We start from the raw sequence: 54,229 nt of genomic DNA, 5'->3' as shown, positions 1-54,229 counted from the left end.
AGCTCACGGTCGACGCGATTGACCTCGTGCACCACGCGGGGCAACCATTCCAGCACCGATGCAGCCTAAGTGAGTCCGTACGGACTGGCCGCACGACGGCTTCGGAAGCCTAGGGTGGAGAGTATGCAGCGGAGGATCTTCGGCATCGAGACCGAGTTCGGGGTCACGTGCACCTTCCACGGCCAGCGCCGGCTCTCCCCGGACGAGGTCGCCCGCTACCTGTTCCGTCGGGTGGTGTCCTGGGGCCGTTCGTCGAACGTGTTCCTGCGCAACGGCTCTCGGCTGTACCTGGACGTCGGCTCGCACCCGGAGTACGCCACGGCCGAATGCGACGACCTCATCCAGCTGGTCACGCACGACAAGGCGGGCGAGCGCATCCTCGAGGACCTGCTGGTCGACGCGGAGCGCCGGCTGGCCGACGAGGGCATCGGCGGGGACATCTTCCTGTTCAAGAACAACACCGACTCGGCAGGCAACTCCTACGGCTGCCACGAGAACTATCTGGTGGCTCGTGCTGGCGAATTTTCACGAATCGCCGACGTGCTGCTGCCGTTCCTGGTGACCCGCCAGCTGCTCTGCGGTGCGGGCAAGGTGCTGCAGACCCCCCGCGGCGCGGTGTACTGCCTGTCGCAGCGGGCCGAGCACATCTGGGAGGGCGTGTCCTCGGCGACCACCCGGTCCCGCCCGATCATCAACACCCGCGACGAGCCGCACGCCGATGCGGAGCGCTACCGGCGGCTGCACGTGATCGTCGGCGACTCGAACATGTCCGAGGTGACCACCCTGCTCAAGGTCGGCACCGCCAACCTGGTGCTGGAGATGGTCGAGGAGGGTGTCGCGTTCCGCGACTTCACCCTGGACAACCCGATCCGCGCGATCCGCGAGATCAGCCACGACCTCACCGGGCGGCGCGGGGTGCGGCTGGCGGGCGGCCGGGAGGCCTCCGCGCTGGACATCCAGCAGGAGTACTACACCCGGGCGGTCGAGCACGTGGCGCGGCGCGGATCCGACCCGCTCACCGACCGGGTGATGGAGCTCTGGGGCCGCACGCTGTCCGCGGTCGAGCAGCAGGACCTCACCAGGATCGACCGCGAGATCGACTGGGCGATCAAGCACCGGCTGGTGGAGCGGTACCGGTCGAAGCACCGGCTGGACCTCTCCAGCCCGCGGATCGCCCAGCTGGACCTCGCCTACCACGACATCCGGCGTGGGCGCGGCCTGTTCGACCTGCTGCAGCGCAAGGCGCTGGTCGACCGGGTCACCGACGACGGCGAGATCGAGGCCGCCAAGGACACCCCTCCCGCCACCACCAGGGCGAAGCTGCGCGGGGACTTCATCGCCGCCGCGCAGGCCGCGGGCCGTGACTTCACCGTCGACTGGGTGCACCTCAAGCTCAACGACCAGGCGCAGCGCACCGTGCTGTGCAAGGACCCGTTCCGCGCGGTGGACGAACGAGTGGACCGGCTGATCAGCTCGTTGTAGCGGGGCCAACAGCACGAAACTGTGCGGTCATCCCGTCGCCTGCGACCTCGAAATCCTGGGAGCAGGCGATGGGATGACCGCACAGCGCACCCACCCGCCCGAGGTGGGCCGCGCGCTTTCCCTTGCGCCGCAATGGTTGTCGCCATTTCCCGCCATTGCCGGAGAAACGACACCGGCGCCATCTGCCCGGCGTTCGCACGACGGGCGGTCACGGTGCCCCTCCGTGGGAGGCACCGGTAATGAGTAGCACTCGATCGGTCATGGGTTCGAATGTGCCTGCCATGACTGACGGGAGGATCGGTAAACAATCGGTACGGCACGGCGTGTAATGCGGGACCTCCGATCGGGGCTTGCGGGTGCGAGCTAATGTGGTCCCGTGTCCACCGCCCGCGCCGAACGCCTGGTGAACCTGGTGCTGGCCCTGCTGTCCACCAGGCAGTACCTCAGTGCCGACCGGATCCGCGGCATCGTGCCCGGATATGCCGACGCGGCAAGCGACGACGCGTTCTCCCGCATGTTCGAGCGGGACAAGACGGAGCTGCGCGAGCTGGGCATCCCGTTGGAGATCGGGCGGAATTCGGTGTTCGACTCCACCGACGGATACCGGATCGCGCGCCGTGACTACGAGCTGGGCGAGATCGAGCTGGCGCCGGACGAAGCGGCCGCGGTCGGTTTGGCCGTGCGCCTGTGGGATTCCCCGGAGCTGACCGGGCAGGCCCAGGGGGCACTGGTGAAACTGCGGGCCGCGGGGGTGGACGTCGACCATACGGCGCCGCCCGTAGTCGAGTCCCGGGTGCGCACCGAGCCGGCGTTCTCGCCGCTGCTCGCGGCGGTGCAGAACAGGCAGGCGGTTCGCTTCGACTACCGGCGTTCGAGTTCCCCGGAGCGGCTCACCCGCACGCTGGAACCATGGGGTGTGGTGTCCTGGCGCGCCCGCTGGTACGTCGTCGGGCACGACCGGGACAGGGGGGCGCCACGGTGTTTCCGGCTTTCCCGCGTCGTCGGCGAGGTCCGGCCGGTCGGGAAAACCGGCGAGGTACAGCCGCCGGAGAACGTGAACCTGCTTGAGTTCGTCGCGGGCAGCGGCGGGTCCGACCCGGCCCCGGTGGCGACGGCGCGGCTGTGGATCGCCGACCGCCGCGCGGCCGGGGTGCGCCGGCGCGCACGGCTGACAGGCCGGCTCACCGTGGACGGTGTCGAGGGCGACCTGGCCGAGCTGGAACTGTATTACCCGGAAAGCGCGGCGGACTGGATCGCCGGGCACGGCCCGGACGTCCTCGTGCTGGAGCCGGAGGTGCTGGCGAAGGCTGTGCGCGAGCGCCTGCACGCCGTCGCGGCGCAGGGAGGCAGGCCGTGAGCGAACGGATGCCCCGGCTGCTCGCGCTCGTGCCGTACCTGCTGGCCCGGCCGGGCATCAGGATCGACGACGCGGCAAGGGATTTCGACGTCACCCCCAAGCAGTTGCGCCGCGATCTCGAACTGCTGTGGATGTGCGGGCTGCCCGGCTACGGGCCCGGCGACCTGATCGACCTGTCCTTCGAGGGCGAGACGGTCACGGTGACGTTCGACGCGGGGATGAACCGCCCGCTGCGGCTCACCGGTGGCGAGGCGACGGCGCTGCTGGTGGCGCTGCGCGCGCTGGCCGAGACGCCGGGGCTGCTGGACACCGACGCCGTGCGCCGGGCGCTCGCGAAGATCGAGTCGGCGGCCGGGCAGGCCCAGCCGTCCGGCGTCGTGGTCGGCCTCGGCGTGCGCGAAGGCAAGGCCACCGCGAACACCCGCGGCATCGTCCAGCAGGCGCTGCGGGCCGGGCGCGCGCTGCGCATCCGCTACTACACCGCGTCGCGGGACGAGATCACCGAGCGCACGGTCGACCCGATGCGGCTGCTGATCGTGCAGGCGGTCGGCTACCTGGAGGCCTGGTGCCGCCGGGCCGAAGGGGTGCGGCTGTTCCGGCTGGACCGCATCGACGACGTGCGGGTGCTCGACGAGCGCGCCGCGCCGCCGCCCACCGCCCGGCCCACCGACATCACCGACGGCGTGTTCTCCGCCCGGCCCGGTCAGCCGGTGGCCGAGCTGGTGCTGGAGCCGGACGCGCGCTGGGTCGCCGAGTACTACCCGTGCGAGGAGCTGGCCGAGCTGCCCGGCGGCAGGCTGCGGGTGCGGATGCGCTACGGCGACGAGTGGTGGATGGCGCGCCTGGTGCTCAGTCTCGGCGGCGACGCGAGGGTGGACAATCCGCCCGAACTGGCCGAAGCGGTTCGCCGCCGCGCCGCCGACGCGCTGGCCCGGGCTGGTCACCTTCCGTCAACCTTGGGCCAGTAGGGTTACCGCGTGTCGTACCTGCCGAGCATCGTGCTCGCCGCCGCCGGTCTGCTGATCCTCGCGGCGCTGCTCTTCCGGCTGTTTCGCCTCTTGCGCCGTTTCCGTTCGACCATGAGCATGGTGTTGACGGACTACAACGATCGTGCAGGCTTGGTCAGGGCGCGCGCGGCCGGAGTGCGGTACGCGCTGGCGCAGCGACGTCACACCCCGGAAAACCAGTAGGATTGGGCAACGAACAGATAGGAGCCACTCATGCTGAACGGGTTGCAGCCGTGGCACTTGATCATCCTGGTGCTGATCGTCGTGCTGCTCTTCGGTGCCAAGCGGCTTCCCGACGCTGCGCGCTCGGTGGGCAAGTCCATGAAGATCTTCAAGGCCGAGACCAAGTCCCTGCACGACGAGGACGCCGCCGAGGAGCCCGAGAAGAAGCAGCTCTCCGCGCCCGCGGCCACCCCGCAGCCTGCCGCCGACCAGGCGCAGGTCGCCGAGTTGCAGCGTCAGCTCGACGAGCTCAAGAAGCAGCAAGAGCAGCAGAAGCACGCCAGCTGAGCCAGGACGGATTCCTCTCGTGGCGGAGCCCGCCCCCAACGGCCGCCGGTCCCGGCGGCGCAAGCGCAGCCGCCGGCTGAACCCCGACGGCACGATGACGCTGATCGAGCACATCTACGAGTTCCGCAGGCGGCTCGGTTACGCGGTGCTCGCGGTCGTCGCCGGGGGCATCTTCGGGTTCATCTGGTTCCAGACCAGACTGGGCCCGGTCGAGTCCCTCGGTCATCTGATGAACGCGCCGTACTGCGGGATTCCCGCGGACCGGCTGCTGCCCGGCACGATCGGCCCCGACGGCACCTGCCGCCTGCTGCAGAGCGCGCCGTTCGAAGGCATCATGATCCAGCTGAAGGTGGGCGTCGCGGCGGGCGCGGTGCTCACCTCGCCGTTGTGGCTCTACCAGATCTGGGCGTTCATCGCGCCGGGCCTGTACTCGAAGGAACGCAAGTACGCGCTGACCTTCGTGGGCTTCGCGAGCGTGCTGTTCGCCGCCGGCGCCGTGCTGGCCTACCTGATCGTGCCGCACGCGTTCAAGATGCTGATGAGCTTCGGCGGTGACTTCTTCACCACCGCGCTGACCGCCGACAAGTACATCTCGTTCGTACTGTCGCTGCTGGTCATCTTCGGGGTCAGCTTCGAGCTGCCACTGCTCGTGGTGATGCTGAACTTCGTCGGCGTGCTCAAGTACCCGCAGCTCAAGAAGTGGCGGCGGGGGATCATCTTCCTGCTCTTCGTGTTCGCCGCCTTCGCCACGCCGGGCTCGGACCCGTTCTCGATGCTCGGCCTCGCCGGGGCGCTGACGGTGCTGTTCGAGATCTCGGTCCAGATCGCGCGGGTGCACGACAAACGCAAGGAGCGGGAGCGCGCGGACGAGGGCTGGGACGAGCTCGACGACAACGAGGCCGCCCCGTTCGACTACACCCCGAGCGCCCCGGAAACCGAGCCCGAGCCGGGCACGCCGGCGGGTAAGGCCAGCACCGACGACATCACCTGACGTGCGGGCGGCGCTGTCCGTGCACCCGGACGCCGGCCGCGGCACGGCGGTGCATCTCGCGGACGCGGTGGCCGCCGCACGTGCGGCCCTCGGATGTGGGCCTGCTGGTCGTGCCCGGCGGAGACGGTTCGGTCCACCACGCCATCGGGTTCTGCGCCGAAACCGGCGCGGAGCTGGGCGTGGTCCCGGGCGGTTGCGGCAACGGCTTCGCCCGTGCGCTCGGCATTCCGGCTGATCCGTCTCGGGCCGCGCGGGCCTTGGCCGGCGCGCCGCACGACGGGGGCGGACAGGGAAGCGCGGCCCCGGGTTTCCGCTGTCGGCCTGATGCGTGCCGGACGCGCGTGATCTCGCCACCCCACCGCATGCGAGGTCAGGCGCGGGTATGACACCCTGACGGAGTGGCCGCTAGCCCTTCTCCGTCCCCGGCCGAGGCCTATCAGGCCGCCAAGCGCCGTGGGAAACATCCTCAGCTGAGCCGTTTCGCGGCCGAAGCTGCCTTCGAGTTCGACGACTTCCAGGTGCGCGGCTGTGCGGCGCTCGAGGAAGGGCACGGCGTGCTGGTGTGCGCGCCGACCGGTGCGGGCAAGACCGTGGTCGGCGAGTTCGCCGTCCACCTCGCGCTCGCCGAAGGCCGGAAATGCTTCTACACCACGCCGATCAAGGCGTTGTCGAACCAGAAGTTCAACGACCTTGCCGACCGCTACGGTCCCGAGGCCGTGGGGCTGCTCACCGGTGACACCGCGATCAACGGCAGCGCGCAGGTGGTCGTGATGACCACCGAGGTGCTGCGCAACATGCTCTACGCGGGTTCCTCGGCGCTCACCGACCTCGGCTACGTGGTGATGGACGAGATCCACTACCTCGCCGACCGGTTCCGCGGCGCGGTGTGGGAGGAGGTCATTCTCCACCTGCCCGAGTACGTGCGGGTGGTGGGCCTCTCGGCCACCGTCAGCAACGCCGAGGAGTTCGGCGAGTGGCTGGTGGAGGTGCGCGGGGACACCACGGTGGTGGTCGACGAGCATCGCCCGGTCCCGCTGTGGCAGCACATGATGGTGGGCAACCGGCTGCTGGACCTGTTCGCCGACGACGGTGAGCTGCGGATGAACCCCGGCCTGCTGCGCCGCGTCGAGGAGGTCGGCAGGCTGCACGCTCCGGCGGGCGCGCGCGGGCCACGAGGCCGGGGCAAGCAGCAGTTTCGCGGGCCCCGGTTCCGGCCGCCGTCACGGGTGGACGTCACCACCCGGCTGGACGCGGCGGGCCTGCTGCCGGCGATCGACTTCATCTTCTCCCGTGCCGGCTGCGACGCGGCGGTGTCCCAGTGCACCCGCGCGGGCCTGCGGCTCAACACGCCCGAGGAGAGCGCGGAGGTGCGGCGCGTCATCGCCGAGCACACCCGTGACCTGCCCGAGGGTGACCTGGCGGTGCTCGGGTACTGGGAGTGGCGCGAGGCGCTGGAGAGCGGCATCGCCGCCCACCACGCCGGGTTGCTGCCCGCCTTCAAGGAGACGGTGGAGGAGCTGTTCGTCCGTGGCCTGGTGAAGATCGTGTTCGCCACGGAGACGCTGGCGCTGGGCATCAACATGCCCGCCCGCACCGTCGTGCTGGAGCGGCTGGTCAAGTACAACGGCGAAGCGCACGTAGACCTGACGCCGGGGGAGTACACGCAGCTGACCGGCCGGGCGGGGCGGCGCGGGATCGACGTCGAGGGCCACGCCGTCGTCGTCTGGCAGCCCGGGGTGGACCCCAAGCAGGTCGCGGGGCTGGCCTCCACCCGGACTTATCCGCTGCGCTCGTCGTTCCGGCCGGGCTACAACATGGCGATCAACCTGGTCGCGCAGCTGGGCCCGGAGCAGGCGCGGGACCTGCTGGAGCAGTCCTTCGCGCAGTTCCAGGCCGACCGTTCGGTGGTGGGCCTGTCCCGCCGGATCGAGAAGAACAGGGAAGCGCTGCGCGGGTACTCCGAGGCCATCACGGCCGACTTCGAGGAGATGCTCGATTACGTCGAACTGCGCCAGAAGATCTCCGACCGGGAAAAGACCCTCGCCAAGCAGAACAGCTCCGCGCGGCGCGCGAGTACCGCGGACTCGCTGGAAAAGCTGCGCAAGGGCGATGTGATCGCCGTGCCGTCCGGGCGTCGGGCCGGGCTCGCGGTGGTCGTCGACCCGGGGCTGGACCCGGTCCGGGAACCCCGCCCGGTGGTGGTGACCGAGGACCGCTGGTCCGGACCGCTGTCGCTGGCGGACTTCCCGGCGCCGGTGGAGCCGCTCGGGCACATCAAGCTGCCCAAGCACGTGGAGCTGCGCTCGCCCAGGACCCGCCGCGACATCGCCTCCACCCTGCGCAACGCGGGAATCTCCTTGCCGGGCAGGCAAAAGCGGCGCACGGGCGCGAACGACGACCCGGAGCTGATCTCGCTGCGCCAGCAGTTGCGGGCGCATCCCTGTCACGGGCTCGCCGAGCGCGAGGCGAACCTGCGCTGGGTCGAGCGGTACCAGCGGCTGAGCGCGGAAACCGAGCAGCTGCAACGGAAAGTCGCGGCCACGACGCATTCACTGGCCCGCGCCTTCGACCGGATCCGCGACCTGCTCGACGAACGCGGCTATCTCGGCAAGGGTGAGAACCGGGTGACCGAGCATGGCGCGATCCTCGCCCGGCTCTACAGCGAGTCGGATCTGCTGGCCGCCGAATGCATCCGGCACGGGGTGTGGGAGGGGCTCAGCCCGGCCGAACTCGCGGCGGTGGTTTCGACACTGGTGTTCGAGGCGCGGCGGGATTCGGCAGGGGAGCCGCGACTGCCTTCGGGCGCGGTGCCGCGGGCGTGGCAGGACACGGTGCGGCTGTGGACGGACCTGGCCGACGACGAGCGCCGGTACCGCCTGGAGCGCACGCGGGAGCCCGACGCGGGGTTCGCCTGGCCGGTGTACCGGTGGGCGCGCGGGGAGTCGCTGGAGCAGGTGCTGACCACCGCGGAGGCCAACGGCCAGGAGCTCTCGGCCGGCGATTTCGTGCGCTGGTCCCGGCAGGTGATCGACCTGCTCGACCAGATCCGCACCGTGCTCGGCCGCGACAACCAGCTGGGCGCCGCGGCGGCGAAAGCCGTCAAGGCGCTGCGGCGCGGCGTGGTCGCCGCCGGAGCCGAGTAGCGGTTTCCGGCGCACAGCTTGGTGTGGTTGGATCGCGCACAGCGGACCGCCCCCGGATTGGAGTTTTCGCGATGAGCACGCCCTACGGCGGCAACGACCCCCAGCAGTGGGGACAGACCCCCCAGGGGCCCACTCCCACTCCGCAGTCCGGCGGTTTCCCAGCGCAGGGCTATCCGCAGCAGCCCCAGCCGGGCTACGGCCAGCAGCCGCAGTACGGTCAGCAACCCCCGTACGGCCAGCCGCAGTACGGTCAGCAGCCGCCATACGGCCAGCAGCCCCAGTACGGCCAGCCGCAGTACGACCCGTCGCAGCAGCAGTACGGCGGCCAGTACCCGCCGGCCCAGCAGCCCTACTACGGTCAGCAGCCGGGGCAGTACGACTACGGGCGGCAGGCCGGGTTCGGCGCGCCGGGCCAGGAAAAGAAGAAGAGCGGCAAGCTGCTGTGGATCATCATCGCGGTGCTGGTGGTGATCGTCGCCGCGCTCGGGGTCACCGGCTTCTGGAAGCCCGGGTTCTTCGTCAAGCAGGTGCTCTCGCAGAGCGCGGTGCAGGACGGGGTCAAGTCCATGCTCTCGCAGTACGGCAAGACCCCCAGCGCGGTGTCCTGCCCGGCCGACCAGGAGGTCAAGGCGGGCACCACGTTCACCTGCACCGCCACGATCGACGGTCAGCAGCAGCAGATCACCGTGACGGTGCTCGACAGCGACGGCAAGTACCAGGTCGGCAGGCCCGGCCAGTAAACGACTGGCCCGATCCGTCCGCTTCGGCCACGATCGGAGCCGTGAGCGACTACACCGTGCGGGCGTTGCGGCCCGACGAAATCCCGGCGGCCAGCGCGCTTTTCCGGTCCACCCTGCACGTGAAGCCCGTCAGTGACGAGGATCTGCCGTACGCGCGGCGGTGGCACCAGCCCGGCCGCACGCTGGGCGTGTTCGACAGCGAACTGATCGGGACCGCGCGCTCGTTCGATGCGGAGCTGACCGTCCCGGGCGGGAAAAGGCGGCCGCTGGCGGGCGTCACCGGGGTCGGGGTGCGCCCCGACCGCACCCGCCGGGGCGTGCTGAGCGAGCTGATGCGCACCCAGCTGAGCGACTTCACCGACCGCGGGGTGGTGTTCGCGGCGCTTTACGCGAGTGAAGCGAGTATCTACGGCCGGTTCGGCTACGGCGTCTCGACGGTGTTCCAGAGCAGCAAGATCGACCGGCGCCGGGCCCGGCTGCGGCCCGGGGTCTCGGCGGGCGGGCGGATCGACCTCCTGCCGCTGGACCCGGGGCTGGACCGGCTCGCCGGGCTGTACGAGGAACTGCCGCACCGGGCGGGCATGATGACGCGGCCGCCGTACTGGTGGGCCGCTTTCGAATGGCATCTGCGGCGGGCCGAGGCTCCGGTGCACGCGATCGTCCACACCGGACCGGAGGGCCCGGACGGTTTCGCCGTCTACAAGGTGGAACGCCCGTCCTGGGATCAACCGTCCACTTTGGACGTCCTCGAGCTGCAGTACGCGAACAGCGACGCCTTCGCCGGATTGTGGCGCTATCTGCTCACGGTGGACCTGGTGGACGAGATCGCCGTCGGCGGCCGGGCGCCGGACGAGCCGACACCGCTGCTGTTCGCCGACTCGCGGGCGTGCACCATCACCGGCGGCGGCGATGACCTGTGGCTGCGGCTGGTCGACGTCGAGCAGGCGCTGGCGGCGCGGGAATACGAGGGCGAGCCGGTTGTCGTCGAAGTGTCGGACCGGATGCTGGAGCGCAATTCCGGCCGGTACCGCATCTCGGCCGAGGGAGCCGAGCGCACCGAGGAACCCGCCGAGCTGTCGCTGGACGCCGGCACGCTGGCGATGCTGTACTTCGGCACCTGGCGGCCGTCCGCGCTGGCCGGGGTCGGCCGGATCAGCGCGGCCGGTCCCGAAGTGCCGCGGCGGGCGGATCGGCTGTTCGCCACGCCCGTCTCAGGTTGGTGTGGTACACACTTCTGACCAAACTGGACTGATTCTCTCGGGGGGTACCGCGGTGTACTCGCGCGCCCGGATCGTGGTGGTGACGGCCGGTGCCCTGCTGCTCGCGGGATGTGGCGGCGGGGACGGCGACCGGGTCACGCCGAGCACGATCGGTGCCACTTCGCGCGGTTCGTCGGCGACGTCGTCGAGCGCGACACCGGCGCCCCGGATCTTCGACGCCAAGGCCCTGCAGGACGGGGTGCGGCAGGTGCTCGTGCAGTCCTACGGCCTCGCCGGTGTCTCGGACGTGCGGTGCCCGTCCGGCCAGGTGGTCCAGACCGGGGTGTCGTTCGACTGCGCGCTCCAGGTCGACGGCGCGCCCAAGACGGTCACGCTCACCGTGCGGAGCCAGGACGGCACGTACCAGGTCTCGCAGCCCAGATAACCGGTGGCCCGGCGTCAGCGGTGGGGGCAGGATCGTCCGGTATGAGCGAGCTCGCGCGCGAATCATCCAAGGCCACGCCGGCCGACGTGATAACGCAGCCGCGGCTCGCCGCGTCCGGCAAGGAGGTGCCGTGAGTGAGTTCGAGGTCCGGCCGCTGGCCGAAGCCGACCGGCGCGAAGCCTTCTTCATGCTCGGCAAGGCGTTGCATTTCCCGTTGCTGAGCGCGGAAATCTGGGCCGAGCGTGCCGCGGGGTTCCCGGCCGAGCGGCGGTTCGGTGCCTTCGCCGACGGTGAAGTGATCGGCCTCGCCGGATCGGCCGCCACCGAGCTCGCCGTTCCCGGGGGCAGGGCGCCGGCCACGGCCGCGGTGGACGGGGTCGGCGTGCGGGCCGACCACACGCGCCGCGGCGTGCTGACCGCGTTGATGGGGGAGCAGCTGCGGGACTGCGCGCGCCGGGGCGACGTGCTGGCCGCGCTGCACGCGAGCGAAACCGTGATCTACGGCCGGTTCGGCTATGGCATCGCCAACCGCGCGAAGACCCTGCGCATCCACCGCGGCCGGGCCCGGTTCCGCGACGATGCGCCGGGCGGTGGCCGGGTGCGGCTGGTGCGGCCGGAGGACGCCGAAACGGTGCTGCCGGAGCTGTACCGGCGGATCGGGCTGCACCGGCCGGGGATGATCGCCCGCACGCCGCAGTGGTGGGCCTGGAAAAAGCCGAAGCTGCGGGACAGCACGATCGCCGTGCACACCGGGCCGGACGGTGACGACGGATTCGCCGTGTACCAGAGCGAGAACAGGGAGAGCTTCCTCGACCCGGAGGCGGGCGCGGCCCTGCGCGTCTGGGATCTGCACGCCGCGAACACGCAGGCGTGGGCGCAGCTGTGGCGCTTCGTGCACTCGGTCGACCTGGTGGCCGAGATCCAGGCGCCGGACCGGCCGCTGGACGAACCGGTGGACGCGATGCTCGCCGACCCGCGCGCCTGCGCGACCGTGGCGGTCGACGATTCGTTGTGGCTGCGCCTGATCGACGTGCCCGCGGCGCTCGCCGCCCGCACGTACGGGCCGGGCGCGCCGGTGGTGCTGGAGGTCGCCGATCCCGTGCTGCCGGAGAACTCCGGCCGGTACTCGGTCGGTCAGGACGGTGTCGAAAGGACGGACGCGCCCGCGGATCTCCGCCTCGGCGTGGACGTGCTGGCGATGTTGTACCTCGGCGACCAGCGGCCGGGCGCGCTCGCGGAACTGAACCGGATCGAGGTGCGCAGTGAAGAGGGCGCCGGCCGCGCCGACGCCCTCTTCACCCCCGCGATTCCTTGGTGTGGCACGGGTTTCTGACGCCTCAGGCGGCGGCCAGCGCGTCGCGCAGCTTCACCTTGGCGCCAGTGCGCAGCACCGCGTTGCGGTAGATCCGGCCGGACAGCCAGATCAGCCCCGGGATGAGCAGCACCACGAGCAGCACGGACAGCCCGGCCTCCCAGACCGGCACCCCGCCCATCGCCAGCCGCATCGGCATCAGCGTCGGCGCGAACACCGGGATCACCGAGAGCACCTCGACGAAGTGGCTGCCCGGGTCGGACGGCAGCACGGAGATGCCGACGACGTACCCGGCGACCACGAACATCAGCGCCGGGGTGACCGCACCGCCGACGTCCTCCTGCCGCGAGACGAGCGCGCCGAGGCCGGCGAACACGATCGAGTACATCAGGAAACCCAGCAGGTACCAGACGATGAGCCAGACGACGGTGCCCGCCGCGGCCGAGGCCGAGATGGTCAGCACCCCGGTCGCCAGGCCGGAGATGATGCCCACGACCCCGATCGCGATCATCTGCAGCAGCCCGACCGCGCCGATGCCCAGCACCTTGCCCGCCATCAGCTGCCACGGCCGGATCGTGGCCAGCAGCAGTTCGACCACCCGGCTGGTCTTCTCCTCGACCACGCCCTGGGCCACGGTCTGGCCGTTGAGCATCAGGGACAGGTAGATGAGTACCCCGGCGATGATCCCGAGGATCAGCTGCTGGCTGTTGTATTCGTGCGGTTTTTCCAGCTGCTGCACCGTGATCCCGGCGCGGCTGACCGCGGCCGCGACCTGTGCGGGATCGCCGTGCAGCGCGGTGATCTGCTGGTTGAGCGCCAGCTGGCCGGCGACCAGGTTCAGCGCGCTGCGCGAGGAGGCGTCGACGTCCTTCTTGACCACGATGTCGACCTTGGTGCCGTCCCCGACGAGCACACCGTCGAGCGAGCCGTCCTCGACCTGGGCGCGGCCGGCCGCCTCGTCGGTCACCTGCCTGGTTTCGACCGTCTTGCCCACCGCCTCGAAGCCGCGCTGCACCGGGGCGGCGAGTGAGGAGCTGGCCGCGGTGTAGCCGATGGTCACATCGGAACCTCCGCTGCCCGCGATCAGCTTCATGATCACGGTGAAGGCGATGATCACCAGGATCAGCACCGCCGTGCTGATGATGTACGCCTTCGAGCGCAGCTTCGTGGTGATCTCGCGCCCGGCCACCAGCCGGATCGCCGCCATCGGGCCCATGCCGGTTTTCATCGTGCCTCCCCTTGCACCACGACGTTGCGGAACAGCTCGGTCAGCGAGGGCCGCCGCCGGGCGAACTCGTGCACCGGCCCGGTGGCCAGCGCGGTCTTGAGCACCGCCTGGTCGTCGGCGCCGTCGCCGAGTTCCAGTTCGGTGCGGCTGCCCTCGTGCGAAAGCACTGTCACGCCGGGTAAAGCACCCGCCCAGTCGCGCGGGGCGTCCGGCGCGTCCACGATCAGGCGGACCGAGCCGCCCGCCCGCAGCTCGTCCACCGTGCCGCGGGCGACCATCTGTCCACTTCGGACGATGCCGACCCGGTCGCACAGCCGCTCGACCAGATCCAGCTGGTGGCTGGAGAACACCACCGGCACCCCGGTGGCCGCCTTCTCCCGCAGCACCTGGCTCATCACGTCGACCGCGACCGGGTCCAGCCCGGAGAACGGCTCGTCGAGCACCAGGATCCGCGGGTCGTGCACCAGCGCGGCCGCGAGCTGCACGCGCTGCTGGTTGCCCAGGCTGAGCTTCTGCACCTCGTCGTCACGACGGCCGGCCACGCCGAGCCGCTCGGTCCACTCGTCCACCGAGCGCTTGGCTTCGCCTGCCGACATCCCGTGCAGCCGGGCCAGGTAGATCAGCTGCTCGGCCACCTTCATCTTCGGGTACAGGCCGCGTTCCTCGGGCATGTAGCCGATGTGCCGCCGGGTCTGCAGGGTGATGGGCTCACCGTCCCACCGGACGTGGCCCGCGTCCCCCGCCAGCACCCCCAGCACGATCCGCATGGTCGTGGTCTTGCCGGCCCCGTTGCTGCCGACGAAGCCGAACAGCTCGCCGGCCCGCACGTCGAAAGTCATGTCCCGCAAGGCGATTGTGTCGCCGTATCGCTTGGAGACCCCATCGATCTCCAGCCGCCGATCGCTCACGCCGGCGCCCCCTTCGGTTCGTGGAAAATGTGATATCACTATGCTACGGTTTACGGCGGATGGCAAGCCCGCCGGGCCGAAGGGGAGAACGATGACCGAGACAGCCGTGGAAATGCCGGCCCCGCGCACGAGGGAACGATCGGTGCGCGCGCTACCCGGGCTGCTGATGCTGCTCGTCGCGCTGGTGCTGATCGCCGGTGGCGTGGCGCTGATCGTCACGGCGGGCGGCGCCGGGGTGGCCATCGGTATCGTCGTGGTAGTCCTCGGCGCGGTGACGTTCCGCGGGCTCACCCCGGTCGCGCCGGGGGAGGCCAGGGTGGTGCAGCTGCTGGGCCGCTACATCGGCACCCTGCGCACCGACGGGCTGCAGTGGGTGAACCCGTTCAGCGCGCGCCGCCGCGTTTCCACCCGGATCCGCAACCACGAAACCGATGTGGCCAAGGTGAACGACGCCGACGGCAACCCGATCGAAATGGCCGCCGTCGTGGTGTGGCAGGTGCGGGACACCGCGCAGGCACTGTTCGAAGTGGACGACTTCGTGGAGTTCGTGGCCATCCAGACCGAAACCGCCGTCCGGCACATCGCCAACGCCTACCCCTACGACACCCACAACGAGGGCACGCTTTCCTTGCGGGACAACGCGGACGAGATCACCGAGAAGCTCAGCACGGAGATCGGCGCCCGGGTCGCGTCGGCCGGCGTGCAGGTGATCGAATCGCGGATCACGCACCTGGCCTACGCTCCGGAGATCGCGCAGGCGATGCTGCGGCGGCAGCAGGCGGGCGCGATCGTCGCCGCCCGCAGCAGGATCGTCGAGGGCGCGGTGGGCATGGTGGAGATGGCGCTGGCCCGGCTCGCCGAGCACGACGTGGTGGACCTGGACGAGGAGCGCAAGGCTTCGATGGTCAGCAACCTGATGGTCGTGCTGGTCGGGGACCGCGACACGCAGCCGGTCGTCAACGCCGGGACACTGTACTCGTAGTGGCCGAGCGGAAGAAGATCCTGCTGCGGCTGGATCCGGCCGTGCACGACGCGTTGGCCCGCTGGGCGGGCGACGAGCTGCGCAGCACCAACGCGCAGATCGAATTCCTGTTGCGCAAGGCGCTTTCCGACGCCGGGCGGCTGCCTCGCGGCGTCGGCCGGATGCGGCCGCAGGGCAGGCCCCGCAAGTCGGAGGAGGACGAGGATGAAACAGCCTGAAACACTGCCGGCCACGATGTACCTGCTGGCTTTCGATCCGCGGCGCGGAAAACTCACCGCACGCGGGGAACTCGGCCTGTTGCTGCGTGCCGCCGCACTCGCCGATCTGGTCCTCAATGGACAGTTGAAGGACGACGCGGGCAAAGCCGCCGTCGCCGGGCCCGCGCCCGCCGACCCGGTGCTGCGCGCGGTGTTCGAAGAGATTTCCCAGGCGCCGCCCCGATCCTGGCGGCGGTGGGTGAGCAGGAACGAGCGGGGGATCGTGCCCGCGGTCCGGGACCAGCTCGCCGAGGCGCGCGTGATCCGGACCGAGCGTGTCCGCGTGCTGGGCCTGCTCCCGCACACGCGGGTGACGGTGCGGGACACCCGCGCGGCACGCCAGGTGGCAGAGCAGGTCGGCCGGGCGATCCGGGGCGGACAGTCGGCCGAACGCGTCGAGGGCCCGGTCGCCGCGCTCGCGGCGCTGGCCGGTGCCGGGCAGCTGCGGGTGGTGGCCGGCGCGCGGGACCGGCGCCAGTACCGCGCGCGGCTGCAGGAACTGGGCTCGGCGATCGAGCCGGTGCCTGCGGCGCTGCGGCGCGCGGTGACGACGAAGCATGCCGCGGTGGCTTCCGGAGGGTGAGGGGCGCAGCCGCCCGGCGAGTTGGGGTTCATCCCGTCGCCTGCGACCCCGAAATCACTTTGACCCGGGCCCGCACCTCCCGCACGTCCGGGGCAAAGTGATACTCCTGGAAGGAGGCGACGGGATGAACCCCAGCTCTCTCCCAGCCGCGCTGGGTCCGGCGGCCGGGCTAAGGGCCCGTGTTCATCCTGGCGCCAGCCCCTCCGGCGAGGAGTTCTTTGGTCTTTTTCCTTGCTGGGCGCGCTGCGACAGCAACGGACGCGCGCAGAGCGCGCTGTGTGGCCCCACCCCCGCCCCGATCTTTGAGTGTGCGCGGTCCCGGGCCCGCTTCAAGGCGGGAAAGATGCCTTGACCCGAACCCGTGACCGCGAGGGCGGCTTGGGATCGGGGCGGGGGAGGGGCTGGGCGTGGGGAGCCCGGCCGGCTTGCGTTGCCGGGCGGCGGTTTGGCGTGGGGAGGCTCGCCGGTGGCGTCGCCGGGTGGTGGGGAGTCCGGCTGCCTGCGTTGCCGGGTGACGGTCGGGTGGTGGGAGCCGCGCGGGTTTCGTTGCCGGGCGGCGGTTTCCGGTTCCCGGCTATCGGTCCAGCGCCTTCAGCAAGCGCTGCACGGAGTTGCCCAGGTTCCAGCGCTCGGCGAGTTCCGCGACGCGGTCCGGGTCGGCGGGGGCATTCGGCACGGCGTCCGGGCCGGACATCTCGACCGGGGCGTCGGTGGCCACACGCACGACTTTCGGGGCGACGGCGAGATAATCCTGGGCAGCGGTGAGTTTCAGCCGCATCTTCAGCGGCAGGTCCCGGCTACCCGAATGCGCGGCTTCGATGAGCGCGTCGAGTGAGCCGAACTGCGTGATCAGCTTCGCCGCCGTCTTGTCGCCGATCCCGGCCACGCCCGGCAGGCCGTCGGACGGGTCGCCGCGCAGGGCGGCCATGTCGGCGTACGCGGGGCCCGCGTTGTCCTTCGGCACGCCGTAGCGCTCGGCGATCTCGGCCGGGCCGAGGACCTCGGCCTTGGCCCAGCCCTTGCCGACGTAGATCACCGAGGCCGGCGCCGGACCGGGGCGCACCAGCTGGAACAGGTCACGATCGCCGGTGATCACCTCGACCGCGTCGGTCCGCTCGCGGGCGGTGAGCGCGCCGATCACATCGTCTGCCTCGTAGCCCTTCGCCTCGGCGGTGGCGAGGCCGACCGCTTCCAGCAGCTCCAGGATGATCGGCACCTGGGGGGTGAGCGTGTCGGGCACCTCCTCGGCGTTGGCCTCGGCGTCGGCGACCCGGTGCGCCTTGTAGCTGGGCAGCAGATCGACCCGGAACTGCGGCCGCCAGTCGGCGTCGAGGCAAGCGACGAGCCTCGTCGGCCTGCGGTCGGTGATGATCCGGGCGACGGTGTCGGCGAAGCCGCGCACCGCGTTCACCGGCGTGCCGTCCGGCGCGGTCATCGAGTCGGGCAGCGCGTAGAACGAGCGGAAGTACAGGCTCGCGGAGTCCAGCAGGGCTAACGTCACCGGAACAGCCTGCCAGACGAAGGGAGCCGCGGCGTGGCCCTGGTCGAAAACCCGCTGTTCGCGTGGTACTTCAGCCGCTGCGGAGCCCGCAACGAGGCGCGCGGCAACGCGGCGTTGCGGAGGGAGATGCTGGCCGGGCTCACCGGCCGGGTACTGGAAGTCGGCGCCGGCACCGGGCTGAACTTCGCCCACTATCCGCCGGAGGTCACCGAGCTGATCGCCGTCGAACCGGAACCGACCCTGCGCGGGAAGGCCGGGGCGGCACAGTCGAGCGTGCCGGTCCGCGTGGTGGACGGTGTCGCGGACAGCCTCCCCGCCGGGGACGGATCGGTGGACGCGGTGGTGGTGTCCGGGGTGCTGTGCTCGGTGCCGGACCCGGTGGCGGCGCTGCGCGAGTTCCGGCGCGTGCTGCGGTCCGGCGGCGAGCTGCGGTTCTACGAGCACGTCCGCGGACGTGGCGCGGTGCGCGGCCGTTATCACGACGTGGCGGACCTGCTGTGGCCGCGCCTGATGGGCGGCTGCCATCCGAACCGCGACACGCTGGCCACGATCCGCGCGGAGTTCGCCGAGGTGGAGTCGCGGGAGTTCGTTTTCCCGCCTGGCGCAAGGGTTTCCGTGGTCGGGCCCCGGGTGCTGGGCCGGGCCCGCTGACTCAGGCGTGGCCCGCCGCCAGCCGCCGGCCGGCCATCACCTGCTGGATCAGGGTGACCAGCACCTGCTTCGTCGACTCCTTGTCGCGCGCGTCGCACAGCAGGACCGGGGTGTCCGGATCCAGTTCGAGGGCGTCCCGGACCTCTTCGGTGCCGTACCGGTATGCGTCGTCGAAGCAGTTGACGCCGACCACGAACGGCAACCCGCGGCGCTCGAAGAAGTCCAGCGCGGGAAAGCAGCTCTCCAGGCGCCGGGTGTCGGCGAGCACCACCGCGCCGAGCGCGCCGACGGCGAGCTCGTCCCACATGAACCAGAACCGGTCCTGTCCCGGGGTGCCGAACAGGTACAGGATCAGCTCGGGGTTGATGGTGATCCGGCCGAAGTCCAGCGCCACCGTGGTGGTGGTCTTGCGCTCGACCCCGGTGAGGTCGTCCACCCCGGACGACGCGGCGGTGAGCGCCTCCTCGGTGTGCAGCGGCGGCACCTCGCTCACCGAACCGACCATCGTGGTCTTCCCGACCCCGAACCCGCCGGCGATCAGCAGCTTCAGGGACATCGCGCTGAGGTTGCGGCGGTAGGCCGTGGCCGGCTGGGCCGGGTTGCCGCGAACGGGATAGTCCAACTCGTTCCCTCTGTCAGAGTCTGCGAATGCCATCGAGCACCGCCTGGAGGATGCGCTCGTCCGGCGCCGCCGTCACCGGTGCCGAAGTCCGGAAGATCACGTGGTTCCGTTCGATGAGGTCACCGAGGAGCACCTTCACCACGGGCAGCGGCAGCTCCAGGTACGCGGCGACCTCCGCGACCGACAGCGGCTGCTGGCACAGCCGCACGATGCGGGCGTATTCGTTGGGCAGGCCCACGGCGTCCCGCGCCGAGGTCAAAGCGACCACGAGCGTGAGCAGATCGAGACCGATGTGCGTGTCCGTCTTGGTCCGGCCGCCGGTGACCGTGTAGGGCCGGTACAGCGGCCCCGCGGCGTCGTCGAACCACGCCTCGTCCTGCTGCATGGTCACGGTGCCGCGCCGGCCGGGTTCATGCCGCCCCACCTTCAAGGACGCGGCAAGCCGCGGCAGTGTCGTCGGCGGGCATGGTGTCGATGGTTCGTTCGCAAGCGTCGCTCATGCCGCCCTGCTTTCAAGGACGCGGCGAGCCGCGGCAGTGTCGTCGGCGGGCATGATGTCGATGATTCGCTCGCAAGCGTCGCTCATGCCAGCCCACCGGCGTGCTCGACCCGCGGCGCGGCGGACAGTACGGCGCCGACCCGCTTGACCATCATGTTCATCGCGTAGGCGACCAGGCCCATGTCCGCCTCTTCACTGGTGAGCAGCGCGAGGCAGGCGCCGTACCCGGCGGCGGTGACGAACAGGAACGCGTGGTCCATCTCCACCACCGTCTGCCGCACCTGGCCGCCGCCGAAGTGCCTGCCCGTGCCCTTGGCCAGGCTCTGGAACGCCGAAGCCACCGCCGACAGGTGCTCACCGTCCTCTTCGGACAGATTCGTGGAGCGCCCGACCAGCAGCCCGTCGGCGGACAGCACCACCGCGCGGTCGGCGCCGGCCACCTGCTGCAGCAGATCGTCGAGCAGCCAGTCCAGCTCGTTGACCCCGGGATTGGTCATTTGTGCTCCCCAAAAAAGTCGGTGGCGGCTGGGTCCTTGTCGCGGGCGCGCCGGGTTCCGGCCTGGAACGCGGAAAGCCTGCTGCGTGCCTGGTCGGGATCCGCCGACGGGGCCACTGCCTCAGCCACGAGCGGGGTTTCGCTCGTGCGCAGCTGGGGAGCCATGCTCTGCTGGCGACGGCGGCGCGGCAGCGCCGGCCGGTCCGGTGACATCGGTCCTCCCGGCTGCGGCGACCGGGTCTCCTGGTGCGGGCGGGCGGGCGACTGCTGCCGCGCCGGCCTGGCAGGCGGGGAGAACAGGTCGACCCTGGTGCCTGGTTCGGCGAGCACACCGTTGTGCCGTGCGGTCTCCTCCATCGACGGTACCGGCTGTGGCCGGCGCACCGGCAGGCTCGGCAGCGCGCCGGGTTCGGCGGGCCGCCCGGGTGCGTTTTGCCGGTGCTGCCCGGGAGCGCGGTGGTTTCCGCTGTGCTCGTCGCCGTTCTGCTGGGCGGGCACCGCGGAGGCGGGCACTTCCGCTTCCTCGGGCGGCGGCAACGGGGTGAGCAGCTCGGAGCGGACGAGCACGATCGCCCGGGTGCCGCCGTAGGCGGACTGCCGCAGCGTCACCGTGATTCCGTGCCGCGCGGCGAGGCGGGCGACAACGAACAGGCCCAGCCGGGGCTCGGCCGACAGCGCCATCACGCCGAAGTCCGGCGGGTCGGCCAGCATCGCGTTGAGCTCGTCGGCCTGGCCGGGCTCGATGCCGACGCCCTGGTCCTCGATCTCGATCACCACGCCACGGCCGACGACGTCACCCCAGATCTCCACCCTGGACGCCGGCGGGGAGAACGAGGTGGCGTTGTCGATCAGCTCGGCGAGCAGGTGGATCAGGTCGGCGACCACCGGGCCGGCGACCGCGACCCCGGGCAGCCGGCCGGTGTTGACCCTGGCGTAGTCCTCGGTCTCGGCGGTCGCGCCGCGGATCAGGTCGGCCAGCGCGACCGGGTTGCGCCACTGCCTGCCCGGCCGCTCGCCGCCGAGGATGATCAGGTTCTCCGCGTTGCGGCGGGCACGGGTGGACAGGTGGTCCAGCTTGAACAGCAGGTCCAGCTGGTCGGGGTCCTCCTGCTTGCGCTCGGCCTCGTCGAGTGCCTTGAGCTGCCGGTGCACCAGCACCTGGCTGCGGTGCGCGATGTTGAGGAAGACCTTGCTGGTGCCCTCGCGGGTCTTGGCCTCCTCCACCGCGGCCGCGACGGCGGTCTGCTGCGCCTTGTTGAACGCGTCGGCCACCTGGCCGATCTCGTCCTCGCCGTGGTCGAGGAAGGACATCTCGGCGACGAGGTCGACCGCTTCGCCGTTGCGGACGCGGCCGACCAGGTCGGGCAGCTGGGCGTCAGCGATCTCCAGGGTCTCCTCGCGCAGCCTGCGCAGCCGGTGGATCAGCCGCGAGGACATCCGCCACGCGAAGATCGACACCGCGATCGCGATGAGCAGCGCGGCCGCGCCTGCCACGATCGAGGTGACCAGGCGCTGGTTACCGGTGTCGATCTCGACGTTGGTGGCGTTGGTGCTCTGCTCGATGTAGAGGTTCATCAGCTGGCCGGCGACCTGGGTCGCCGCGTCGCGCCATTGCTGCTGCGCCACCGGCAGCGTGTCGCGGTCGCCGTTGAGCACCGAGTTCTCGACGGTGGTCAGGGTGGCCCACGCCGGGCCGGCCTTGAGCGCCTCGTACTGCTCACGCACCGACGGGATCATTTCCCGGACCTGGCCGTCGAAAGCGGCGTGGTAGGCGCCGACGGCGGACACGTAGGCGTTGAACTCCTCGGCGGTCAGCCCGCCGCGGGCGAACCCGGCGGCGGCGAGCGCGTCGCCGCGCGCCATCGCGTCCGCACCGGAGAACAGCGGCATCGCGGTCACCCGGAGGTAGGCGGCCTCGGCGTCGGGCGCGCCCTCGGCCACACCGTTGAGTCCTTCGGTGTACTCGTCGATGAGGTTGTCGTAGAAGTTGTAGGCGTCCATCGTCGTCGCCGTGCCGGCGTCCACTTTGGCGCGGAACGAGGGCAGCTGTGCGATGTTCTCCGCGGTGCGGTCGATACTCGCCTTGACCCGGTCCGGCGCCTGGTCGTAGAGCCCGGCCAGGTTCTTCGCCTGCGCGGCGGCCGTCGAGTCGGTCTTGCCGCGCACCTGGAGTAGTTGCGGGTGCACCGTCCCGTGGGTGGCGAGGTCGGCCAGGGTCAGCTGTCGCTCGGCGCGCACCGAAGCGAAGTACTGGGTCGCGATCGGGGCGGAGTCGTGCACCTTCGTGATGAACGTGCGTGACTCGACGGCCTGGTAGACCAGGTAGCCGGCCAGCGCGACGCCGGCCACGAGCAGGGCGACGCTGGGCACGACGGCGATCGCGAGCACCTTGGTCCGGATGGAAGCCCGGCCGGCACGCGTTCCGAATATCTTCTTCAAGGCTCCTGGGGGCCTTCCCGCACTAGTTGTGGACGTGGCCCGGGTCCCCGCACCCAGCCGGCATACGGCGTGGAAAGCCCGGAGAGCTCCGCCAGCGCCCAGGCAGATTAATCATTCCGGCAACTGTGAGTCAACTTCATGTTCCTGTTCATCCGAATGTGTCCCTTGACATCCATGGGGGACAATTTTCCAACCATGCGTTGCGCGCGGCCGGATGAGCGGATCCGGCCGGTTTTTCGTGTCCAGGCAACAAAAAACGGGCTTTCGTGCACGGAGGGTCAGCGTGTGGAGACGGGGTGATGGGAAAAATCGGGGAAATTCGCGATCGTAAACGCGAAGCGGCGGGAATGGCCGGCGCGGCACTTTTTTCCGGCGGGCGTGATGGTGCTGTGAGCCGGCGCGCCGGCCGTGGTCCGGACCACGGCGGGCGCTTCGGGATGGCTGTGCGGGAACTCAGTGGGTCGCGGAAACGGTGACCGTCAGGGTCAGCGGGTCACCGGCGAACACGGAACCGCTGAAGTCCTGGCCCGGGGTCACGTCGTCGTACGGGAAGGCGTAGCCGCGATTGTCGGGGAGCTTGCCGTGCACGATGCGGGCGTAGTGGTTCGTCTCCGCGTTCTGGTAGAACCGCGCCGGGTCCTCGCCGGTGGGCTGGTTCGTGTTGTCCAGCAAGGTGGTCCGGTTCAGCGCCGCGGCCAGCCGGGGAACGATCGCCTTGCGCGCGTCGCTCGCGCCCTGCGGGATCGCGAACGGGCCGCTGTCGCAGCTCCACACATCCGCGGTGACGGGCTTGCCGAAGCTCTCCCCGTTGTCGAACGTCAGCACGTCGCCGCTGACCTTGCCGGTGAACGTGCCGACCGCGGGGTTCTGCGAATCCACGGTCAGTGTGGCCGAGGAGTACTTCTGCCACACCTGGTCGATGTAGCCGTCGAGGTAGCCCGCGAACTGATCGGCCTTGTGCTGTGCGCTGAGCACGCGCAGCGGGCGCCCGTCCGAACCGGTCTGGACCAGTTGGGCCCAGTTGCCGCCCTGGGCGCCGAGGCCGCTGCTGACGGCGTCGACCGAACCGGAGGGCAGGCCGGGCACCGACTGTGTTCCCGATGAGGACGTCGTGAGCCCGAGGCCCAGTGGCAGGCCGACGAAATCGACGTAACTGATGTTGGCGAACAGCTGCGCGTCGTTGAAGGTGAACTCGGCGAAGGACCAGTTCTTCGCGAAGTTCGGGTCGCCGGAGTTGAGGAAGCTGGGGTGCACCAGTGCCGGGCCGCGGTTGAGGAAGAAGTCCAGTTTCGCGTCCGTCACCAGGTAAATCCGCGCGCCGGCCATTTTCGGCACGCTCACCTGCCTGCCGGAGCCGACCGCGATCGCGCAGTCCACCGGCAGCGGCGTGAGGTCCGTGGCGGGGGAGGCGGGGTAGTAGGGCGCGCCACCGGAGTCGAGCAGGATCAGCCGCCCGTCCGGGGCGGTGCCGGTGACGTAGGCGAAAACGGTGCCGGAACCGGTGTTGTTCGCCAGGTTCAGGGTGAAGGCGGCCGGCGTCGCCGCGGCGGCGGGGATGGCGGGCAGGGCCAGTGCGGCGGCGGTGAGTCCTAGGAAACCACGGCGGGACACCACAACGGATCTCCTCCTCGGGTGGTTGCGGGGGAGATTCCGAAGCTAGGCAGGCGAGTGCGGGACCGTCAACGAATCCGCGCCGATTCCCGACCAACGTCGGGGACCACTTGACGGAAGTGGTCTAGTCCACTAGGGAGGGCTTTCGCGGCTCGAAGGCGACCGCGTGCGTCCGCTCGGGGCAGTGCACCTCGGCGGTGTCCAGGCCGTCGGCGAGCAGCCGGAGTCCCAGGACACCTGATTCCGGCCTTCGGCGCCAGGAGAACCGCCGACGGGAAGGAAGAGAGCGCTTCCCGTCCATCCTGAATGGACGGTCATCCGCCATCGGGGCCGCCGAGCGACAACCGCCGCCCGTTGACGATCTCCACCCGGATCCGCAGGAACCTGTCCCGCTCGCCGGGTGCCCACGGCCGGTGCGCCGGACCGGCCATCGCGACGATCTCGCCGACGTCGGTGACCGGCTCGATCTTGCCGACCGCGACCACACTCCAGCCGGTCCGCGTGTCCGGGTCGATCTCGTCCACCTCGAACGCGACGACCTCGTCGGAGAGCTTCCCGATCGCGCCGGAGCGCGCCGCCCGCAGCACGACGTCGCCTTGGTGCAGCACGAAGTTGACCGGCCGGATGGCGGGCAGTGCGCCCTCGGAGAACACGAGCCTGCCCACCGGGGCCGTCTTCATCAGATCCAGGCACTCGCTACGCGTGAGCGGCCGCAGTGGGGTCATGCCGCGAAGTGTGTCGAGGGTTGGGCCGTTCGCGTGAGGGTAGGAAGTCCTCAACCGGTGGGCCGCTCGGCTGCTGCGAGGTGATCGGGACCGTCGTACTGTCGCAGGCGGGGACAGCCGGGACGACAAGGAGGAGCGATGACAGACGCGACCGGGGCGATCGTGGCCGGGGTGGACGGTTCGGCGCAGGCGCGGACGGCGGTGCGCTGGGCGGCCGCGGAGGCGGGGCGGCGGAACCTGCCGCTACACCTGGTCTTCGCCAGGGAACCGATGGCGATCACGCTGCCCGCACCGCAGAGCGTGTTCGACGAGCTCGAGCAGTACGCCAGACGTGAACTCGCCGAGGCGTCGGAGATCGCGCTCGGCGTGCACCCGGGGCTGACTGTCACGCAGGAGCGGTCTTCGGACGTCCCGATCCAGGCGCTGCTCGAGCTTTCCCAGCGGGCACACACCATCGTGCTCGGTGCCTCCGGCCGTGGCGGGTTCGCCGGGATGCTGATCGGTTCGACGGCCGTCGCCGTGGCGGCGCGCGCGGTCTGCCCGGTGGCGGTGATCCGCGGCCGGCCGGACGGCCCGGTGCCGGAAGACGGTCCGGTGGTCGTGGGCGTCGACGGCAGCCGGACGAGTGAGCGCGCGCTGGCCGTCGCGTTCGACGAGGCGTCCTGGCGTGAGGTGCCGCTGGTGGCGGTGCACGCGTGGAGCGACGTGGACTACCTGAGCGGGCTGCCCACCGACTACCCGGAGCTGGCGCCCGAGGCCGACGAGGAACAGCGCGTGCTCGCCGAAAGCCTCGCCGGCTGGCAGGAGAAGTACCCGGACGTGCGGGTGGAGCGGGTCGTGGTCAGGGACCGGCCGCGCCGCCAGCTGCTGGAGCATTCCGCGTTGGCGCAGCTGATAGTCGTCGGCAGCCGGGGGCGCGGCGGGTTCACCGGGCTGCTGCTCGGTTCCACCAGTCAGGCGCTGCTCAACCACGCCGCCTGCCCGGTGCTCGTCGTGCGCCCGGAGGACTGAGGCCCCGGCAGGGGAAACCGGTGACCAACGGCCCTTCAACCCGGGGTGCCTCCACCTGAAAGCTGGAGGCACCCCGGGACAGGAAGGACCGCGCCATGCCGCCCCTGGACCAGCGCGCCGTCACCTGCGTGCTGTGGACCGAGACCGCTGTCGATCCTGAGACACTACGTGAAGACTTCCCGGCCGCACTGGCCGGTTTCGAGGTCGAGGACCTGCCCGCCCCTGGCGGCGAAGCGGCGCTGCGAGAGCTTGCCGCGGCGCCGGGGCGGGCCTCCCAGCTGGTGCGCGGATACGGCACCGGAAGCGCGTTCGTCCTGCGTTCCCAGGAACCGGGCGAGCTGTACGACCTGCTGCGCCCGGCCGGAGCAGGCATCCCGGTGCAGAACGATCCCGTTTTCGCCGCACCGGCGGGAACCGCGGCCCGCCACGCCCTCGGCGAGCTGCGCGGCCTGTTGCGGCGGACGATGCGGGAGCTGCGGCCGGCGGGCCGGATGCTTGCCGCCCTACCGGCCTGCGGGGTGGCCGCGGCCCTTGGCGCCGCTGAGGGAGCGCTCGACCTCGCGGCGTCGGCCCTGCCCACGGCGCCGCTGAAGGTCGCCGACGCACTGGCCACCAACAACTGGGAGAGCGTGCCCGGAATGGCCCGGCTGGTGCGCTGGCCCCGGGCGCAAACCGCGACCGGGCCGGAGGCTGTCGCCTGGAGCGCGCCGGTGCCGGCCAAGAAGATCGCGGCGATCAGCCGTGCGACCGGCGCCCCGCTGGCGGACGTGCACACGGCGCTGGTCACGGGCGCGCTGGCGCGCTGCCACGGCGCGGGCGAACTGTCCTGGTTGCTGCCCGGCGCCGGGGAAACCGTTGTGTTACCCGGAATTCCGTTGGCGCGCAAGAGCTTCCGGGAGCGGCTGGCCGAGGTCCGGCGGCGTGCGGTGCGAATCCCGGGCGGACTGGCGCGCTGCATCGCGGGCCGCGACGTCGGTGTGCTGACCGACGTGAGCGGGCCCGCCGCGCCGATGACGCTCGGCGGAGTACCGGTCGCGGGGATCACCGCGTGGACCCCGCGCGGCAGGCAGGGCGTGACGGTGTCGGTGTTCCGCTACGCCGGTCAGGTGGTTTTCGGCTGTGCCGCCGCCCGGCGGTCGCTGCCCGATCCCGGTCGGTTCGCGGCGGCGCTGGCCGCCGAGGTCGAAGAGGCGGGCGCGGCCGCACCGCGCACCGTGATCCCGTTGTCCGAGCGGCGATCGAGGACCGCATGAGCCCGATTTCCGCTGGGGATCCGATCGTCGTCGGCGTCGATGGCTCCGGGGTCGCGCTGGACGCGGTCCGCTGGGCAACGCGAGAGGCACGGCGCCGGGGGCTGCCCCTGCGGATCGTGCACGCCTGCTCGGTGCTCGCACTGGGGCGGGACTGGCTGCGCGAGGCCGCCGAACTGACGGGCACGACCGTGGACCGGGAATGCGTGCTGCGCATCGGTGACGCGCGGCGGAACCTGGTCGCGGAATCGGCGCGCGCGGCGATGCTCGTGGTCGGCTGGCGGGGTCTGGGCCCCGGCACGCAGGTGACGCTCGGTTCGACCGCGCTGCACGTCGCCGCGAACAGCCGGTGTCCCGTCGTCGTGGTCCGCGGTCGGCTCAGCGGGCACGGCCGCGTGCTGGCCGGGGTCAACGGTGCGGCGGATGCGGCGCTGGCGTTCGCCTTCGACGAGGCGGACCTGCACACGACGGGCGTGATCGCCTTACGTGCCAGCGAAAGCGGGCAGCCGCCGGAGCAGGACCTGACGAGCGAACTGCGGGACTGGCGGCAGAAGTACCCCTCGGTGCCGGTGACGCCGTTGCTGGTGGACGGAAGCCCGGTCGCCCGGTTGATGGAGCACAGCGGGCGCGCGCGGTTGCTGGTGCTCGGTGGCCGGGCGTTGCGCGCGGGGACGCTGGGGGCGACGAGCCGGGCGTTGATCCGTCAGGCGACGTGTCCGGTGGTGCTGGTGCGCGGTTCGGGCTTGACGGAGCAGTGATTCAGCCCAGCGCACGCAGCGCCGCGGCGACCACCTCGTCCGGCGTGGGCAGCCGCGTCCGGGTGTCGTCGCTCTGGGCGTACACCCGCTCGATCGGCGCTTCGAGGTGGTAGAAGGCCTTTTCGGCGACCCCGGCCGCGATCTCCGCGGACAGCCCGCCGCCGCGGCGGCCCTCGTCGGCCACCACGAGCCGGCGGGTGCGCCGCACCGACTCCAGGATCGTGTGTTCGTCCAGCGGCAGCAGGCACCGAAGATCCACGACCTCGGCCCTCACCCCGCGGTCCGCGAGTTCGTCCGCGGCGGCCAGCGTCACCGGCAGCGTCCCGCCGTACCCGACGAGCGTGACGTCCCGCCCGCCGCGCCGCACGATGGCGCGCTCTATGTCCACCGAACCGGCGTCTTCGGCCAGTTCCCCCGGCACGTCCTGCAGCGAGGCGTGTTCCACCAGCAGCACCGGATCCGGGTCGGCCAGCGCCGTCCACAGCATCCCGCGCGCGTCCTCCAGCGTGGCGGGCGAGACCACGCGCAGTCCCGGGATGTGCGCGTACCAGCTGCCGATGTCGTGCGCGAGCCAGTTGCGGCCGCTGACCATCCGGATCACCAGCGGCACCGTCAGCTGGCCGCCGGACATCTGCCGCAGCGTGGCGGCGTTGGTGAGGATCTGGTCGAGCGCGGGCAGCCCGGCGTCGGCGGCGGAGATCTCCACGACCGGCCGCATCCCGCCGACCGCCGAGCCGATGCCGGCGGCCACGAACGACGACGCCGACGGGGGAGTGTCGCGGATCCGGTCCGGGCCGAACTCGCCGAGCAGCCCCGAGGAGGAACCGACGTCCTCGCCCATCAGGAACACCCGCTCGTCGAGCAGCAGCGCCTCGCGGATCGCTTCGCGCACGGCCCGCCGGTACGTCGTCTTCCTCACCCGCGTCCCAGCGCCCGGATCTCGGTGTCCACTTCGGACTCCAGCGCGACGGCCTCCTCGAGCCCGATCTCGTCCTGCGCGCACATCGTGTTGACCAGCAGGGGAATTGGGTCGAACTCGCGCCAGCGCGCCACTTCGGCCAGCCCGCGGAACCGGTAGGTGTAGAGCTCCAGGAAGTGCGGGCCCGCGCCGGACCGGATCGCCTCCACGCCGCGCTCGGCCGCGTCGGCGACGGCCAGCACGTCCATCCCGTCCACCGCCCAGGCCGGCATCCCGTACGACGCGGCGTGCATCGCCAGCTCGGTGTCCGGCCGGCCCCCTTCCGGGGCGGAAAGGTCGTTCTCGCAACAGAAAAGCATCGGCAGCCGCCAGTGCGCGGCGAGGCTCAGCGTCTCGTGGAACTCTCCGTCGCGCACCCCGCCGTCGGCGAAGAGGCACACGGTGACCAGCGGACGGCGTTGCAGCGTGGTGGACAGGGCGAGACCGGAGGCGAAGGGCAGTCCGGCGCCAGGGGCGGTGCGCCCGCCGTAGAACCGGTGGGCCACGTCCGCGATCTGCGCACCGGTGAGCATCGCGTCCATCGGCACCCCGCGGGCCAGGCCGTGCGCGGGTTCGGCCGAGAGCGAGACCACCGAATCCTCGGCGCCGACGGCGTGCAGGGTCCCGGCGGCGAGCGCCTCTTCGCCGAGCCGGACGGTGCCGCCGAGCTCCAGCGAACGCTCGGAGAACCGGCGGATCCGGATCATCTGGCGCAACAGTTCGGCACGCTTTTTCGCACGTGTGCTCCGGTCGTTCATCACATACCTTCCACTGTGGACAGATCGCCTTCCGGCAGACCGAGTTCCCTGGCTTTGAGCAGGCGGCGCACCAGTTTGCCGCTGCGGGTTCGCGGCAGGCCCGGGCTGAACTCCAGTTCGGCCGGCGCGCCGTCACCGAGCATGTGCCGGGCGAACGCCAGCATCTCGGCGGCGAGTCCGGCGGTGGCGAGGTGGCCTTCGCGCAGCGCCACGAACGCCTTGATCCGGTCGTCTCCGCCGGAGCCGGGCAGGCCGATCACGCCTGCCTCGGCGACCGCCGGATGTGCCGTCAGCGCGCCCTCGATGTCGACCGGCCCGACGAGCCTGCCACCGACGGTGAGCACGTCGGCGACGCGGCCGGTGCACCAGTAGTAGCCGTCCTCGTCGCGGCGCGCGAGATCGCCGGTGCGGTACCAACCGTCCGAAAAGGACCGGTCGTAGCGGTCGGGCGCCCGCCAGTAGCCGCTGAACATCGACGGCCAGCCCGCCCGCACGGCGAGTTCGCCCTCCTGCTCGGGTTCGCTGATCTCGCCGTCCCCGTCGGGGTCCAGCAGGCACGTCTCGATCCCGGGCAACGGGCGGCCGAGCGCGCCGGGGCGGATCTCCTCGGCGGCGAAGTCGGCGATCAGCGTCGCGCCGGTCTCGGTCTGCGCCCAGGCGTTGTGCACCGGCAGGCCGAGCGAATCATGGCTCCACAGCACGGTTTCCGGGCTCAGCGGCTCGCCGGTGCCCGCCAGGAACCGCAGCCGGGGCAGCTCGGGCGCAGTGCCGCTCTCGCGCAGCGCGTCCAGGCAACGCGGGTCGGTGAACCAGACGGTCACCCCGTGTCCGGCCAGCACGTCGGAGGGGCTCGCGGTGTCCTCGCAGACGGAGGTGATGCCGTGGCTCAGCGGGGCGATGAGGCCGTGCACGATGCCGAGGGACCAGCCGGGATCGGCGGTGCACCAGTAGACGTCGTCGCGGTGCAGGTCCAGCGCGTACCGCGCGGAGACGTAGTGGGTGAGCACGCTGCCGTGCGCGTGCAGCACGCCCTTGGGCGCGCCCGTGGTGCCGCTGGTGAGCAGCAGCAGGGCGGGGTCGTCGGGCGCCGTCGGCGGGATGTCGAACGTCGCCGGGCAGGCCGCGAGCGCGGGGACGAGTGCGTGGGTGCCCGGCATCGCCACGGCGCCGGTGATCAGGACCTGGCGCAGCGACGGGATGTCGTCGCGGCTGCCTTCGACCGTCCGCCGGTACAGCTCAGGGGTGGTCACCAGCACGCCGGCCTGACCGTTCCGCATCCACTGCCGTACCGGGTCGCGTCCGGCGGAGCCGGAGAGCGGGGCCAGGACGCAGCCCGATTTGAGCGTGCCCAGCGCGGCGACGGCCAGGTCCGGCCCGGGACCGAGCAGGGTGAAAATCCGTTCCCCGCCGGGGATTTCCAACGAGCGCACCAGGTTGGCGAACCGGTTGCTTTGCGCGGCGAGCGCGCAGTAGGACAGTTCCGCGGGCCGCCCGTCGTGGCCGGTCCAGCGCAGCGCCGCGTGATCGCGCCGGGGCCCGGCCGCGTAGCGGTCCGCCGCTTCGTGCGCGATGTTGAGCCCACGCCCGTGCGGCAGTCCCGACAGCGCGAGGCCCTCGGCCTCCCAGCTGAAGTCCGCGCACACCCGGTCGTAGTCCCCGAGGTTGGCGGCCAGCCGGACCACCTCCGGTTTGCCGATCCGCTTGCCCGTCATGCCGGCACCCCGGCGTACTTGCCCAGCAGCGCCACGACGTCCTCATCGCTGACCTCGGCGAAGTCGGCGTACCACTGGCTGACCGAGCGCAGCCGGCGCGGCACCGCGAGACAGACGATGTCGTCGACGACCGAGGCCAGCGTCGCCAGTGCCTGCGGGGGAGCGACCGGCACCGCGAGCACGATCGACCCGGCGTCGCGGGCGCGCAGCACCTCGGCGGCGGCCCGGGCGGTCGCCCCGGTGGCGATCCCGTCGTCGACGAGGATCACGGTGCGGCCCGCGACGGGCTGGATGCGGCGGGCGGACCGGTACCGCTGCGCCCGCCGCGCGAGCGCGGACCGTTCTTCTTCGGCGGCGGCTTCGAAAATCCTTGCGCTGGGCCGGAAATGCCGCAGCACGGCGGGATTTCCGACAACCACGCCGTCCTCACCCACCGCACCCAGCGCCAGCTCGGGTGCGTCGGGGGCGCCGACCTTGCGGACCAGGACCACGTCCAGTGGGGCGTCGAGCCGGTCGGCGATGGCGGCCGCGACGACCACCCCGCCGCGGGGCAGCCCGAGCACCAGCGGGTCCGCGTACCCGCGGACGCGTTCCGCCAGTTCCCGGCCTGCCGCCGTCCGATTGCCCAGCACCATGCAGCTCAGCCTGCCGCGCGCGGGCGCGCGCGGGCAGGGCTGGAGGTAACCGGAGGGCACAGCACAAAGTCCCTAGGGCGGCCCCTGCCGTCGCCCACCACCTCAACGGACGCGCTGCGCGCGACTCCGCTCGAACAGGTGGCCGTACACATCGAGGGTGGTCTTGATCGACGTGCCGCCCGCGCGCACGCGAGGGTGCTGAACCGGCAGGTACCGCCGCCGGGCGCTACACCATCGAACTGCGCGACCGCTCACCCGCCGCAAACTTCGGTTCGACAACACCGGGGCCATCCAGGAGCCCGCGGACCCGGTAGGCACCGCGGTGAAGGGGCCAAGGTCCTCCAGGCCGGGGACGACCGGCTCTGGGCGGCAGAGCCGAAAGTCATTCATGATGAGGTCATGACCTCCCCGCATGGTGGTCTGGGCGAGATCCGGATGGCTGCCAGTTACCTGCGCCGGGACATGACCGGCCGGGCGACGTTCAGCCTGTTCGCCCGCGAGCTGCCCCCGGACCGGGGGTTCGTGGTGTGCGCCGGACTGTCCGACTGCCTTTCGTTCCTGGAAAAGTTCGCGTTCGGCGAAGAGGAGCTGGCTTATCTGCGTGCCGAAGTCGGGCTCACCGCCGCCGACCTGGCGGCGCTCGCGCCGCTGCGGTTCGACGGCGAGGTGTGGGCCGCGCCCGAGGGACGGCTGATGTTCCCCGGCGAGCCGCTGCTGGAGGTCACGGCTTCGCTGCCGGTCGCGAAACTGGTCGGCACGGCGATGCTGAACCTGATGACCTTCTCCTCCGCGACCGCCACGGGCGCGGCTCGTTGCCGGATCGCCGCCGGTGGCGCAGACCTGATCGACCTTGCCGCACAGCGTGTGCACAACCCGGTGACTGCCTGCGCGGTCGCGCGATCGGCCGCGCTGGCCGGGTTCGCCGGCACGACGCACCTGTCCGCGGCGCGCGAGTTCGGCTTGCGCCCGGTGGGCACGATGGACCCGTCGTTCGTGCACGCGTTCGGTGCGGAACTTCCGGCGTTCCAGGCCTTCGCCGAGGACTTCCCGGACGCGCTGGGTTTCCTGGTGGACGCGTTCGACGCCCGCGACGGTGTGCGCACGCTCATCGAGGTGGTGCGGACGCTGGGGCTGGCCGAGGAACGGGTCGGGCTGCGGCTGGAGACGGGGGACATGCTCTCGGTGTCCCGGCAGGTGCGCGACCTGCTCGACCTGGCCGGGCTGACGCACGCGCGGATCATGGCGGCGGGGCTCGACGAGTACGAACTGGCCAGGCTGAGTGGCTCCGGCGCGCCGATCGATTCCTACGGCATCGGCACCAGAGGCGTGCTCTCCTCGGATGTGCCGTTCCTCGACTGTGCCTACGAACTCGTCGAATACGCGGGCGCGCCCGCGCGGGGCGGCCGGATCGTGCCGTGGGCCAAGCAGGTCTACCGCACGGTTTCGGGTGAGCAGGACACAGTGGCGCGGCGTGACGAGGCGGCTCCGGCGGGGCACCGCCCGGTGCTGGAACCGGTGATGCGCAACGGACGCCGGGTGCGCGGCAAGCACGAGCTGGCCGACGCGCGCACCCGGTTCGAACGCGACCTGCGCTGGCTGCCACGGCATACCCGGCGCCTGCGCGATCCCGAACCCGTGCCGGTGCGGTTCACCGAAGCCCTGCCGCAGGTCGCGGGCCGGCCCCGCGGCGGCTGAGTCAGTCCCGGCCCTGCCAGGTCGTCACGCAGGCCTCGTTGCCCTCCGGGTCGGCCAGCACCCAGAACGCGGGTGCCGCCTCGGCCGAGCGCAGGGTGCCGCCGGCGGCGAGAGCCGCGTCGATGCGCGCCTGCGCCGCGTCGTGTGCCACCGATACGTCGAGGTGGATGCGGTTCCGCTGGGTGCGTGGCTGCGACATCTGCTGGAACCACACCGCCGGGCTCCGCCTGAGCGGGTCCATCAGCGCCCCTGCCGGCCCTTCGTCGCCGGGTTCCGCGACGTAGCCGAGCACGGCCTTCCAGAACGGCCGGATCCGCGGGATGTCCACTGCGTCGATCGCGATTTCCAGGACCTGCACCTGCGCGGGGCCGAGCCGCAGGCCCAGCTCTTCCACGCGTGCGGCCAGCCGGCCCGCGAGCGCCAGTTCCGCCGGTGTCACCGGCGAGAGCGACACGGCCACCACGTCGTGGCGCAGTTCGAGGCGCAGCGACTCCCCGGCACCGACCGAGAGCGCCGCGGCCACCTCGGCGGCGTGGCCCAGCGAGCGCACCGGCACGCGGGCACATACCTCGCCCAGTACGTACCGCCAGCCCAGCGGGGTGACGGCGGCCGAAATTTCCTGACGGGTCAGCGCGGACATCGCGCCAGGGTAGCGGTCAGCGCGGAGTCATCGTGGCGAACGGCCGGTGCGAGTGGGACTCGATATCGGAGGCGACCGCCTCCAGCAGTTCCTCGGTGAGATCGGAAAACGCCCGCGCGATCGCCAGTTCCGCCGCGATCTCGGGCAGGTGCACCCCGCGTGGCCCGCCACGGACCAGCCCGATCCCGGTGAAGCTGCCCTCGCCCGCGGCGAGGCGGACCTGTGCCCTGGTGATGCCGCCACTTTCTTCCAGCGCGACGTCCATCGTCCACTTTGCCGCTGATGCCATTTCACTCCTCTGTCGTGCCTTGGTCCACCTTCCCCGACGACGACCAGGGGCGGGAGAGTCGAAGGGCCCTTTCCCAGGGGCCGAATTCCACCAGCACAGGTCCACAGTGGTCACCCGGACGCCGGGCGACCGGCGTCCACTGTGGACGTTCAGGGGCGTCCGCGGTGCTCCCGCATCTTGGTGGCCAGCACGGCGGCCTGGGTGCGCCGCTCCAGGCCGAGCTTGGTGAGCAAACGTGAAACGTAGTTCTTCACGGTCTTCTCCGCGAGGAACATCCGCTCCGAGATCTGCCGGTTCGTCAGGCCCTCGCCGATCAGGTCGAGCAGGGTGCGTTCCCGCTCGGACAACCCGGCCAGCGGGCCCGTCTCGGCGGCGTCCGAGCGCAGCTTCGCCATCAGCGTCGCCGCCGCCCGGTTGTCCAGCAGGGAGCGGCCGGAGCCGACCTCGCGCACCGCGGAGATCAGCTGGAAACCCTGGATGTCCTTGATCACGTAACCGCCGGCGCCGGCGAGGATCGCGTTGAGCATCGCCTCCTCGTCGGTATACGACGTCAGCATCAGCACGTTCAGCTCGGGCAGCCGCGAGCGCAGGTCCCGGCAGAGTTCGATGCCGTTGCCGTCGGGCAGCCGGACGTCCAGCAGCGCCAGGTCCGGCTTGAGCGCGGGAATGCGGGCCAGCGCCTGCGCCGCCGTCGGCGCTTCGCCGACGACCGTGAGCTCGGGATCGGCCTCCAGCAGGTCGGCCACCCCTCGCCGGACGACCTCGTGGTCGTCGACAAGGAACACTGTGATCAACGTGCTCACCTCCGGCTCGGGCTCGCTTCCCAGATTAGGCCTCCGGGTGGCCCGCACCTACCGGCGAAGGGGTAGGGCACAAGGACCCCGGCCGTGGGGACGCGTGACCCTGCCCGGGTCTTCGCCCGCGCGCGCAGACTGTGCCGATGACCGGCATCGTCCCGCGGCACTCGATTCTCACCGGGGTGGACGGTTCACCGGAAGCCCTGCACGCGGCGCGCTGGGCCGCCCGCGAAGCCGCTCGCAGGCACGTCCCGCTGCGCCTCTGTCACGTCCGCGGCCCCGGCCCGGGTGACGCCGAACGGGGCAATGGATGGCTCCGCGCGGCCGAATGGGCCGCACGTGACCTGGCCCCGGGCATCGAACTGCACCGGCTGTGTGTGGCCGGGGACGTGCCTGCGATCCTGCTCCGCGAAAGCGGAACGGCCGGGTTGACGGTGCTGGGCGCGGGGCCGGTCGCCGTCGCCGTGGCGGCTCGTGCCACGGGCCCCGTGGTGGTGGTGCGCGGCCGTAAACCGGGTGAGCCGCCACCGGACGGCGGGCCCGTCGTGGCCGGAGTCGGCGCAGGCAAGGCCCTGGCCGCGGTGGTGGAATTCGCCGTAGGGGAGGCACTCCTGCGCGATGTCCCGTTGGTGGCCGTGCACGCGTGGGCGGACCCGGCCGTGGGGGAGAGCTGGTCTGTGCCGCCCTTCGACGTGGACTACGACGGCGCCGCCGCCGACGCGGGCGCCGCGCTGGCCGCGCGGATGTCCGGCTGGCACGAGAAGTATCCGGACGCCGAGATCCGGCATCGGGTACCGTGCGCGACCCCGGCTCACGGTCTGCTCACCGAGGCCGCCGGGGCGCAACTGGTCGTCGTCGGTGCCGGAACGGCTTCCGGCCTCGGCGACACCGTGCGGGCGCTGCTGCACCACGGCAGCGCCCCGGTGGCGGTCGTCCGTGCCGGCGGCTGAACGTCCACTGTGGATTGCTTGACGGCAAAGGGATTCCCTATCGGAACAAGTCCTTTGCGGACGGTCCGCCCGGCGCGCGTCGCGTGCGCGCCCGGGGTGAATCCGTCATCTCTCCGGTGACTTTGTGCCCTTTCGGGCGCGCCGGAGCCCGGACATGATGACGTGCGTGTCGTCTAGCGCAGTGGCCACCCGGAATAGGTCATGACCGCGCACAGGTTCCAGGAGCTCACCCGCGCCGAGGCACTGGACCTGCTCGGCAGCGTGGGCGTGGGCCGGATCGTGTTCACCCATCAGGCGTTGCCCGCCATCCGCCCGGTCAGCCACCTCCTCGACGACGGCCAGGTGATCGTCCGCGGGAACGCCGGCGCGGGGCTGTCCTCCGTGCTGGACACCGTGGTCGCCTACGAGGCCGACCTGATCTCGCCGTCGGGCGGGATCAGCTGGAGTGTGGTCGTCACCGGGATGGCGCGGCGGCTCCGGGGCGGCGCGGCGCTGGCCCGCTACGAAGAGCTGCTCCGGCCGTGGACGGCGGGGCAGAGCGGCGAAGACTATGTCGTGCGCATCCATCCCGAACTCGTCACCGGCTACAGCATCGTGGACGAAAACAGCGCCCGCGGCGCGGCGTCCGGCTGAGCGGCTCAGGAAACCGGCACCCGCCAGACGAGCCGGGTTCCGCCGCCCTCCGGGGATTCCACGATGAAGCTGCCGTCTGCTTCGCGTGCGCGCTCGGCGAGATTGTGCAGCCCGCTGCGCGCGACCGTCGGTGGCAGGCCCGTGCCGTCGTCGAGCACGTCGATCACCAGGTCGTCGCGGACCGAGACGGTGATCGTCACGGTGCGGGCGCCGGAGTGGCGCACCGCGTTCGACAGTGCCTCCCGCAGCACCGCGTCGGCGTGCTCGCCCAGCTCGGGCGAGACCACGCCGAGCGGCCCGGACATCCGGACCGTGGTCTGCAGCGCGGAGTCTCCGGTGACCTCGGCGATGATCTCGTGCAGCCGCTTGCGCAGCTGGGTGGTGCCCTCCAGGCCGCCGTGCAGGTCGAAGATCGCGGTCCGGATCTCGGCGATGATGCTCTGCACGTCGTCGATCATGTCCGCCAGCCGGGCCTGGATGTCCGGGGAACGGCTGCGCAGCCGGGTGCTCTGCAGCGAAAGACCGTGCGCGAACAGCCGCTGGATGACGTGGTCGTGCAGGTCGCGCGCGATCCGGTCGCGGTCGGCCAGCACCTCCAGCTCGTAGAGCCGGCGCTGGTCGTCGGCCAGCTGCAGGGCCAGCGCGGCCTGATCGGCGAAGGAGGCGGCGAACGTCAGCTGCGCCGGATCGAACTGGTCCGCGCCCGCCGTGCGTACGGCCACCAGCACACCGGACACGGACTCGGCCGACGCGCGCAGCGGCAGCAGGAGCACCGGGCCGAGGCTGTCCTCCAGCCCCTTCGAAAGGTCGTAGAGCAGGCTCGGCGCCTGGCGCGGGACGGCGTCACGGAACGCCGTCCCGCAGCTGGAACCCTCGACCGGGATCTCCCGCCCGGTCAGTTTTCCCGCCTCGGGCCCCGCGCACATCGTGATCACCAGAGTGCTCACGTCGGCGGCAGGCAGTTCGGGGTCGTCCGGCTGGGCCAGGAAGGCGTAGTCGGCACCGGTCAGCGCCAGCGCGCGGTCGGCTATCAGGTGCAGCACGTCACGCGGGTCGGCCGCGCCGAGCAGCTCCGCGCGGATCTCGCTGGTGGCCTCCTGCCACTGCTGCCGCAGCCGTGTTTCCTCGTACAGCCGCGCGTTTTCCACCGCGATGCCCGCCGCGGCGGCCAGCGCCTGCACCACCACTTGGTCGTCTTCGGTGAACGGCTGACCACCCGCCTTCTCGGTGAGGTAGAGATTCCCGAAGACCTTCTCCCGCACCAGGATCGGCACGCCGAGGAAGCTTTTCATCGGCGGATGGTGCGCCGGGAAGCCCGAGGACGCCGGATGCTGGGCCAGATCGTTGAGCCGCAACGGTTTCGGCTGCTCGATGAACAGCCCGAGCAAGCCGTGGCCCTCCGGCAGGCTGCCGATCTCGCGGCGGGTCTCCTCGTCGATGCCCTCGTAGACGAACTCGGCGAGGCCCTCGCCGTCGGCGTTGAGCACGCCCAGCGCCCCGTACCGGCAGTCCACCAGGTCGATCGCCGCGTGCACGATCCGGCGCAGGGTGGCGTCCAGCTCCAGGCCCGCCGCGACCGCGAGCATCGCCTCCAGCAGGAGGTCCATCTGGTCGCGCGCGCTGACCAGCTGCTCCACCCGGTCCTGTACTTCGCCGAGCAGCTCACGAAGGCGTAGCTGGGAAAGGGTTCCGCGTAACGAGGGCTGGCCGCTCCCTTCTGCAGGCATGCAGCCAGCTTGGCACCGACCCGGCCGGAAAACCAGGACGGACAGCCCATCGGCCAAGAGCACAAAGACCCGTCAACCCGGGACACCGTCCTCTGCCCGGCCCGGGCGCGGTCGCGGGAAGGTGCGAAGCGAACCCGGCCCGCATTGGGAGTCCGCGATGACCGTAACCCACCCACAGCCCCCGGATCCGGTCGCGCTCGCGCTGGAGGCGGCCGTCCGGGCCCCGTCCCCGCACAACACCCAGCCCTGGCGTTTCGAGCTTGGCCGCGACCGGATCGACGTGCTGCTGGACCCGGCGCGCGTGCTCCCGGTCGCCGACGGCGATGCCAGGGAGGCGCGATTGTCTTGTGGCGCGGCGATTCTGAACATCCAGCTGGCGCTGCGCGCGGCCGGTCGCGCCTCGGCCGTACGGCTGCTGCCCCAGCGTGCCCGGCCGGATCTGCTGGCCACGATCATGCTGCGCTCGTCCTGCCGGCCGACGCCGGAGGACCGGGCACTGGCGCGGGCGGTGCTGTTCCGGCGCAGCAACCGGCGCCCCTTCACCGAACGCCCGGTGCCGCGGTGGGTGCGGCACGCGCTGATGCACGCCGCCGCCGTGGAAGGCGCCGAACTCGCGCTGCTGGAACGGCCCGCGGATCTCGACCAGCTGGCCGCGCTGCTGCGCCACGCCGAGTACCTGCAGCGGGAGGACCCGGAGTTCCAGGCCGAGCTGAGCCGGTGGACCTGTGGGGACGGCGACCGTGACGACGGGGTGCCGGCCGGGGTGGGCGGGCCGCGCCCGGAACCGGGAACTTTGCTGACACTGCGCCGATATCCGGACTCCGACGACAGGCCGGAGCGGCCGTACGAGCGCGATCCGCTGGTGGCCGTGCTCGGGTCCTTCACCGACACCGCGCTGGCCCAGCTGCGCACCGGCCAGGCGATGCAGCGGGTGCTGCTGACCGGCACGACGGCCGGGGTCAGCGCGTCGTTCCTGTCGCAGCCGGTGGAGATCCCGTACAGCCGGGTTTCGCTGCGGCGCCTGCTCGGCGATCGCGCGTACCCGCAGGTGGTGCTGCGCATCGGCTACGGGTACGCCGCGCCGCCGACCCCGCGGCGACGGCCGGAAACCGTTACCCGGTACCGGTCCTTGGCCGAGGGGGCGGCACGATGACGAGCTGGTCCGCCACTGAAACCGGGGTGCTGGCCGGCGCGGCGGCCCGCGCCCCGTCGGTGCACCACAGCAGGCCCTGGGCGCTGGAGCCCGGCGACGGCGTGGTGGACCTCGTCGAGCGGCCCGACGCGGGGCCGCCGCTACACGACCCCACCGGACGGGACCGGATGATCTCGTGTGGCGCGGCATTGGCCAACCTCGAACTCGCCGTGCAGGCCCTGGGGTACCGTCCCGCGTCCGCGTTGTTCCCCGAACCGGCGCGACCCGGCCTGGTGGCGCGCGTGCGGACCGACGGCCGCCGGGACGCGACCGCCCGCGAGGTCGAGCGGTACTCCGCGATCTTCCGGCGCCGCAGCTACCGCGCTCCGTTCAGCCTGCATCCCGTGCCGGCCGGGGCGCTCCGTTCCCTCGTCGACGCGGCCGGCGCACCCGGGGCCGGCCTCCGGGTGGTGCACGGCCTGGCGGAGTTCACCACGCTCGCGGATCTGTTCGGCACGGCGGCGAAAACGCTGCGCGAGGACCGGGCCTACCAGCGTGAACTGGTGGCGTGGACCGGCCGGTTCCCGGAGCGTTTCGAGGAGGTCTCCACGCCACCGTGGACGGGACTGGTCACCGGCCGCACCACGGTGCCCGACCGGATCACGCTCACCGAACGGCTGCGGGCCGAGACCATGGCCGTGCTGGTCACCGAAGGCGACACCCGCGCCGACCACCTGAGGGCGGGCATGGCGCTGCAGCGCGGCTGGCTGGCCGCGATCACCGACGGGCTGGCCGGGTCGGTGCTGACCCAGCCGCTGCGGCTGCCCGAGGTTCGTGCCGGGCTGGTGGAACGGCTGCGGCTGAGCGGATATCCTCAGCTGATTCTGCGTTTCGGCTATCCGGTCACCGCCACCCCCGCCACTCCGGTGGCGGCGCTGGCCCGGCCAGGGGAGGGGTGAGCCGTGCACCGTTTCGTCGTGGCCGGGGTCGACGGTTCGTGGCCCGCCCTGGACGCGGCGCGCTGGGCCGCCCGCGCCGCCCGGCGCCGTGAGCTGCCGCTGACCATCGTGCATGCCTGCCCCGCCGGTCCCGGCGTCGCCGTGGAACAGGGACGGGAATGGCTTGGCGAAGCCGGGATCGAGGCGCGGCGGCTGACCGGCACGCCGGTGCGCACCGGCCTGCGCCGCGGGTTGCCGAGCGAGCAGCTGGTGCTCGCGTCCGGTGAAGCGGAGACGATCGTGATCGGCTCGCGCGGGCTCGGCGGGATGACCGGGCTGCTGCTGGGTTCGGTGGCGCTCGCGCTGGCGACGCACGCGCACTGCCCGGTTGTGGTGGTGCGCGGGGAAACGCCGCTCGCGGACGGCCCGGTGGTCGTCGGCGTGGACGGCTCGGCGTGCGGTGACGCGGCTGTCGGCTTCGCGTTCGAGGAGGCGGCGTCGCAGGAGGCCCCGCTCGTGGCGGTGCGAGCCTCGGCGGGCCGCGTGGATCTCGACGAGTATCTGGCGCCGTGGCAGGCGAAGTACCCGGATGTCACCGTGCGCGGGGAACTGGCCGACGATCGCCCGGCGCGCGCGATCCTGCGGTCGGCACCGGACGCGCGGCTGGTGGTGGTGGGCTCGCGGACGAGCGGCCCGATCGGTCTCGGATCGACCAGCAAAGCATTGCTACGCAACGCGGACTGCCCCGTGGCTGTCACCCGCGCCGCGGAGTGAGCCGGGCGCGTTACCAGTCGGGCGGGCACGGCCTGCAGCCGATCTGCTCGTAGGAACCCATTTCCCGCGGTGGCTGCCGTCGGGTCAGTAACGAACGGCACGGTGGATGGCGGGCCAGCCTTCCTCGCGCCACGCCATCTCCCAGAACGCGAGCTCGTACCGGCTGCTGGCCAGGAACACCCGCTCCAGCCCCGCGGTCGGGGTATACCGATCGGTCAACTCACGCAGCCAGCCGACCAGCGCGGTGAACTCGGGCGACGAATACATCTCCACCCAGCGCCCGTAGCGTTCGTGCGCACCGTCCGCGGCCAGCCGCAGGCCGATTTCGTTGAACCCCCACATACAGGGCAGCAGACCCACCAGCAGGTCGGCGAAATCACCGATCGCGGCCGTCCGCAGCAGGAAATCCGCGTAGCCACGGGTGGTGGGGGCAGGCTCCTCGCGGGCCAGGTCGGCAGCGTCGATCCCCAGTTCCGCGGAGTACGAACGGTGCAGCGACATCTCCTCGTGCAAAGTTTCGTTCAGCAGCTCGGCGAACCGGGTCATGGTGTCCAGATCGGGAGCGCGCGCGGCGGCCAGCGCCAGCAGCCGGGCGTACTCGACGAGGAACACGTAGTCCTGCCGGATCCAGAACCGGAACCGGGACGGCGGCAGCGTCCCGTCGCCGAGGCCGCGGACGAACGGGTGGGCGTGCTGCGCGCGCCAGATCTCGTCGGCCGCCGACCGCAGCTGCTCGCTGAGCGCCACTACAGTCCCTCCGCCAGCGCGTCCCAGAACGAAAGCTCGTAGGCCTGCAACAGTCGCGTGGCCCGTCGCGCCAATACCGGCGACGCGCCCCCGGACAGGGCCTCGTCGATGACCACCAGCGCGCGCTCCTCGAAACCGGCCGGAGGCTCGGCGAAGAACTCGAAGAAGGCCACCGCGGCGTCGTCGGCACCGTAGACCGTGCGCAGCGATGAGGCGACCTGCCCGCAGTTCGCGCCCCAGGCGGCGAGGTTCGCGGTGAACGCGAGCGCGACGTCGGCGGGCGAACCGTTGAGGGCCAGCCAGGATACATACGCCGGATACGCCTGTGCGCCGGGAAGTGGTTCGTACGAACGGATTTCGTCCTCGGCGAGGCCGAGCCAGAAGGCGTAGCCCCGCAGCGCGCCGAGCGCCGCGCCCTCGCCTCCGGCCAGGTTCAGGAAGAAGTCACTCGCGGGCCCGGTGGGGAACCGGGCGGCGAGCTGCGCGAAACTGCGCCGGTCGCTGCTCACGATGAGGTACTGCTCGGCGGCCAGCGCGCGCAGCCTCGCCTCGGGCACGGCATGGTCGCGCAGCAGAGCCAGGAACCGGTGGCCGCTGATGGCCTGGGCTGTCCCGGCCAACTCGTCCCGCGTCCGACTGAGCAGTTCCCGTACGTCGTCCATGCTTCCCTGTCTACCCGGAATCGCGAGTGGACGCCGCTCGAAAGCGCTTTCAGAAACCGTCGAACCGGACCTGGAGGCGGCAACCGGGCCCGGCGTCGGTCAGCAGCACCGTCCCGTCCCAGCGGGCCGCGTACGCCCGCGCCGAGGTGAGGCCGAAGCCGGTCGTGCGGGCACCGAGGCGGAGCCCGGCGCCGTCGTCCTGTACTTCGATTTCGTTGCGGTGCAAGCGGATCGTCACCTTCGTCGCACTCTCGTTGCGGATGACGTCCCCCAGCGCGTCCCGGACGATGCGGTACGCGTCCTCGTGCAGCTCCACCGGGGGCTCGCCGTGACACTCGACCGCCACCCGCAGTCGCGTCGACGCCTCGACCGACGCCGCGTGCGCCCGCACCGCTTCGGCGAACCCGCCCGCCAGCTCCGGCGGATGCAGTCGCGCGACGAGCCCGCGAAGTTCGGTCAAGGTGGCCGTGGACAGTGTCAGCATCTCCTCGGCCGCGCGCTGGACATGGGCGTCGTTGCCCCGGCGTAGTTTTAGCGCTCTCGCGTGCTTGCGCAGGGAAAGGATGTGGTGCAGCAGGGAATCGTTCAGCCGCCGTGCGAGCAGGGCGCGCTCCGCGAGCTCGCCCTCGTGCCGAAGCGCCGCGACGGCGGCCTCGTCCGCCCGGCGCTCCAGGAAGTCCACTGTGGACTCCGGCGGTGGCCGGCCGGGTTCGTAGAACGCCTTGAGCATCCCGAGCCGGCGGCCGTTCACCCGCAACGGCAGGCTGATCACTCCGCAGCCGGACACGTCTTCGCGGCCCGCGCTGACCGAGAACCCCTCGCCGGCGATGCGTACGGTCTGGACCCGCCCGGCCAGTACGGTGTCCGCGGCGAGTTCGCTCAGGGTGTCTGCCACCGGTCCAGTATCACCGGGGAGGTCCGGCAACGGAATACACGCGCGCGGACGACGGCGCGAAAAGCCGTGAACCGGCCCCCTGCCAACGAATCGGCCAACACGCCCCGGCCCCTCGGGGGAGCGGGGCCGGGGCGCCGGAAGGCCCGGGGCTGGAGGGGGACGCCGCGCCCCGGGCCTGGCTTCGACGGGCGGAAAGCGCTTACTTGCCGGTGATCTCGATACGGCGCGGCCTGGCCGCGTCGACCTTCGGCACCCGGACGGTGAGCACGCCCTCTTCGAGTACGGCCTCGACCTTGTCGCCGTCGACATCACGCGGAAGCGTGAGCCGGTAAGAGAACTTGCCGGTGCGACGGGCACGGCGGTGGAAGCGGCCTTCGCGCTCTTTCTCCTTCAGCTCGCCGGTGACGGCCAGCCGGTTTCCGGTCACCTCGACCGCGACGTCGTCCCGGACGACCCCGGGCAGCTCGACGTCGAGCACGTACTCCTGCTCGGTCTCCGAAACGTCGGCACGCGGCGCCCACGCCTGGGGCGCCTGCTCGGCCCGGCCGGCGAAGTCCTCGAACCAGCGGTCGAGGTCACGGAACGGGTCCCAGCGGCTCAAGGTGCCTGCCGAACGCATGGCGGACTGCGCCATGTCGCTCACCTCCTGAAGACTTCGGCCCGCCCATCGGGCCGCACACCTCTTAAGACGAAGTTGAGCCGCCGTTTGTTCCCAAAGTTGAGTCGGATCGACTCAATCGCTGAGGGCGAACACGTCGCTCAGGCCGGTCAGATCCAGGATCCGGCGCGCGTACGGGTTGACGTTGACGAGTTCGATCTCACCGCCACGCTCGCCCGCCTGCGAGTGGGCGCGGACCAGCGCGCTGATGCACGCCGAATCGAAGAACGACAGATCCGCGAAGTCGAACACCAGTTTCGTGGCGCCGCCGTCGAGCAGTTCGTGCACGGCCTGGTCCAGCTGCCGTACGGCGGAATGGTCGATCTCGCCGAGCAGCTTGATCCGTCCGGTGTCCCCGGCGCTTTCCACGCCGACGGCGCTGCCACCGGCGCCGAGCTCCTCTTGCCTTCTCACAGCGGTCCTTCCTTCTTGTCCATGGCCCCGGTTTGTTCTCCGGTGCCGGGTGTTTTAGCTTTGCCGCAAAAGCAGGACAACCTTGCGCGGACGTTACCGCGTTCGCGGCGATGGAGCTTGGGAGCGATGACGACACCTACGGACGCGGAGATCAACTCCATTGTCAGCCAGTTTCTCGACCGGCACGGCGAAACGATCGTGGGTGAGTGGTCGGGCGCGCAGTTCTTCCAGGGCAGCGACCACGAACAGGCGGTGCTCGACGGCGGTGAGGTGCTCGCCGGGCTGCGCCGCGCGGTTTCGGCCGGAGAGGGCGACAATCCGGAGGCGGCGGGCTTCGCCGACATCCGCACGCTCCTGCAAGCCCTTGCCGTGCAACAGGAACACAACACGAACCTGGTCTCGCAGACCGCGCGCCAGATGAGCGCGCTGAAGAAACCGCTGCTGTGGCTGTGGCACGAGGAACAGTCCGGGCAGGGCGCGGAGTCCCACGGCGCCGCGGTGCTCAGCAGCGCGGTGGACACCCTCGGCCTGATCCTGCTCGACGCCGCGCTCTCCGCGGGCCGGGACACCATCGCCAGCCAGCGCGAGCAGCTCGCCGAGCTGTCCACCCCGGTGATCAACCTGTGGGAGGGCATCCTCGCCATCCCGCTGATCGGCACCCTCGACACCATGCGCAGCCAAGTCGCCACCGAAAGCCTCCTGGAGGCGATCCTCGACCAGCAGGCGAAGGTCGCCATCCTCGACATCACCGGGGTACCGACGGTCGACACGATGGTGGCCCAGCATCTGCTGCGCACGGCGCTGGCCGCGCGGCTGATGGGCGCCGAATGCGTGATCAGCGGCATCCGCCCGCAGATCGCGCACACCATGGTGCAGCTGGGCATCGACCTCGGCGACGTGGTGACCAGGGCCCGGCTCTCGGACGCGTTCCAGTACGCGCTGGGCAGTCTCGGGCTGACGATCGGACAGGACGCCGCCGGATGAACCGGGTGCCGGTCGTCAACGTCGACGGGGTCCTGCTGGTCACCATCCAGGACGAGCTCGTCGACGATTCGGTCGCCGAACTGCAGCAGCACATCACGGAGCAGGTCGTGGCGCAGCGCGCCCGCGGGGTGCTGATCGACATCTCGGTGCTCGACGTGGTGGATTCGTTCCTGGCCCGCACTTTGCACGACATCGCGGCGGCCACGTCGCTGCTGGCGGCGCGGACGGTCGTCGTCGGTATGCGGCCGGCGGTCGCGATCACGCTCGTCGAGCTCGGCCTGATGCTGCCGGGCCTGCGCACGGCCCTGTCGGTCGAGGACGCCCTGGCTCTGCTCGGCCGCGGTGGCGGAGTGGTGCGGGCGGCACGTCCGTGAGCCGGGAAGGGTCTGCCACGACTGTGGTGATCCAGACCGAGACCGACATCGTGCTGGTGCGCCAGGCCACCAGGGAGGCCGCGCTCGCCGCCGGGTTCAGCCTGGTGCAGCAGACGAAACTGGTCACCGCGGCCAGCGAGCTGGCCCGCAACGCGCTCGTCTACGGCGGCGGCGGGAAGGCCGAGATCGAGGTCGAGGAAACCGCGCAGACCGGCACGGTGTGGCTCACCTTCATCGACTCCGGGCCCGGCATTCCCGACATCGAGCGCGCGCTGACCGACGGCTATACCACCGGCTCCGGGCTCGGCCTCGGGCTGGGCGGGGCGCGCAGGCTGGCCGACCGGTTCCACATCGAGTCGGCGCCGGGACAGGGCACCGTGATCAAACTCGCCATTTCCACCCGCAGGAAGACATGACACGGACCGACCTGGTGGTGTCGGACGACAGCCACGTCAGCCGGGCCCGACGGCTCGCCGCGGCGGCGGCCCAGCGGGCCGGGCTCCCGGCCGCGCAGGTGCACCGGGTCGCGCTGGCGGCGACGGAGCTGGCCACGAACCTGATCAAGCACGCCGGCCGGGGGGTGATGTCGGTGCTGCACATCCCGGGTGCGCTCGACGTGCTGGCCACCGACCGCGGGCCGGGTATCGAGCGCCTGGAGGAAAGCCTGCGCGACGGCTATTCCACGGTCGGCACCATGGGTGGCGGGCTCGGTGGCGCCCGCCGCGCGGCCGACTTCTTCGACGTCTACACGCTGCTCGGCCGGGGCACGTCGGTGCTGGCCCGCTGGCACACCGGCGAACCCGCGTTGCCCGGCTTGTCGCTGGGGGCCGCCCGGCTGACCGCGCCGGGCGAGACTTCGTGCGGGGACATGTGGACCGCGGTCGAGAAGGACGGGCTGGTGACGGTGATGCTCAGCGACGGGCTCGGTCACGGCGACGCCGCCGCGGCCGCCAGCCAGGCCGCCGTCGACGTCGTGGCGGCGAGCGCGCAGCTGCACCCGGCACGTATTCTCGGCGTGATGCAGTCAGCACTGGCCCGCACCCGCGGCGCGACCGTGGCCGTGGCCCAGCTGGCCACGGCCGACGGGCGGCTGCGCTTCTGCGGCATCGGGAACATCGCGGTCCGCCACTACCCGAGCCCGCCGGAGAAGGTGCGGCGGTTGCTCTCGCGGCCGGGCATCGTGGGGGCGGCCAACGCCGGCAACCCGAGGGATTCCGCCGAATCGTGGTCCCCATCCGGCCGGCTGGTCCTGCACACTGACGGGGTGTCCGATCGCTGGAACGCCGACGACTGGCCGGGTCTGTTCCGGCACGACCCGGCCATCGTCGCTGCCTGGATACTCGGGCAGCGCGGCCGCGGCCGCGACGACGCCTGCGTGGTGGTGGCCGCCGGGGGCGCGCGGCGATGACCGACACCCGGCACGAGGACGTCGTGCGTGAGCTGCGCCGGACGGTCGAACGCCAGCAGCGCGAGCTGGAGATGCACCGCACCGAGCTGGAACAGACCAACGCCGGCCTGCTCGCGCTGCACGCCGAAGTCGAACGCCAGCGGCAGCGCTCGGCGTTCCTTGACGACGTGAGCCGTTCCGTGTCGGCCTCGCTGCGCGGGCACGAGGTCGCGGAAGCGTTGGTGGGACTGGTGATCCGCGAGGGCGTCGCGACCTCGGCCGACGTGTGGCTGCTCGGCGACGACAGGCGCGTGCACCGCCAACCGCGTCCCGGCGGCAAACCGGACGCGCCGGTGCAACGGGTACTGGCCACGCGCGAACCGGTCACCGCGCCCGGCCGCGCGCTCGTCCCGCTGACCGTCGGGCCCATCCTGCTGGGCGTGCTCGACGTCCGCCGCGACGGGCAGGAGTTCGGCGAAGACGACGTGGCGTTCGTGGCCGCGGTCGCCGCGCGGGCCGCCGTCGGGCTGCGGAACGCCGGCGAGTACGAGCGTGAACGTGAGCTGGCGGAACGACTTCAGCGTGCGATGCTGCCCACTTTGGACACTCCGGGCGACCTCGAACTGTGCGCGCGCTACCTGCCGGCGGCGCGTGGGGTCAACGTCGGCGGGGACTGGTTCGACGCCTTCACCCGCCCCGACGGGAGCGTCGTGCTCACCGTCGGGGACGTCACCGGGCACGGCCTCGACGCCGCGGTGATCATGGGGAAGCTCCAGAACGCCCTGCGCGCCTACGCCACCGAAGGCCATGGCCCCGCCGAGACTTTGCGGCTGACGCACGCACTTCTGCGCGGCTGGCACAGTCCGTTGCTGGCCACGGCCGTGGTGCTGGAGCTGTGGCTGGAGACGGGCCGGATCCGCTGGGCCAACGCCGGGCACCTGCCGGTGTTCGTCGCGGGCGAGGACGGCGCCGTGCGCGCGCTGGATCAGCCGAACGCGCCGCTGATGGGGGTGCCGTTCGATTTCGTCATCCACGAGTACGAGACCGCGCTGCGTCCCGGCGACACGGCGCTGCTCTACACCGACGGCCTGGTGGAGCGGCGCAGCAGGCCCATCGACACCGGGATGGACCGGCTGGCGGAGGTGTTCGAGACGGTGTGCGGGCTGGCCACCGACGAAGCGGGGGACCGGATCCTGGCCGAGATGCTCGATGCCGCGGACCACGACGACGACGTGTGCCTGCTGCTGTGCCGCTGGGCGGCGAAGGAGGCGGAACTACCGGCTTGACCGGCGGCGGCTCAGCCGAACCGGAACTCGGCCCACACCCATTTCCCGGAACCGGCGCGGTGATGCCCCCAGGCCGCGCTGATCGCCTCGATCAGCGCGAGACCGCGGCCCCGCGGCGAGTGCTCGTCCGGGTGCCGGCGGACCGGCTCGGCGTCCGCCTCGTCACGGACCGAAAGCCGGACCACGCCGCCGGTAAGCCGCAACGCGATCTCGACCTCGCCGTGCCCGTGCTCGACGGCGTTGGTGACCAGTTCCGACGCCGCCAGCACGATGTCCTCGGCGAGCTCGGCCGGTACCGGCCAGGAGCGCAAGGTCTCGGCCACGAAGGCCCTGGCGTCACCGGCGGAGTGGACTGTCGGCGGAAGATGTCTGTGTGCGCTGGGTGGTTCGTCCAGCGCGCCGCTCACAGGGCCTCTCGCACGGCTCATCCTCCATCTCGGGCGTCACCGCCACAGTAGTAACCATCCGCGCCCCCGTGCCAGCCGTAGGCCCACCTCGTGTCAGGGCCGGGGCCGTAGCTCGTAGTGCAGCGTCTGGTAGCGCTTCATGCGGTGGGCGAGCGGCACCAGGAAACCGTGCAGGAACCGGTGTTCCCGCGCGATGAGGCGCCGGGCGTGCTCGGCTTCCTCGCCGTCGATCCGCCGTACGGTCGCGCGCATGGCCGGGCCCGTCGTCCGGCCCGTGAGGGTGGACGGCGCGATCTCCACCTCGGGGTTGTTGCGCATCCGCTTGACCTTCCATGCCTTGTCGTAGGTGTGGAAGTAGGCGTGGTCGCCTTCGACGGCGATGGTCACCGGGGTGCCCACCGGTGTCCCGTCGCGTTTGAACGTGGTCAGCAGGACCGTGGGGTGCTTGGCGAAATAGGCCAGTGTCGTAGTCATGTTTCCAGGACGGCGCGCCCCGCCGGTTCGTGACAGCCGGCGGGTTACCAGACGTCGCCGTCGCGCCAGTCGCAGGTGAGGGCGGCGTCGAGGTCAAGCGGGCGCGCGGCCGGGAAGACGTACACCGCGCCTTCCTCGTCCGGCGTCGGGCGGAGCCCGGACGGGGTGAGCGCCGACAGGGGGCCGCGCCACGGGAGCCAGCCGCGAGAGCGGTAGAACGGCACGGCCTCGTCGGTGGCGCCCAGCGCGCCCACGTCGTAGGCGCCGCGCACGAACCGTTCCAGCTCGGCCATCATCGCCGCCCCGTGGCCGTGGCGTTCACGGGTGACCGCGACGCCCTCGACGTACCCGGCTCGCAGGGCTTTTCCCTTGTGCAGCAGGCGTCTCTGCACGAGCGCGGCATGTCCGACCAGCTCCGGGCCGTCCCAGGCCAGCGCGTGCATCCCGCCAAGGCAGTGCTCCCAGTCGTCCTCGGCCATGTCGTCGAAGACCTCGTACAGCAGCGCACGCGCCGCGCCCAGCACGTCGGCGCTGAGTTCGGCGGTGTGCGCGGTGCGGATCACGAACGTCATCATTCCAGCACGACGGCCATCAGCGCGACGGCGAGCAGCCCGACGTACGCGATCGCGTGGGCCCGGTCGGGGATCCGGTTCACCACCCGGCGCAGCAGCGCGATCGTCGGCAGCGAGCCGCAGAGCAGCGCGGCGCCCGCGACGAGATCGACGGAACCGACCTGCCCACCGCCGGTGCTGTTACCAGCGAAGGCGTAGATCACAGTCGCCACCGCCGCCACCGGGACCGTCAGCGGGTTCGCCGTCGCGGCGGCATCGGCCATCGGCAAACCCTTGCGGCGCAACAAGGGCACGGTCATCACGCTACCGCCGACACCGAGGAAACCCGCCACGGCACCGATGGCCGTGCCGCCGCCGATCCGCGTCGCCCTGCTCAGCGGCCGCGGCGACGCGTCCTGGCGCGCGAGGAAACCCCGTCGCAGCAGACTGTCCACAATGGTCACCGCGAGGTAGGCGATGAACAAGGCGCGCAGCAGGGCATCGCCGGTGAACGTGGCCGCGAACGAACCGAGCACGGCGCCCAGCGCGATGAACCCGGCCAGTGGCCACAAATACCCCGCTCGTAACCGTCCCGCCCGCCACTGCGCGACCGTCGCACCGGCGGAGTTCACGACCATCACCGCCGCGGAGGTGGCCACCGCGACGTGCATGGAGTCCACGAGTGCCACCACCGGGACGGTGACGAAGCCGCCGCCGAATCCGAACAGGACAGTGGTGACGCCGCTGAGAAAGCCGAACGCGAGCAGGATCAGGATCGTGGTGAGCACTGCGCCGACGTTAGGTCTCCGCTGACGCGGCGGGCAATCGAAAGTTCGCCAGGTTCTTTCGCGGATCGGACAGCTATCGTGGTGCGGTGCGCAATGTGCCGATCGACGAGGTGGGCGGGCTCGACCGCGACGTGCTCGCGATCAGCACCGACTACCCGCCGGGCACGTTGCTGCACTGGCACCGGCATCGCCGCGCGCAGTTCCTCTACGGCGCGACCGGCCCGCTGCGGGTGGAGACCGCGGAGGGCACCTGGACCGTGCCGCCGCACCGCGCGGTCCTGATCCCGGCCGGGACCGCGCACCAGGTCACCATGATCGACGTCAGCACGCGCAGCCTGTACCTGGAACCGGCGGCGGTGCGCTGGTTCCCGCGCTATTGCCAGGTCGTGGACGTCTCCCCGTTACTGCGGGAGCTGATCGCCGAGGCGGTCGAACTACCCGGGCGCCATCCCCGCCGCGGGCGCGACGCGACGCTGATGAGCCTGATCCTGCACGAAATCAGCCGCCTCGCTCCGCTGCCGCTCGACCTGCCACTGCCGCGCGACGAACGCCTGCGCGCTCTGTGCCAGTCCTTTGTGGACGATCCACGGATCCACGAGCCGCCCGCACGGTGGGCGGCGGCCCTGCATGTGAGCGAACGCACCCTGTACCGGCTTTTCCGGGCGGAGACCGGGATGAGCTTCACCCGGTGGCGGCAACGGGCCTGTGTGCTGCACGCCGTGGCGCTGCTCGCGACCGGTCGGCCGGTGGCCGGGGTGGCCGCGTCGCTGGGCTATGGCAGCCCGGCCGCGTTCACCACGATGTTCCAGCGGCTGCTCGGCGCCCCGCCGAGCGAGTACCGGTCTCGCGCCTAGCGTTGCTTGCGCTTGGCCAGATACACGGCCGCCTCGGTGCGGCGTTCGAAGCCGAGCTTGTGCAGCAGCGACGACACGTAGTTCTTGATCGTCTTCTCCGCGAGGAACAGTCGCTCAGCGATCTGCCGGTTGGTCAGCCCGGCCGCGATCAGCTCAAGCACGCGGCGTTCCTGCGGACTGAGCTGGTCGTACCTCGGATCCGGCTCTTCGCCGCGCATCCGCATCCGCACCGCGGCGGTCAGGCCCGGATCCAGCAGCGAGCCACCCGCGGCGATGGTGCGCACCGCCTCCACCAGGTTCGAGCCCGACACCTGCTTGAGCAGGTAGCCCGCCGCCCCCGCCAGCACCGCGCCGAACAACGCCTCGTCGTCGGAGTAGGACGTCAGCATCAGGCATCCCGGCGGCGGATCCAGCAGATCCCGGATCTCCCGGCACACCGTGACGCCCTCGCCGTCGGGCAGCCGGACGTCGAGGATCGCCACGTCCGGGCGCACCGCCGGGATCCGCGCCATCGCCTCGGCCGCCGTCGCGGCTTCACCCGTGACGCGCAGGTCGTGCTCCGCCTCCAGCAGCGTTTTCAGTCCCGTCCGCACCACTTCGTGGTCGTCGAGCAGGAACACCGAGATCGTCATCGCGCCCCCTCCTGCCGCCGCGGTAGTACGGCCGTCCACTCCAGTTCCGTCCCGCCGTTTTCGCCGGGCCCCACCGACAGTGTCCCGTTCCACCGCGCCGCGCGCCGCTGCAGGTTCGTCAACCCGCTCAGCCGCTCGGTGTTCGGAGCCGGGCCACGGCCGTCGTCGGTCACGCGCGCCGTGAGCCGCTGCCCGGCCGAATCGACCACCACCTCCACCGACACCGCGTGCGCGCCGGCGTGCCGGGCGACGTTCGAGAGCGCCTCACGGATGGTGGCCAGCAGATCCGAGCGCGCCGGGCCGGTGATCGCCGCGTCGAGCGGGCCGTCGAAGCTGATCCGCGGTTCGAAACCGAGCATGCCGCTGCTGTCCTGGGCCATCCGCAGCAGATCCGAGCGCACCCCGGCGTGCGCCTCCGCCGGCTCCTGCAGGGAGAAGATGCTGTTGCGCACGTCGCGGATCGTGCGGTCGAGTTCGCGCACGAACCCGGCCACCTGCTCCGCGACCTCCGGCTGCGTCAGCTTCCGCAGGCTCTCCAGCCCGAGCCCGACCGCGAACAGCCGCTGGATCACCAGGTCGTGCAGGTCGCGGGCGATGCGATCGCGGTCTTCGAATACCGCCAGCCGCCGCCGGTCGGCCTCGGCGCGGGCGAACTCCACGGCCAGCGCGGCGTGCCCGGCGAAGTCCTGCACCAGCTCCACCTCGGTGTCGCTGAACGGCACCTTGTCCCGGAACTTCGTGACCAGCAGGACCCCGAGCGTCTGCGCGCCGACGATCATCGGCACCGCGACCGCGGAGTCGAGCGCGTCCACGTTCACCGGCATCTGCCGGATCGTCTCTTCCTGCTGGCGCAGTACATACCGGCCGTACTCGCGCACCACCACCGGCTGCCCGGACGCGAACGCGACCCCGCTGGCGGTGCCCTCGACCGGCACCGTCGCGCCGACCAGGCGCTGGTACTGCGGCTCGGGGGAGGCCACCACTTCGAACACCAGGATCGAGGGATCCTGCTCGCTCGGCATCGCGACCGCCGCGCCCGAGGCGTTGGCCACCGCCCTGGCCCGTTCGGCGATCGTGTGCAGGGTGGTGCCGCTGTCCTCGCCGGTCAGCAACGCGGCGGTGACCTGCTGGGACGCCGCGCGCCAGCGTTCCCGCTGCAGCGCCTGCTCGTACCGGGTGGCGTTGCCGATCGCGATCCCGGCGGCGGTGGTGAGCGTGGCGACGGATTCCTGGTCGCGCTCGCCGAACGCGCCGCCCGGTTTGCCGCTCAGGCACAGCCGGCCGTAGACCTTGCCGTCCACGTCGACCGGGAGGCTCAGCGTGCCCGGCCCGTCCGGCAGGTCGGCGATGGTGCGGTACTCGGCCGCGCCGCCATGCTGGACCACCTCGTCGAAACCCTGTTCGGCGCCCAGCACCGCGAACACCCCGTGCCCGGCGCCGGTGAGCGTGCACGCGGACTCCACGACGCGGCGCAGCACACCGGGCAGCTCGAGCTCCGCCGCGAGGCCCATCACGGCGTCCAGCAGCGCGCGGGCGCTGGTTTCGATCACAGAGACTCCGTGCGGTCAGGTTGCCACTCTGCGGCCGGACACCACCTCGACCGGAATCCGGACACACCGTACGTCCACGGGCAAGGGCAGCTGCCAGGATAACCCGGGCAGACGCGGTGGGAGGTCACGGCCGGGCACCGTCCCCGCCCGCCCGAGCACCGTCACCCACCAGCCGGCGCTCAGGTCGGCGTCGACGTGGTCGGTCTCGAACGCGACCACGC

General features: G+C 71.5%; 60 protein-coding genes (1 of these 60 running past the window's edge). 31 read left to right on the top strand and 29 right to left on the bottom strand.

What is annotated here, in order from left to right; genetic code table 11:
* The first annotated feature begins 123 nt into the window (after nucleotides 1–123).
* The 12 genes from pafA (at nucleotide 124) to VHD82_RS36600 (ending at nucleotide 12,207) form a co-directional block, all read left to right on the top strand.
* Nucleotides 124–1,482, top strand: a complete 1,359-nt coding sequence (gene pafA / locus VHD82_RS36650) for a Pup--protein ligase (RefSeq protein WP_325714212.1) — start codon at nucleotides 124–126, stop codon at nucleotides 1,480–1,482.
* 376 nt (nucleotides 1,483–1,858) lie between these two features.
* Nucleotides 1,859–2,839 carry a helix-turn-helix transcriptional regulator gene (locus VHD82_RS36645; protein ID WP_325714210.1) on the top strand — a complete coding sequence of 327 codons (981 nt, stop codon included), beginning with the start codon at nucleotides 1,859–1,861 and terminating at the stop codon, nucleotides 2,837–2,839.
* A gap of 8 nt (nucleotides 2,840–2,847) precedes the next feature.
* Nucleotides 2,848–3,807: a helix-turn-helix transcriptional regulator gene (locus VHD82_RS36640; RefSeq protein WP_325714220.1), complete on the top strand. Its 960-nt coding sequence runs from the start codon at nucleotides 2,848–2,850 to the stop codon at nucleotides 3,805–3,807.
* Between the two features lie 9 nt (nucleotides 3,808–3,816).
* Entirely contained in the window at nucleotides 3,817–4,029 is a 213-nt protein-coding gene (locus VHD82_RS36635; RefSeq protein ID WP_325714208.1) for a bacteriophage holin, read from the top strand.
* 30 nt (nucleotides 4,030–4,059) lie between these two features.
* Nucleotides 4,060–4,356 (top strand): Sec-independent protein translocase subunit TatA, encoded by a 297-nt coding sequence (gene tatA / locus VHD82_RS36630; RefSeq protein ID WP_325714206.1) that lies wholly within the window; start codon nucleotides 4,060–4,062, stop codon nucleotides 4,354–4,356.
* Between the two features lie 19 nt (nucleotides 4,357–4,375).
* Nucleotides 4,376–5,347: a twin-arginine translocase subunit TatC gene (tatC, locus tag VHD82_RS36625; protein ID WP_325714204.1), complete on the top strand. Its 972-nt coding sequence runs from the start codon at nucleotides 4,376–4,378 to the stop codon at nucleotides 5,345–5,347.
* Between the two features lie 80 nt (nucleotides 5,348–5,427).
* Entirely contained in the window at nucleotides 5,428–5,733 is a 306-nt protein-coding gene (locus tag VHD82_RS36940) for a diacylglycerol/lipid kinase family protein (RefSeq protein WP_414637646.1), read from the top strand.
* A gap of 12 nt (nucleotides 5,734–5,745) precedes the next feature.
* Nucleotides 5,746–8,490 carry a DEAD/DEAH box helicase gene (locus VHD82_RS36620; protein WP_325714202.1) on the top strand — a complete coding sequence of 915 codons (2,745 nt, stop codon included), beginning with the start codon at nucleotides 5,746–5,748 and terminating at the stop codon, nucleotides 8,488–8,490.
* A 71-nt stretch (nucleotides 8,491–8,561) separates the two neighbouring features.
* Nucleotides 8,562–9,230: a DUF4333 domain-containing protein gene (locus tag VHD82_RS36615; RefSeq protein WP_325714201.1), complete on the top strand. Its 669-nt coding sequence runs from the start codon at nucleotides 8,562–8,564 to the stop codon at nucleotides 9,228–9,230.
* 41 nt (nucleotides 9,231–9,271) lie between these two features.
* Nucleotides 9,272–10,468, top strand: a complete 1,197-nt coding sequence (locus tag VHD82_RS36610) for a GNAT family N-acetyltransferase (RefSeq protein ID WP_325714199.1) — start codon at nucleotides 9,272–9,274, stop codon at nucleotides 10,466–10,468.
* 34 nt (nucleotides 10,469–10,502) lie between these two features.
* Nucleotides 10,503–10,874 (top strand): DUF4333 domain-containing protein, encoded by a 372-nt coding sequence (locus VHD82_RS36605; protein WP_325714198.1) that lies wholly within the window; start codon nucleotides 10,503–10,505, stop codon nucleotides 10,872–10,874.
* A 130-nt stretch (nucleotides 10,875–11,004) separates the two neighbouring features.
* Complete coding sequence (locus tag VHD82_RS36600) at nucleotides 11,005–12,207, top strand: GNAT family N-acetyltransferase (protein WP_325714196.1); 1,203 nt, start codon at nucleotides 11,005–11,007, stop codon at nucleotides 12,205–12,207.
* 4 nt (nucleotides 12,208–12,211) lie between these two features.
* Here the strand turns inward: VHD82_RS36600 and VHD82_RS36595 are convergent, their stop codons facing one another.
* A complete protein-coding gene (locus VHD82_RS36595) occupies nucleotides 12,212–13,414 on the bottom strand; it encodes an ABC transporter permease (RefSeq protein WP_325714194.1) in 1,203 nt (400 codons plus the stop codon).
* Complete coding sequence (locus VHD82_RS36590) at nucleotides 13,411–14,253, bottom strand: ABC transporter ATP-binding protein (protein ID WP_414637647.1); 843 nt, start codon at nucleotides 14,251–14,253, stop codon at nucleotides 13,411–13,413. The genes VHD82_RS36595 and VHD82_RS36590 overlap by 4 nt, the downstream gene beginning before the upstream one ends.
* Nucleotides 14,254–14,413: 160 nt before the next feature.
* On the opposite strand from VHD82_RS36590, the gene VHD82_RS36585 reads away from it, so the two are divergent.
* Genes VHD82_RS36585 through VHD82_RS36575 form a run of 3 tightly spaced genes read left to right on the top strand, consistent with a single transcriptional unit; the run spans nucleotide 14,414 to nucleotide 16,144 of the window.
* Nucleotides 14,414–15,304: an SPFH domain-containing protein gene (locus VHD82_RS36585; protein WP_325714190.1), complete on the top strand. Its 891-nt coding sequence runs from the start codon at nucleotides 14,414–14,416 to the stop codon at nucleotides 15,302–15,304.
* Nucleotides 15,304–15,522 carry a hypothetical protein gene (locus VHD82_RS36580; RefSeq protein WP_325714189.1) on the top strand — a complete coding sequence of 73 codons (219 nt, stop codon included), beginning with the start codon at nucleotides 15,304–15,306 and terminating at the stop codon, nucleotides 15,520–15,522. Before VHD82_RS36585 ends, VHD82_RS36580 begins: the two co-directional genes overlap by 1 nt.
* Entirely contained in the window at nucleotides 15,509–16,144 is a 636-nt protein-coding gene (locus VHD82_RS36575) for a GOLPH3/VPS74 family protein (RefSeq protein ID WP_325714187.1), read from the top strand. Before VHD82_RS36580 ends, VHD82_RS36575 begins: the two co-directional genes overlap by 14 nt.
* A 574-nt stretch (nucleotides 16,145–16,718) precedes the next feature.
* Here the strand turns inward: VHD82_RS36575 and VHD82_RS36570 are convergent.
* Entirely contained in the window at nucleotides 16,719–17,645 is a 927-nt protein-coding gene (locus tag VHD82_RS36570; protein ID WP_325714185.1) for a 5'-3' exonuclease, read from the bottom strand.
* A gap of 33 nt (nucleotides 17,646–17,678) precedes the next feature.
* Here VHD82_RS36570 and VHD82_RS36565 point away from each other — a divergent pair, with 33 nt between their 5' ends.
* On the top strand, nucleotides 17,679–18,296 hold the full coding sequence (locus tag VHD82_RS36565) for a class I SAM-dependent methyltransferase (protein ID WP_325714183.1): 618 nt from the start codon (nucleotides 17,679–17,681) through the stop codon (nucleotides 18,294–18,296).
* Nucleotide 18,297: 1 nt separating this feature from the next.
* On the opposite strand, the gene VHD82_RS36560 is transcribed toward VHD82_RS36565, so the two are convergent.
* The 6 genes from VHD82_RS36560 to VHD82_RS36535 form a co-directional block, all read right to left on the bottom strand.
* Nucleotides 18,298–18,852 carry an ATP/GTP-binding protein gene (locus VHD82_RS36560; protein WP_325714218.1) on the bottom strand — a complete coding sequence of 185 codons (555 nt, stop codon included), beginning with the start codon at nucleotides 18,850–18,852 and terminating at the stop codon, nucleotides 18,298–18,300.
* 79 nt (nucleotides 18,853–18,931) lie between these two features.
* Complete coding sequence (locus VHD82_RS36555; protein WP_325714216.1) at nucleotides 18,932–19,303, bottom strand: DUF742 domain-containing protein; 372 nt, start codon at nucleotides 19,301–19,303, stop codon at nucleotides 18,932–18,934.
* A 197-nt stretch (nucleotides 19,304–19,500) separates the two neighbouring features.
* Entirely contained in the window at nucleotides 19,501–19,914 is a 414-nt protein-coding gene (locus VHD82_RS36550; RefSeq protein ID WP_325714181.1) for a roadblock/LC7 domain-containing protein, read from the bottom strand.
* Entirely contained in the window at nucleotides 19,911–22,352 is a 2,442-nt protein-coding gene (locus tag VHD82_RS36545; RefSeq protein ID WP_325714179.1) for a nitrate- and nitrite sensing domain-containing protein, read from the bottom strand. The genes VHD82_RS36550 and VHD82_RS36545 overlap by 4 nt, the downstream gene beginning before the upstream one ends.
* Nucleotides 22,353–22,805: 453 nt before the next feature.
* Nucleotides 22,806–23,966, bottom strand: a complete 1,161-nt coding sequence (locus VHD82_RS36540; protein WP_325714177.1) for a glycoside hydrolase family 64 protein — start codon at nucleotides 23,964–23,966, stop codon at nucleotides 22,806–22,808.
* Between the two features lie 311 nt (nucleotides 23,967–24,277).
* Complete coding sequence (locus tag VHD82_RS36535; RefSeq protein ID WP_325714175.1) at nucleotides 24,278–24,688, bottom strand: pyridoxamine 5'-phosphate oxidase family protein; 411 nt, start codon at nucleotides 24,686–24,688, stop codon at nucleotides 24,278–24,280.
* A gap of 138 nt (nucleotides 24,689–24,826) precedes the next feature.
* Between VHD82_RS36535 and VHD82_RS36530 the strand changes: the two genes are divergently transcribed.
* The 3 genes from VHD82_RS36530 (at nucleotide 24,827) to VHD82_RS36520 (ending at nucleotide 27,707) form a co-directional block, all read left to right on the top strand.
* The gene (locus tag VHD82_RS36530; protein WP_325714173.1) at nucleotides 24,827–25,699 is read left to right on the top strand and encodes a universal stress protein; all 873 of its coding nucleotides are present in this window, start codon (nucleotides 24,827–24,829) and stop codon (nucleotides 25,697–25,699) included.
* Between the two features lie 95 nt (nucleotides 25,700–25,794).
* Nucleotides 25,795–26,952, top strand: coding sequence for a WS/DGAT domain-containing protein (locus tag VHD82_RS36525; RefSeq protein ID WP_325714171.1), 1,158 nt, complete (start codon nucleotides 25,795–25,797; stop codon nucleotides 26,950–26,952).
* Nucleotides 26,949–27,707: a universal stress protein gene (locus VHD82_RS36520; RefSeq protein WP_325714169.1), complete on the top strand. Its 759-nt coding sequence runs from the start codon at nucleotides 26,949–26,951 to the stop codon at nucleotides 27,705–27,707. The genes VHD82_RS36525 and VHD82_RS36520 overlap by 4 nt, the downstream gene beginning before the upstream one ends.
* Nucleotide 27,708: 1 nt before the next feature.
* Here VHD82_RS36520 and VHD82_RS36515 read toward each other — a convergent pair whose 3' ends face one another.
* The 4 genes from VHD82_RS36515 to VHD82_RS36500 are packed head-to-tail and all read right to left on the bottom strand — an operon-like array spanning nucleotide 27,709 to nucleotide 31,770.
* A complete protein-coding gene (locus VHD82_RS36515) occupies nucleotides 27,709–28,626 on the bottom strand; it encodes an alpha-ketoacid dehydrogenase subunit beta (RefSeq protein ID WP_325714167.1) in 918 nt (305 codons plus the stop codon).
* A complete protein-coding gene (locus tag VHD82_RS36510) occupies nucleotides 28,623–29,423 on the bottom strand; it encodes a thiamine pyrophosphate-dependent enzyme (RefSeq protein WP_325714165.1) in 801 nt (266 codons plus the stop codon). Before VHD82_RS36510 ends, VHD82_RS36515 begins: the two co-directional genes overlap by 4 nt.
* Entirely contained in the window at nucleotides 29,423–31,135 is a 1,713-nt protein-coding gene (locus tag VHD82_RS36505) for an AMP-binding protein (RefSeq protein ID WP_325714163.1), read from the bottom strand. The genes VHD82_RS36510 and VHD82_RS36505 overlap by 1 nt, the downstream gene beginning before the upstream one ends.
* Nucleotides 31,132–31,770, bottom strand: a complete 639-nt coding sequence (locus VHD82_RS36500) for a phosphoribosyltransferase (RefSeq protein ID WP_325714161.1) — start codon at nucleotides 31,768–31,770, stop codon at nucleotides 31,132–31,134. Before VHD82_RS36500 ends, VHD82_RS36505 begins: the two co-directional genes overlap by 4 nt.
* Before the next feature lie 399 nt (nucleotides 31,771–32,169).
* Between VHD82_RS36500 and VHD82_RS36495 the strand changes: the two genes are divergently transcribed.
* Complete coding sequence (locus tag VHD82_RS36495; protein ID WP_325714159.1) at nucleotides 32,170–33,465, top strand: nicotinate phosphoribosyltransferase; 1,296 nt, start codon at nucleotides 32,170–32,172, stop codon at nucleotides 33,463–33,465.
* Nucleotide 33,466: 1 nt separating this feature from the next.
* Here the strand turns inward: VHD82_RS36495 and VHD82_RS36490 are convergent, their stop codons facing one another.
* From VHD82_RS36490 to VHD82_RS36480, 3 genes are all read right to left on the bottom strand, one after another.
* Nucleotides 33,467–34,105, bottom strand: coding sequence for a VOC family protein (locus tag VHD82_RS36490; protein WP_325714157.1), 639 nt, complete (start codon nucleotides 34,103–34,105; stop codon nucleotides 33,467–33,469).
* 16 nt (nucleotides 34,106–34,121) lie between these two features.
* Nucleotides 34,122–34,394 carry a dsRBD fold-containing protein gene (locus tag VHD82_RS36485; protein WP_325714155.1) on the bottom strand — a complete coding sequence of 91 codons (273 nt, stop codon included), beginning with the start codon at nucleotides 34,392–34,394 and terminating at the stop codon, nucleotides 34,122–34,124.
* A 149-nt stretch (nucleotides 34,395–34,543) separates the two neighbouring features.
* A complete protein-coding gene (locus tag VHD82_RS36480) occupies nucleotides 34,544–35,188 on the bottom strand; it encodes a response regulator transcription factor (protein WP_325714153.1) in 645 nt (214 codons plus the stop codon).
* 146 nt (nucleotides 35,189–35,334) lie between these two features.
* On the opposite strand from VHD82_RS36480, the gene VHD82_RS36475 reads away from it, so the two are divergent.
* On the top strand, nucleotides 35,335–36,141 hold the full coding sequence (locus tag VHD82_RS36475; RefSeq protein WP_325714151.1) for a universal stress protein: 807 nt from the start codon (nucleotides 35,335–35,337) through the stop codon (nucleotides 36,139–36,141).
* A gap of 201 nt (nucleotides 36,142–36,342) precedes the next feature.
* Nucleotides 36,343–36,774 (top strand): pyridoxamine 5'-phosphate oxidase family protein, encoded by a 432-nt coding sequence (locus VHD82_RS36470; RefSeq protein WP_325714149.1) that lies wholly within the window; start codon nucleotides 36,343–36,345, stop codon nucleotides 36,772–36,774.
* Between the two features lie 5 nt (nucleotides 36,775–36,779).
* Here the strand turns inward: VHD82_RS36470 and VHD82_RS36465 are convergent, their stop codons facing one another.
* Nucleotides 36,780–38,501: a GAF domain-containing protein gene (locus VHD82_RS36465; RefSeq protein WP_325714147.1), complete on the bottom strand. Its 1,722-nt coding sequence runs from the start codon at nucleotides 38,499–38,501 to the stop codon at nucleotides 36,780–36,782.
* A 157-nt stretch (nucleotides 38,502–38,658) separates the two neighbouring features.
* Here VHD82_RS36465 and VHD82_RS36460 point away from each other — a divergent pair, with 157 nt between their 5' ends.
* The 3 genes from VHD82_RS36460 to VHD82_RS36450 are packed head-to-tail and all read left to right on the top strand — an operon-like array spanning nucleotide 38,659 to nucleotide 41,345.
* Entirely contained in the window at nucleotides 38,659–39,654 is a 996-nt protein-coding gene (locus tag VHD82_RS36460; RefSeq protein ID WP_325714145.1) for an Acg family FMN-binding oxidoreductase, read from the top strand.
* Nucleotides 39,651–40,592, top strand: coding sequence for an Acg family FMN-binding oxidoreductase (locus VHD82_RS36455; RefSeq protein WP_325714143.1), 942 nt, complete (start codon nucleotides 39,651–39,653; stop codon nucleotides 40,590–40,592). The genes VHD82_RS36460 and VHD82_RS36455 overlap by 4 nt, the downstream gene beginning before the upstream one ends.
* 3 nt (nucleotides 40,593–40,595) lie before the next feature.
* Nucleotides 40,596–41,345 (top strand): universal stress protein, encoded by a 750-nt coding sequence (locus VHD82_RS36450; protein WP_325714141.1) that lies wholly within the window; start codon nucleotides 40,596–40,598, stop codon nucleotides 41,343–41,345.
* Between the two features lie 84 nt (nucleotides 41,346–41,429).
* Here the strand turns inward: VHD82_RS36450 and tenA are convergent, their stop codons facing one another.
* The 5 genes from tenA to VHD82_RS36425 all read right to left on the bottom strand — a co-directional run bounded on the left by tenA (nucleotide 41,430) and on the right by VHD82_RS36425 (nucleotide 44,721).
* Entirely contained in the window at nucleotides 41,430–42,092 is a 663-nt protein-coding gene (gene tenA / locus VHD82_RS36445) for a thiaminase II (protein ID WP_325714139.1), read from the bottom strand.
* Nucleotides 42,092–42,754, bottom strand: coding sequence for a transcriptional regulator (locus VHD82_RS36440; RefSeq protein WP_325714137.1), 663 nt, complete (start codon nucleotides 42,752–42,754; stop codon nucleotides 42,092–42,094). Before VHD82_RS36440 ends, tenA begins: the two co-directional genes overlap by 1 nt.
* Before the next feature lie 49 nt (nucleotides 42,755–42,803).
* Nucleotides 42,804–43,649: a sensor histidine kinase gene (locus VHD82_RS36435; RefSeq protein WP_325714135.1), complete on the bottom strand. Its 846-nt coding sequence runs from the start codon at nucleotides 43,647–43,649 to the stop codon at nucleotides 42,804–42,806.
* 199 nt (nucleotides 43,650–43,848) lie between these two features.
* Nucleotides 43,849–44,283 carry an Hsp20/alpha crystallin family protein gene (locus VHD82_RS36430; RefSeq protein ID WP_325714133.1) on the bottom strand — a complete coding sequence of 145 codons (435 nt, stop codon included), beginning with the start codon at nucleotides 44,281–44,283 and terminating at the stop codon, nucleotides 43,849–43,851.
* Between the two features lie 99 nt (nucleotides 44,284–44,382).
* On the bottom strand, nucleotides 44,383–44,721 hold the full coding sequence (locus tag VHD82_RS36425) for an STAS domain-containing protein (protein ID WP_325714131.1): 339 nt from the start codon (nucleotides 44,719–44,721) through the stop codon (nucleotides 44,383–44,385).
* Nucleotides 44,722–44,847: 126 nt separating this feature from the next.
* Between VHD82_RS36425 and VHD82_RS36420 the strand changes: the two genes are divergently transcribed.
* From VHD82_RS36420 to VHD82_RS36400, 5 genes are read left to right on the top strand one after another with little or no spacing between them, the layout of a single operon-like run.
* The gene (locus tag VHD82_RS36420; RefSeq protein WP_325714129.1) at nucleotides 44,848–45,705 is read left to right on the top strand and encodes an STAS domain-containing protein; all 858 of its coding nucleotides are present in this window, start codon (nucleotides 44,848–44,850) and stop codon (nucleotides 45,703–45,705) included.
* Nucleotides 45,702–46,079 (top strand): STAS domain-containing protein, encoded by a 378-nt coding sequence (locus VHD82_RS36415; protein ID WP_325714127.1) that lies wholly within the window; start codon nucleotides 45,702–45,704, stop codon nucleotides 46,077–46,079. Before VHD82_RS36420 ends, VHD82_RS36415 begins: the two co-directional genes overlap by 4 nt.
* Nucleotides 46,076–46,495, top strand: a complete 420-nt coding sequence (locus tag VHD82_RS36410; RefSeq protein WP_414637643.1) for an ATP-binding protein — start codon at nucleotides 46,076–46,078, stop codon at nucleotides 46,493–46,495. The genes VHD82_RS36415 and VHD82_RS36410 overlap by 4 nt, the downstream gene beginning before the upstream one ends.
* Nucleotides 46,492–47,487, top strand: coding sequence for an ATP-binding protein (locus VHD82_RS36405; RefSeq protein ID WP_325714123.1), 996 nt, complete (start codon nucleotides 46,492–46,494; stop codon nucleotides 47,485–47,487). The genes VHD82_RS36410 and VHD82_RS36405 overlap by 4 nt, the downstream gene beginning before the upstream one ends.
* On the top strand, nucleotides 47,484–48,752 hold the full coding sequence (locus VHD82_RS36400) for a PP2C family protein-serine/threonine phosphatase (RefSeq protein WP_325714121.1): 1,269 nt from the start codon (nucleotides 47,484–47,486) through the stop codon (nucleotides 48,750–48,752). Before VHD82_RS36405 ends, VHD82_RS36400 begins: the two co-directional genes overlap by 4 nt.
* Nucleotides 48,753–48,763: 11 nt before the next feature.
* Here the strand turns inward: VHD82_RS36400 and VHD82_RS36395 are convergent, their stop codons facing one another.
* The 4 genes from VHD82_RS36395 to VHD82_RS36380 all read right to left on the bottom strand — a co-directional run bounded on the left by VHD82_RS36395 (nucleotide 48,764) and on the right by VHD82_RS36380 (nucleotide 50,972).
* Nucleotides 48,764–49,159 carry an ATP-binding protein gene (locus VHD82_RS36395; protein WP_325714119.1) on the bottom strand — a complete coding sequence of 132 codons (396 nt, stop codon included), beginning with the start codon at nucleotides 49,157–49,159 and terminating at the stop codon, nucleotides 48,764–48,766.
* A 93-nt stretch (nucleotides 49,160–49,252) separates the two neighbouring features.
* Nucleotides 49,253–49,633: a PPOX class F420-dependent oxidoreductase gene (locus VHD82_RS36390; RefSeq protein WP_325714117.1), complete on the bottom strand. Its 381-nt coding sequence runs from the start codon at nucleotides 49,631–49,633 to the stop codon at nucleotides 49,253–49,255.
* Between the two features lie 44 nt (nucleotides 49,634–49,677).
* Complete coding sequence (locus VHD82_RS36385) at nucleotides 49,678–50,208, bottom strand: GNAT family N-acetyltransferase (RefSeq protein WP_325714116.1); 531 nt, start codon at nucleotides 50,206–50,208, stop codon at nucleotides 49,678–49,680.
* A complete protein-coding gene (locus tag VHD82_RS36380) occupies nucleotides 50,205–50,972 on the bottom strand; it encodes a sulfite exporter TauE/SafE family protein (RefSeq protein WP_325714114.1) in 768 nt (255 codons plus the stop codon). The genes VHD82_RS36385 and VHD82_RS36380 overlap by 4 nt, the downstream gene beginning before the upstream one ends.
* Before the next feature lie 86 nt (nucleotides 50,973–51,058).
* Here VHD82_RS36380 and VHD82_RS36375 point away from each other — a divergent pair, with 86 nt between their 5' ends.
* The gene (locus tag VHD82_RS36375) at nucleotides 51,059–51,826 is read left to right on the top strand and encodes a helix-turn-helix transcriptional regulator (protein WP_325714110.1); all 768 of its coding nucleotides are present in this window, start codon (nucleotides 51,059–51,061) and stop codon (nucleotides 51,824–51,826) included.
* On the opposite strand, the gene VHD82_RS36370 is transcribed toward VHD82_RS36375, so the two are convergent.
* The 3 genes in view from VHD82_RS36370 to VHD82_RS36360 are tightly spaced (at most 15 nt apart) and all read right to left on the bottom strand, a layout consistent with a single transcriptional unit that may run on beyond the window.
* Complete coding sequence (locus VHD82_RS36370) at nucleotides 51,823–52,458, bottom strand: response regulator transcription factor (RefSeq protein WP_325714108.1); 636 nt, start codon at nucleotides 52,456–52,458, stop codon at nucleotides 51,823–51,825. The two genes, VHD82_RS36375 and VHD82_RS36370, sit on opposite strands and share 4 nt — an antisense overlap.
* Nucleotides 52,455–54,008, bottom strand: a complete 1,554-nt coding sequence (locus VHD82_RS36365; RefSeq protein ID WP_325714106.1) for a GAF domain-containing protein — start codon at nucleotides 54,006–54,008, stop codon at nucleotides 52,455–52,457. Before VHD82_RS36365 ends, VHD82_RS36370 begins: the two co-directional genes overlap by 4 nt.
* A gap of 15 nt (nucleotides 54,009–54,023) precedes the next feature.
* A protein-coding gene (locus tag VHD82_RS36360) for a pyridoxamine 5'-phosphate oxidase family protein (protein WP_325714104.1) crosses the window boundary here: on the bottom strand, nucleotides 54,024–54,229 show its 3' portion. The gene runs 193 nt beyond the window's last position; only the last 206 of its 399 coding nucleotides appear in the window; its start codon lies beyond the right edge, outside the window; the stop codon is at nucleotides 54,024–54,026.

Source organism: Amycolatopsis sp. (genome assembly GCF_035546795.1).
GTDB lineage: Bacteria > Actinomycetota > Actinomycetes > Mycobacteriales > Pseudonocardiaceae > Amycolatopsis_E.
This window is presented reverse-complemented; position numbering and strand designations above follow the sequence as displayed.

Bases quoted from the DNA above. Each gene is read 5' to 3' on its own strand.
- pafA (WP_325714212.1), top strand. From the start codon at position 124: ATGCAGCGGAGGATCTTCGGCATCGAGACCGAGTTCGGGGTCACGTGC.
- VHD82_RS36640 (WP_325714220.1), top strand. From the start codon at position 2,848: ATGCCCCGGCTGCTCGCGCTCGTGCCGTACCTGCTGGCCCGGCCGGGC.
- tatA (WP_325714206.1), top strand. From the start codon at position 4,060: ATGCTGAACGGGTTGCAGCCGTGGCACTTGATCATCCTGGTGCTGATC.
- VHD82_RS36615 (WP_325714201.1), top strand. From the start codon at position 8,562: ATGAGCACGCCCTACGGCGGCAACGACCCCCAGCAGTGGGGACAGACC.
- VHD82_RS36595 (WP_325714194.1), bottom strand. From the start codon at position 13,414: ATGAAAACCGGCATGGGCCCGATGGCGGCGATCCGGCTGGTGGCCGGG.
- VHD82_RS36590 (WP_414637647.1), bottom strand. From the start codon at position 14,253: ATGACTTTCGACGTGCGGGCCGGCGAGCTGTTCGGCTTCGTCGGCAGC.
- VHD82_RS36585 (WP_325714190.1), top strand. From the start codon at position 14,414: ATGACCGAGACAGCCGTGGAAATGCCGGCCCCGCGCACGAGGGAACGA.
- VHD82_RS36575 (WP_325714187.1), top strand. From the start codon at position 15,509: ATGAAACAGCCTGAAACACTGCCGGCCACGATGTACCTGCTGGCTTTC.
- VHD82_RS36560 (WP_325714218.1), bottom strand. From the start codon at position 18,852: ATGTCCCTGAAGCTGCTGATCGCCGGCGGGTTCGGGGTCGGGAAGACC.
- VHD82_RS36555 (WP_325714216.1), bottom strand. From the start codon at position 19,303: ATGCAGCAGGACGAGGCGTGGTTCGACGACGCCGCGGGGCCGCTGTAC.
- VHD82_RS36550 (WP_325714181.1), bottom strand. From the start codon at position 19,914: ATGACCAATCCCGGGGTCAACGAGCTGGACTGGCTGCTCGACGATCTG.
- VHD82_RS36535 (WP_325714175.1), bottom strand. From the start codon at position 24,688: ATGACCCCACTGCGGCCGCTCACGCGTAGCGAGTGCCTGGATCTGATG.
- VHD82_RS36530 (WP_325714173.1), top strand. From the start codon at position 24,827: ATGACAGACGCGACCGGGGCGATCGTGGCCGGGGTGGACGGTTCGGCG.
- VHD82_RS36525 (WP_325714171.1), top strand. From the start codon at position 25,795: ATGCCGCCCCTGGACCAGCGCGCCGTCACCTGCGTGCTGTGGACCGAG.
- VHD82_RS36520 (WP_325714169.1), top strand. From the start codon at position 26,949: ATGAGCCCGATTTCCGCTGGGGATCCGATCGTCGTCGGCGTCGATGGC.
- VHD82_RS36510 (WP_325714165.1), bottom strand. From the start codon at position 29,423: ATGAACGACCGGAGCACACGTGCGAAAAAGCGTGCCGAACTGTTGCGC.
- VHD82_RS36505 (WP_325714163.1), bottom strand. From the start codon at position 31,135: ATGACGGGCAAGCGGATCGGCAAACCGGAGGTGGTCCGGCTGGCCGCC.
- VHD82_RS36500 (WP_325714161.1), bottom strand. From the start codon at position 31,770: ATGGTGCTGGGCAATCGGACGGCGGCAGGCCGGGAACTGGCGGAACGC.
- VHD82_RS36495 (WP_325714159.1), top strand. From the start codon at position 32,170: ATGACCTCCCCGCATGGTGGTCTGGGCGAGATCCGGATGGCTGCCAGT.
- VHD82_RS36490 (WP_325714157.1), bottom strand. From the start codon at position 34,105: ATGTCCGCGCTGACCCGTCAGGAAATTTCGGCCGCCGTCACCCCGCTG.
- VHD82_RS36485 (WP_325714155.1), bottom strand. From the start codon at position 34,394: ATGGCATCAGCGGCAAAGTGGACGATGGACGTCGCGCTGGAAGAAAGT.
- VHD82_RS36475 (WP_325714151.1), top strand. From the start codon at position 35,335: ATGACCGGCATCGTCCCGCGGCACTCGATTCTCACCGGGGTGGACGGT.
- VHD82_RS36470 (WP_325714149.1), top strand. From the start codon at position 36,343: ATGACCGCGCACAGGTTCCAGGAGCTCACCCGCGCCGAGGCACTGGAC.
- VHD82_RS36465 (WP_325714147.1), bottom strand. From the start codon at position 38,501: ATGCCTGCAGAAGGGAGCGGCCAGCCCTCGTTACGCGGAACCCTTTCC.
- VHD82_RS36460 (WP_325714145.1), top strand. From the start codon at position 38,659: ATGACCGTAACCCACCCACAGCCCCCGGATCCGGTCGCGCTCGCGCTG.
- VHD82_RS36455 (WP_325714143.1), top strand. From the start codon at position 39,651: ATGACGAGCTGGTCCGCCACTGAAACCGGGGTGCTGGCCGGCGCGGCG.
- VHD82_RS36440 (WP_325714137.1), bottom strand. From the start codon at position 42,754: ATGGACGACGTACGGGAACTGCTCAGTCGGACGCGGGACGAGTTGGCC.
- VHD82_RS36430 (WP_325714133.1), bottom strand. From the start codon at position 44,283: ATGGCGCAGTCCGCCATGCGTTCGGCAGGCACCTTGAGCCGCTGGGAC.
- VHD82_RS36420 (WP_325714129.1), top strand. From the start codon at position 44,848: ATGACGACACCTACGGACGCGGAGATCAACTCCATTGTCAGCCAGTTT.
- VHD82_RS36415 (WP_325714127.1), top strand. From the start codon at position 45,702: ATGAACCGGGTGCCGGTCGTCAACGTCGACGGGGTCCTGCTGGTCACC.
- VHD82_RS36405 (WP_325714123.1), top strand. From the start codon at position 46,492: ATGACACGGACCGACCTGGTGGTGTCGGACGACAGCCACGTCAGCCGG.
- VHD82_RS36400 (WP_325714121.1), top strand. From the start codon at position 47,484: ATGACCGACACCCGGCACGAGGACGTCGTGCGTGAGCTGCGCCGGACG.
- VHD82_RS36390 (WP_325714117.1), bottom strand. From the start codon at position 49,633: ATGACTACGACACTGGCCTATTTCGCCAAGCACCCCACGGTCCTGCTG.
- VHD82_RS36385 (WP_325714116.1), bottom strand. From the start codon at position 50,208: ATGATGACGTTCGTGATCCGCACCGCGCACACCGCCGAACTCAGCGCC.
- VHD82_RS36370 (WP_325714108.1), bottom strand. From the start codon at position 52,458: ATGACGATCTCGGTGTTCCTGCTCGACGACCACGAAGTGGTGCGGACG.